Here is a 57671-nt window from a genome sequence, read left to right on the forward strand (position 1 = left end):
AAGCTAAGGCCTGGCACGGCGATGGTACTGCACTCGATAGGGTGTGGGAGAGTAGCACACCGCCGCTTTATTCCTTTATGATCGAGGGGGTTGCCTGATGGCAGCCCCCTCTTTTCATATGTACGCCCATCGGCGGCACGTCGAGGGCAGCAAGTCGAAAACAAACCCGAAGAGGCTGCGATGCATTTCTTTACGCCGAAGCGCTGCGGCACCACCAATAAGATCATGTATCATGACAAGGCCCAGGCCGAACGGGCCGCCAACCAGAGCTTCATCGAGCGCGGGACGGAACTGTGGGTCTACCGCTGCCAGTATTGCAGCACCTGGCATCTGACCAGCCATGATCCCGACAACGCGTGGGTGCATACACCGCTGAACCAGCAGCTTAAGCCGCATTCAAGGAAGAAGGGCTACAAGCCCCGTCGGCGCTAGCCATGTTCTTCACTGTTGCGTGACCGTGCAGTGTCCGCTAGACATTTGACTCTCTATTGAGAATGCCATGCTGACAGTGGGAGAGCCGGCATCCGCTGCCCGATACACTCAGGGCCGTTCGGCCGCCGTTCCGGTGTTTGCTGGACCAGCCTGGCAAACACCTCCACTAGCCTACGATCGTGCAACGAATGCCGTCTCTGTGCCTAATGGGTTCATGAATGTGCGAATGATGCGCGACACGAGTGACAGCGTGATGCGCGCAGTGGCAATGTCATGGGTGTTGATCGGGTGGTGGGATTAGCGGACCCCTCATCCGTCCGGCCGGGGCCGGACACCTTCCCCCGGAGGGGGAAGGCCCCGCGGGAGCCCGCCGTCGGCTTGCATATCGGATCGACTGGGCATGCTACGTTTGGCCACCCCCGGTCTCGCGTCCGCTCGACGGCCCCCGCCGGCGGTGGCCGGGAATAGCGCCTACCCGTCATCAGGCAGGGTGTTTCGGCAGTTCATGCCGTCAGGACGGATGACTGCAATGGGCCCGCCACGCTCCGACATCGGAGAGCGAAGCGGGTGCGGAGGGGCGGTAAGTGGTTCCCGACCGTAGTCAGCGGAGGGGCGTGATAGGCTTCGCCATCACGCCCCGGAGCGAGGCCGAACGGCCCTGAGTGTGTCGGGAGCCACTTACCGCCCCGACCTCCATCGGAAATCATGCTCCGTTTTCATCATTATTCAGCTGTCGTCACTGATTCAGCCGATACCACTGATCCGATCGAAACCATTGATACCGATCGGATCTATCGGTACGGTCCTACCGATCCAGACGGAAGCCCTGCTTGCGGGCGAGCGGCTCCACCACCTTGGCGCCCATCGGGGCGACCGCATTCTTGGCGATCTGATCACTGAACGCGTCCACCGGACGTTCCGTGTTGCGCAGATCGTAGTAACGGTGTACGTCGGCGTCGAAATCGGCGATGTCGCTCAGAATCGTCTCGTCGTCCACCGCATACGTGTTCTCGAAGATCTGCACCGACTTCGGCAGTCGCGGCTTCAGCGTCGGTTCCTGCGCCGGCTTGCCGATGGCCAGGCCCAGTACCGGATACGTGTACTTCGGCAGGGCCAGCAGATCGATCAGTCCTTCCACATCGTTGAGCAGTGATCCGAGGATCACGCAGCCCAGACCGAGCGAATACGCGGCGGTCTCCATGGCGTGAAGGGCCAGAACGGCGTCGTTCTGCGCCTGAGAGTAACGGTAGCTGCCGTTGAGCGTGAAGGCGTCGGAATCCACGTCCACGCCCTTGGCTGCGGCGATCGCGGCGTTGCGGTGCTCGTCCAGCACGAAAACGTACAGCAGAGGCGCCTGCGCGATATACGGCTGGTGGCCGATCTCGGCCAGACTGGCCTTCGCGGCGGGATCGGTGACGCGGATCGCGGACCAGTCGTTGAGATACTGGCTGGATGCGGCGTGCTGCGCCACGGTCTCCAGCGTATCCACCACGTCGGCGGGAATGGCTTCGTCGGCGAACGCGCGGATGGACCGGCGGTTCAGTAGCGTCTCAATGGTCGGGTTGTGAAGATCATAGGTATTGGTCATGCCTCTATTGTGACCCGGAATCGTTCGTGTCGGCGGCGGAATTCCGTTCTGGGCGCAAGCCGGCTTATTGATATCGGTGATGACCGGTTCGATATCGGGACGGTCGGTGTGATGAGGCGTGATGACGTGGAACTATGACCGGCCGTTGCGGCGGTGACGGCGGTTCACCAGCGCCTGCGATCCGTGCTCACCGGCCTGGGAGACCAGAAATCCGACGGCGGAGGAGACCCCGGCGAACAGGGCGCCGGAAAGCGCCTTGGTCAGCGGATTCTGCTTCGCCACATGCTTGCCGCCCCGATTCCACAGGGTTTCCAACAGTTTGCTGGCCACGAAGCCGGTGATCGTGGGGAACGTGAACTTGACGATCTTGTCGATGGCGTCGTCGGGGTCGGCTTCGAACGCCTTGCGCTTGGCGGTCACCTTGTCGTTGACGGCGTCAAGACGCCGGACGACGTCGCTGGCGCCGGACGAGATCTGACGGTTGGTACGGGAATCGGTCATGTCCACCATTATCCCCGAACCCGGCCGACCGGCGAAATGCCGTGTGCCGGCCGGGTTCGGCGGTGACTATCCGAGCAGCCAGACGGTGGCGTCCTGCGGCAGACGGCCGTCTTCGGCATGATCACCGTCCGGGCTGAGACCGGCCGAGCTGAGATCAATCGAGGACAGGACGATCTCGCCCGCCGGCAGGGCGATCGGCTTGTCACCGAAATTCGTGACGCTGATCAGACGCCGGCCGTCCGCGGTCGGACGGGAATACGCGATCGTGGATTCCGCGGCTTCCGCAGTGTTCGCCGCCGTGATCTCATCGTCCATCCACATCAGCGAAATATCCCCGGTGGGGGTGAGCAGACGCTGGCGGATATCCAGGGCCCGACGGTACAGATTCAGCATCGACTGCGGATCATCGCTTTCCGTGTCGGCCGCGAAATCCTTGAACCACAACGGCTGTGGCAGATGCGGCTCGGCTGCTGGGGAACCGTCCGTCCGATCGTCCGAGAATCCGAACGATCCGGTGGCGCCGTCGCCGAACTTCCACAGACTGGCGTTGCGGCCGTCCGCGTTGTCGTCGGTGCTGCTGCCGATGGCCTGATCGCTCCATGCGGCGATCCGCGGGGTGTCGGCGGCCTTCCACGGCAGCGGGACGCGGCAGCCGTCGCGGCCCTTGACCGCGAACTGGTGGCGGCTCGTGCGCGAATACGGGTCCTCCAGCCGATCCCACGGAATGTTCGCCACCTCGAACAGGCCGAGCTCCTCGCCCTGATAGATGTACGCGGCACCGGGCAGGCCCAGTTCCATCAGTGCGGCCGCCCGCGCGCGACGGGTGCCGAGCGCGCGATCCTCGTCGAACAGATCGCCGTTGCGCAGCAGCCACGCCTGCGCCATCTGATGGTAGACGTGCGTCTTCACCTGCGGCAGCGCATACCGGCTGGCGGATCGCGGCACATCATGGTTGTTCATCACCCAGGTGGTGGTGGATCCCGACCGGTCGGCCGAGGCGAGGCCCTCCTCGATGGCCGTGCGCATGGCGTCGCGGTCCCAGTCGGCCTTGGCGAATTCGAAGTTGAACACCTGACCGAGCTCGTCCGGCGAAGCGTACAGCGCCTGATGCTCGGGGGCGATCCACGCCTCGGCCACGGCGAAGCGCGGCGGATCGTACTCGTTGAACACCTTGCGCCACTCGCGGTAGATGTCATGCACTTCGGCGCGGTCGAACAGCGGATTGTCGCCGTTCGGGTTGAACTGGTCAAGCGTGGACCAGTGGCCCAGCTCCTCAAGCGGCTTGGACTCGAGATCCTTGGCCATGCCGTGCGCCACGTCCACGCGGAAGCCGTCGGTGCCGTGATCGGACCAGAACCGCAGGGTCTTCCTGAAATCCTCATGCACCTCCGGGTTCTTCCAGTTGAGATCCGGCTGCTGCTTGGCGAACAGATGCAGATACCACTGGCCGTCGTCCACGCGCTCCCATGCCGGGCCGCCGAAGATCGACTCCCAGTCGTTCGGCGGAAGCTCGCCGTGCTCGCCGCGGCCCTCGCGGAAGATATAGCGCTCGCGAGCGGCGGAACCGCGTCCGGCCTTCAGCGCCTCCTGGAACCAGACGTGCTTGTCGGCGCTGTGGTTCGGCACGATGTCGACCACCACCTTGATGCCGGCCCGGTGTGCGGCCGCGACCATCGCGTCGAAGTCGTCCATCGTGCCGAGACGGGGATCGACGTTGCGGTAGTCGATGACGTCGTAGCCGCCGTCGTGCAGTTCGGAGGGGTAGAACGGGGAGAGCCAGATGGCGTCCACGCCGAGGGTCTTGAGGTAATCCATGCGCTCGGTGACACCGGCGATGTCGCCGAGGCCGTCTCCGTTGGTGTCGCGGAAGCTGCGCGGGTAGACCTGATAGACCACCGCCTGCTTCCACCAGTCGTCGTGCTCGTTGTTCAACGTCATTGTTGGTCCTTTCGTCTTGGCTGCTTCATGGGGGCGTCGTGTGCCCGATACCACGCGACCCGATACCGTACGCGGCCAATGCTGACGGCGATGTCGCAAGCGTCGGCTGCGGGATGGGAGGAGGTATCACTGCGTTGATTTGAACGTTCTAATAATATCGCCGAGGCATGACGTTGTCCAGAAATCGTGTGCCGGCTGCTTCAGGGTCTGCACGCGTTGTCCATGCAGACCGCTCGTCGTCAATGTGGAAGGTCAGGTGGCTGATTCGGCTGATCCGCGTAGCCATTGATCGGCGGTGACGTACCGGCCGTTCTTGCTGAGGAATCCTTCATCTCCGCGATATATGACGATACGTTGTTCCCGCAGGACATTCATGTCTTCGCCGATCGTGGCCAAATGCTTGAAATAGTCGGCCCGCGGCGTCATGCCGGATTTGATTTCAATGAGTCGGGTGTTTCGTCGCTGCGTGCAGTCGACGAGATCTATCTCCGCCTGATTGGTATCGCGATAGAAATAGAGATTCGGTTCGATGTTGGCGTTGAGGTACCGTTTCACGGTCTCTGAAATAATGAGATTCTCGAAAACGTCGCCTCGCTTGCTGTCGGACTGCAACTCAGCCGCCGAACGGATGCCGAGAAGGTAGTTAAGCAGTCCGTTGTCGTAGAAGTACAGTTTTGGCGTCTTGATCAGTCGCTTGCGGGTGTTCGACGAATAGGGACGCAGTCGGAACACGATGAAGCTTGCTTCGAGTATGGACAGCCAGGCTTTTGCGGTGTTGAAGGAGATGCCGGTCTCCTTTGCGAGCGTGCTGATGTTCAGTAGTGCGCCGGCGTTCTCGGCGCATAGGTGAACGAAAGTATTGAAATCCGAGGCGTTGCGCACGTCAAGATATTCGGCTACATCGCGTTGCACATAGGTGGCGATGTAGTTGCGGAAGTAGATGTCGGCGGGCGTCGGAACGTCGTAAAGATGCGGGTAGCCGCCGGTGAACATGAAGTCGTCGACGCTGAGGTTTTCCTTGCCTTGCAAGGCTTCTGTGTAGGATAGCGGCAGGAGTTGCAGCATGCCGACTCGTCCCGCCAGCGATTGACCGATTCGTTTCTCCATGAGGAAATTCTGTGATCCGGAGAGCACGTATTGGCCCATGGTTCCACGTTCGTCGGCGGCGACCTGGATCTGCGAGAACAGACCGGGGGCGTGCTGTGCCTCATCGATGATGAGATGGTCGTTGTGGGAGCGGATGAAGCCGACCGGATCCTCGTTGGCGATGGCGCGGGTCGTCGCGTCCTCAAGATTGACGTATTCGTAATCGGGGAGTGCTGTTTTAACCAGCGTCGATTTACCGCTTTGCCGAGGCCCCGTCACCGAAATCACGGGAAACCAGGTGAGCATGTCGTTGAGCGAATTAGTGATCGTTCGTGGAATCATTGGTTGGCCTTTGCGGATGTCTGATATGCCGTTCCTGCAAATTCATCAGTAGGTTTTATGATAATTCGTCAATAGGATGTCTGCAAATTCATCAGTAGGATTGATGATAATTCATCAATAGGAATGCCGATAATTCATCAGTAGGACCTATGACGATTCGTCAGTAGGGTCGTCGTCGGCGTTGTGGTGTGCGGGCCGGTCGTTGCGAACGATGTCAGACTCAGGCCGATCGTCAGTCGGCATGGGATCCGTGCTAGTCGTTGAACACTGTTAGCAGGTACCAGTCATGGCCATACAGGTAATACAGCATGTTGCCCCAAGTGATGACGCGTCCCCTTCGTAACGGCGATCCATCTGGGAACGTCACCACGACCTTGTCCCATGCTTGCAGCGGCTCGGAGGGATCGGCGGGAGCGTAATATAGCGTGTCTCGGTCTTCCCCGGGGCCGCTGAATCGCGCCAGACGATCGCGGTATGCGATGAATGGACTGCTGTCGAGCTGATCGGCGGGTATGGGCTGTTTCCAGCCGCGAGGCGTCCAATGATCGATATTCCAGTCGGGATAGCTCAGATACCAAAAGTCGTTGCCATCCGTATGGCTCCAATACACTTCGGTGATCGCCGTGGATGTGTGGTGCCGACCTGCGACATGGAACTGATCGTCGAATACGGTCATGCCCGTATATCCTGCGGTATATCGGCCTTCGTCGGAGTACTCGTCGTCATCCGAGTCCTCGCGCCAGGGCATTTCGTCGAAGTACGTCGCCCAAATGGTGCCGTCCTTGCCGACCACAGGGCGCAGCAGGGCGTCGCCCATATTGCCGTGGGCGAGAACCTTGCCGTCGTCGTCGATACGCCAAGCGGCGTCGAGGAGACGTCCCTCATCGTCCCATGAGGATCGGGCGCAGACGCCTAGCCATTGATGATTCGGCATGGGGACCACGTAATCGACATCCGCGGGGAATGCGGAATATGGCATATATCGGGACGTGTGCAGGGACTCGACTGCGCATATGGCACTGTGGATGGTATTGGGATCCCGCCAGAGAACCACAAGATCGCCGTTGTACGAGGCGCTTATTCCCATCGGGGAGGCTCCTGCATAAGGAAGGGTCAGGGTTTTGACAAACGTCAGGGGAGTGGTGGGGGCGCCGTTGTCGATAAGCCGTTCGACGGATCGCTGGCGTTCCCGTGCAATCCGCTCCTCCCGTCTGCGGCTTGCATTGGTGGAGGCCATATGGCTCATGATCTGAGTCAGCGCATCGGCGGAAAACTCAATATCCCCTGTTTCGTCCACTGTCCACCGTTCCCGTCGGTCGTCTGCTCCTGCGAATTCACCAGTGGAACTGATGCTAATTCATCAGTGGAACTGATGCTAATTCATCAGTACAGTGTCTGCAATTTATCGGTAATGGTGACGTCGTCGTTGTGGGGCGCGGTCCGGTCGTTGCGAACGCCATCTGATAGATCGCGACTGGTAGATTGCTGTGTGGAAGCGATGTGCCGATGGGGGTGCAAGATGACCAGTGCGATGATTCCGACGATTGACGATGTGCAGCCGTATGACGGCGATGATCTGGGAGCGATTCCCGACAGCGAGCGGCCGACGGAGGATCCCGGTCGCGGCGACGGCACCACGTTCCGGGTGTGGGCGCCGACCGCCAGCCGTGTGGAACTGCGGCTGTTCCATAACGGCTGTAGCGACGGCGGCTGCGGCGCCAACGGCGGCTGCGGCAGAACCAATGGCTGCGGCTCCAACGGTCGTGGCAGAACCGGCGGTCCGGCTGCCCGTCCCGAACCGGCGGCATCGTCGAGTGCCGGCTGGCAACCGGGTACCAGCACCGGCGAGGAGGGCGACGCGGACGTCTCCCGCCAGCCGTACGCCACGTATGCGATGACGTGCGGCAAGGGCGGCGACGGTCGCCCTGACGGCACATGGGTCGCGCATATCGACGGCGTCGGGCACGGCACGTTCTACGACTACGTGGCGTATTTCCCCGACGGTCATGTCACCCGCACCGCCGACCCGTGGGCTCGGGCGGCCGGGGTGAACGGCCGACGCAGCATGGTGGTCGACTTGCGGCAGACCGATCCCGAAGGATGGGACGGCGACCGGTCCCCGAACGTTCCCGCCAGCGAACTCGTCGTCTGGGAGACGCACGTCGGCGATTTCAGCAACGACGAGCACAGCGGCGTGCCGGCCGATCACCGCGGCACGTATCTGGCGTTCACCCACAACGATACGAGTGTGGACAGCGAAGGAGATTTCCCCACCTGCATGGCGTATCTGCGTCGGCTGGGCGTCACCGCCGTGCAATTGATGCCGATCTTCGACTTCGGATCGGTGGACGAGACCGCCCGCGGGGAGAGGCGCGGATACAACTGGGGATACGATCCGGTCAACTACAACGTGCCCGAAGGGTCATACAGCACCGATCCGTATGATGGCGCGGTCCGCATCCGCGAATGCAAGCGCATGATCCAGTCGTTGCACGCGAACGGGTTCAAGGTGATCATGGACGTGGTCTACAACCACATGTACTCCGCCGACAACTGGCTGGAGCGGATGGTCCCCGGATACTTCTGCCGGCGGTATGCCGGGGGAGTGCTGTCGAACGGGTCGGGCTGCGGCAGCGACATGGCCTCCGAACGCGCGATGATGCGCAAGTACATCGTGGATTCCGTGGCGTACTGGGCCGAGGAGTACCACATCGACGGATTCCGCTTCGACCTGATGGGGCTGATCGACGTGGAGACGATGAACGCCGTGCGCGTCCGACTCGACGAACTGCCCGGCGGTGCCGCGAAGATCATATACGGCGAGCCGTGGGCGGCCGACATGACCGCGGTCGGGCCCGACGTCGTACTGGCGGGCAAGCGAGGGCTGTCCCGGCTGGACCCGAGGATCGGCTTCTTCAGCGACGATACGCGCGACTCCATCCGCGGCAACATCTTCCACCATCACAAGCCCGGCTACGTGTCCGGCGCGGCCGTTGAGTTCGCGCCGAGCGTGCGGAAGGCCGTCGACGGCTGGCGCGGTACGGAGGTCGAGGTCGCCAGCGTCGGTCAGATCGTCCAATACGTGTCCGCGCATGACGACCTGACGTTGTGGGACAAGCTGTGCATGGCCATGCGATCGGTGGCATTCGGTCATGTGGGCGATCTGGGTGGCGGTGCGTTGGGTGGCGGTGCCTTGGGCGGCACCCTGCCCGATTCGGGCGTCTGGTCGGCCGACTCCGGGCCGTCGGATGCCGAATACGATGCCGATCCGAGTCTGAGCGGCGACATCATGGAGGCGAATCGCATGGCCGCCGGTCTCGTGCTCACGTCGGCCGGCGTGCCGTTCATGCTGTCCGGCGAGGAATTCGCCCGGACCAAGCACGGCTGCGACAACTCGTACGACCGGTCCGCCGCGCTCAACCAACTGGACTGGCGTCGCGCTCGCCGACTGCGCGGGCTGGTGGAGTATTACGCCGCACTGATCCGGCTGCGTAAGGCGAATCCCGCGTATTTCGGCGGACCCCGCATCGTGCCGCAGCGCGACGATTCCGTGGTCGTGTTCCGGGTCGGCGGCGACTGCGTGACGGTCAATCCCACTCGTCAGATCGCATGGCAGAACGTCTCCGTGCTGCGGGCCTCGCATGACTGGGGGCAGTTCGCGCCGGTCGATGATTCCGCGTGGCAGTGTGTGTTCAGTTCGCGTGGGGTTGCGGCGTGCGGCGAGGCGAACTGGGAGAGCTATTCGCGCGGTCATGAGCGGCAGATCGCCATCCCGCCGCGGTCGTTCTGCGTCTGGAGGTGCGAATAGGCGGCGGTTTCGGTCGGAATCGCGGATTCATGGTGCCTTTCGGCCGTTTTTCGGGACGGAAAACGGCCGTTTCGCACCGCCAATCGTGGATTTCGGGTGCATGCGCCCGGATGTTCCGGAGCGCTTCCCAAAAATTTCCTGAATATCCGGAATAAAAGTTGGTATTCGGAAGTTGAGTGGTGTAGGCTCAAGTTTTGGAAAGCGAAAAAGCCTTCCGGATCCTGACCGGCCGTCCGGGCGCTGGATGGTCAGGCGGAATCCGCAGAGACTTGAGCGAGAAACGTAGAACGAACCTAGACCATAGGAGGCAAATTATGGGACGTGCAGTTGGTATTGATCTGGGGACCACGAATTCCTGCATCGCAACGCTTGAAGGTGGCCAGCCCACCGTTATCGTGAACGCCGAGGGCGCTCGCACCACGCCGTCGGTCGTGGCATTCAGCAAGTCCGGCGAGATTCTGGTCGGCGAGGTGGCCAAGCGTCAGGCCGTGACCAACGTCGACCGTACGATCAGCTCCGTCAAGCGCCACATGGGCACTGACTGGACCGTTGAGATCGACGGCAAGAAGTGGACTCCGCAGGAGATCTCCGCGCAGATCCTGATGAAGCTCAAGAGGGATGCCGAGGCCTACCTCGGCGAGCCCGTGACCGACGCCGTGATCACCTGCCCGGCGTACTTCAACGACGCCCAGCGTCAGGCGACCAAGGACGCCGGCAAGATCGCCGGTCTGAACGTGCTGCGTATCATCAACGAGCCGACCGCGGCCGCTCTGGCCTACGGCCTTGAGAAGGGCAAGGAAGACGAGCGCATTCTGGTCTTCGACCTCGGCGGCGGCACCTTCGATGTCTCCCTGCTGGAGATCGGCAAGGATGACGACGGCTTCTCCACCATTCAGGTGCAGGCCACGAACGGCGATAACCGTCTGGGCGGCGACGACTGGGATCAGAAGATCATCGACTGGCTGGTCGGCGAAGTGAAGAACAAGTACGGTGTTGATCTGGCCAAGGACAAGATCGCCCTGCAGCGTCTGAAGGAAGCCGCCGAGCAGGCCAAGAAGGAGCTGAGCTCCTCGACCTCCACCAGCATCTCCATGCAGTACCTGGCCATGACCCCCGACGGCACCCCGGTCCATCTGGATGAGACCCTGACCCGTGCCCACTTCGAGGAAATGACCTCCGATCTGCTGGGTCGCTGCCGCACCCCGTTCAACAACGTGCTGTCCGACGCCGGCATCTCCGTGAGCCAGATCGACCACGTCGTGCTCGTCGGTGGCTCCACCCGTATGCCCGCCGTCAAGGAGCTCGTCAAGGAGCTCACCGGCGGCAAGGAAGCCAACCAGTCCGTGAACCCGGATGAGGTCGTGGCCGTCGGCGCCGCCGTGCAGTCCGGCGTCATCAAGGGCGACCGCAAGGACGTGCTGCTGATCGATGTGACCCCGCTGTCGCTGGGCATCGAGACCAAGGGCGGCATCATGACCAAGCTCATCGACCGCAACACCGCGATCCCGACCAAGCGCTCCGAGGTGTTCTCCACCGCCGAGGACAACCAGCCGTCCGTGCTGATCCAGGTCTATCAGGGTGAGCGTGAGTTCGCCCGCGACAACAAGCCGCTGGGTACCTTCGAGCTGACCGGCATCGCTCCGGCTCCGCGTGGCATCCCGCAGATCGAGGTCACCTTCGACATCGACGCCAACGGCATCGTGCACGTCTCCGCCAAGGACAAGGGCACCGGCAAGGAGCAGTCCATGACCATCACCGGTGGTTCCGGCCTGCCGAAGGACGAGATCGACCGCATGGTCAAGGAGGCCGAGGCCCACGAGGCCGAGGACAAGCAGCGTCGTGAGGACGCCGAGACCCGCAACCAGGCCGAGTCCTTCGCCTACCAGACCGAGAAGCTTGTGAACGACAACAAGGACAAGGTCTCCGACGAGGTCGCCAAGGAGGTCACCGACAAGGTGAACGCTCTGAAGGAAGCCCTGAAGGGTGAGGACATCGAGAAGATCAAGTCCGCTCAGACCGAGCTGATGACCGCCGCCCAGAAGATCGGCGAGGCCCTGTACTCGCAGCAGGGTGCCGCCGGCGCCGCTGGTGCCGCGGGCGCTGGTGCTGCCGGTGCCGCCGGCTCCGCCAACAACGGCGGTGACGACGACGTGGTGGACGCCGAGGTCGTGGACGATGACGACAAGGACAACAAGTAATCATGTCTGAGTTCAACAAGGACGATTACCTGAACGACATGGAGGATGCCGAGTCGCTGAAGAACGACCCGGCATCCGCCGGCTCTGCCGATGCTTCCGGAGAGGGCGCTACCGCTTCCGCAGCCGGTTCCGCCGACGAGGCGAAGGCCGCCGATGCCAAGACCGATGAGAAGTCCGCCGACGCCGAACAGCCCGACGAGCTCACCCCGCTCGGCAAGGCCAAGAAGGAGGCCGCCGACTACCTCGAGGCCCTGCAGCGCGAACGCGCGGAGTTCATCAACTTCCGCAACCGCAGCGCCAAGGAGAAGGACACCTTCCGCCAGCACGGCATCATCGACGTGCTGACCGCACTGCTGCCCGCGCTCGACGACATCGATCGCATCCGCGAGCACAGCGAGATGGACGACTCCTTCAAGGCCGTGGCCGCGAAGATCGACAAGGCCTTCGAAAAGTTCGGCGTGGAGAAGTTCGGCGTCAAGGGCGAGGACTTCGATCCGACGAAGCATGAGGCGATTCTGCATCGGCCGGACCCGAACGCCGAGAAGGAAACGGTGGACGCCGTGGTCGAGGCCGGCTACCGCATCGGCGATCGCGTGATCCGCGCCGCCCGAGTGGTCGTCGTCTCCCCGCAGGCCTGAGAGGGATTTGCTCGAGGGCTCGCCTGTCGGCTCGCATTTCGCCTACGGACGGCTCTGCCGTCCGCTTCACGGCTAAATCCTAAGGGGAAGGCAAGTGAGGATTCGGCTTCCCCTTGAGGGAAGCTGTCGACGATAGTCGACTGATGAGGTGATAAACGAAGATTCGTTTGCAGTCGCCTCATCAGTCAGCCTTACGGCTGCCAGCTTCCCCTCAAAAGGGGAAGCCAAGGCGGCACCCACCCGGAGGCGGGACGGCATGCGTTGCCTGACCGTAAGGACTCGGCCTGAGCGGCTTCCCTCGCGCATAACTTGTGATACATGGTGGCTGGTCGAGAGGGAAGGGCGGCATGCGTTGCGCGATCGTAGGCTAGCGGCCGGCTTGCCCGGACGCGGGGCCGAACGGCCTTGAGTGTATCGCGCAACGTATGCCGGCATTCCCTCCCCGCACTTGAACCACATAGTGAATGGAAAACCAATACAGAATTCTTTAGAAAGGAGACATGGAGATGGCTGAGAATGAATGGCTGAACAAGGATTTCTATAAGGTCCTCGGTGTCTCCAAGGACGCTTCAGACGAGGAGATCACCAAGGCCTACCGCAAGCTGGCCCGCAAGTACCATCCCGATCTGAACAAGACGAAGGAGGCGGAGGAGAAGTTCAAGGACATCTCCGAGGCCTACGACGTGCTGAACAACAAGGACACGCGTCAGAAGTACGATGCGATCCGCCAGTTCGGCATGGGCGGCGCACGCTTCGCCGGCGGCTCCGGTCAGGGCGGCTTCGATGCCAGCGGCTTCTCCGACATCTTCGGTTCGATGTTCGGCGGCGGCGCCGGCAACGGCGGTTCCCGTATCCGCTTCTCGACCGGTGGTCAGGGCGGCCCCGATCTCAACGACATCTTCCAGGCGTTCGGCGGCGCGGCCGGTCAGGGCGGCTTCGGCGGCCGCGGCGGCTACCAGTATCAGGAGGCCCCGCAGCCGGAGCGCGGTCGCGACCGCAACTCCAAGATCAATCTGACGACCCGTCAGGCGATCAAGGGCGCCACGGTGTCGCTTGGACTGGACGGCAAGAAGTTCAAGACCCATATCCCGGCCGGCGTGAAGGACGGGCAGAAGATCCGTCTGGCCGGTAAGGGCCATGCCGGACTGAACGGCGGTGCCCACGGCGATCTGTATCTCACCGTGCATGTGAAGAGCGATCCGAAGTTCTCGATGCGCGGCCACGACGTGCTCGTGGATCTGCCGCTGACCGTCTCCGAGGCCGCGTTCGGCGGCAAGGTGGATGCCAAGGACATCGATGGCAACATCGTGACGTTCAAGGTGCCCGCCGGGGCCGACAGCGGTACCGAGGTGCGGCTGAAGAACAAGGGCGTGCAGAGTCCGAAGGGCAACGGTGATCTGATCGGCGTCGTGTCCGTGAGGGTGCCGGCCAATCTCAGCCTGCTGCAGAAGAAGGCGCTCAAGGAGTTCGCCTCCCATAGCAAGGACTTCTCCGAGCAGGTCGCCGCCGAGCGTCTGGGCTGATCGCCATGACCAAGATCACACCGCAGGTCCGTCGGGCCTATGCCATGTGCGCGGAAGCGCTGGTGATCGGCCGCGTCACGCTCGACACGGTGGACGAGCTGGGACTGAACGCCGATATGCCGGTGTTCACGGTGAGCGCGGCGGCCCAGCTGGTCGACGTGCACCCGCAGACGTTGCGACAGTACGATCGACTGGGGCTGATCGTCCCGCAGCGTACGCCGGGCGGTGCCCGCCGGTACAGTCTGCGCGACATCGACCGGCTGACGCAGGCCCAGCATATGAGTCAGGATGAGTCGATCAATCTGGCGGGCATCACCCGCGTGCTGGCGCTGATGGAGGAGAACCGCCAGCTCAAGCGGCAGAACCGTCTGCTGCGTCGTCGTCTGGAGGGCAATCTCGTGTTCGAGGCGGATGCCGACGGCGAGGTGATCGAGGTGCAGCGCATCCGCCGCACCCGCGAGCGGTCCCCGTACCGCCGCACGATCCTCCAGATCACCGCCCGCTGAGGCAATCTACCCGTACGCTGGCCCGCCCGTTACAAGCGTTGCTGCAAGGCCGTATCGCCGAGACCGTTCCCGGTGATACGGCCTTGTTGTATTCGCCCCCCCCCCATTCACTGTTTTGCATGGTGAGACGCAGCGTCGCGTGTCGCCGGGAATCGGCGGATTTTATCGGGGGTATGGGGGTGCGGCGTTTGTCGCGGAAAATCGCGGATTGTGATCGGTCAACCCCTGATCTCGGCAAGGGGGAGGGGGTGTTACGGTTCGCGGCCGCAGTGCTAACTTCGCAGATAGTTGTGCCTAGGTGTCTAAGCATATGGTTCGGCCACCCCGGCATGAGATGACGGAATCATGCCCGATGTGTGCGGTTTGGGGGTGTGGTTCCCGACGCGACGTAGGGTAAGGAAGAGCAATATGCGAAACGCACTGGATCGAGTTCTCGCACGGGGGGGGGCTTGCGTATCGGCTTGCTGCCGTAGTGGTATCGGCGGCTACGCTGTCGGCCATGGCCGTCGCCGGAATCGCATTGCACCCCGCCGTTGCTGCCGTCAGCGATCACACCGTGCAGGGACTCACCCCGGCAGGGACCACCACCGATCTGTTCGACTACTGGCTGTCGAATCGAAACTCCAACGACAACACCGATCCGGGGGACCCCGCCAACTACGGCATCAATCAAGGCAAGCAGCTGATCTTCACCTCCAGCGGCTACGGCGCCGAAGGCGGCAATCTCGGCTCGGCCGCTCCGAACACCGCCAGCATAAACTCGTGGACCGGCAAATCGACCAGCAACGTCGGCGGCCCGTATCAGGGCATCGTCAACGCCAATCTCGGCGACGACGGCTACCCGACGCTGGCCAGCGGCAACTACTACAAAGGCAATCGGTCGCAGAACAATCCCGTCCGGTATCTCAATACCGACACCAGCGTCCAGACCGGCAACCAGTCGCTGAACTATCTGTTCAACACGGAATCAGGCACCGCCAAAAAGGCCTACTCCAACGTCAAGGGCCTGATGCAGCTCAACGACGACGGCTATTACTACTACGACAGTCAGCGGAACTTCGCCTCGTTTTCGGCCGACGCCTCCGATTCCACCGGTTCGTTCACCCTGTACGACAAGCCGGCGGTCAACTCCTCCAATTCGGTGGCCGACCAGCAGTCTGGCCAGTTCTTCCCGTTCAACACCGCCGATCAGGTGTTCCAGGAGCGCAACGGCCAGCTGACCAGCGACGCCTCCTCCACCGACGCGGACATCCGCCATCTCTTCGGCATGCATTCGAAGTCCACCTTCGTGCAGCCGGTGAACGGCATGGTCAACGACAACCGGGCCATGACCTACGAGTTCTCCGGCGACGACGACGTGTGGGTGTACATCGACGGCGTGCTGGTCGGCGACGTCGGTGGCATCCACGACCGTCTGACGCTGAGCATCGACTTCAGCACCGGCCGCGTGCAGGTGAAGGACGGCGCCTCCTACCGGAACGCGAACAACCCCCACACGTACATCGACACCACGCTGAAGGCAGCCTTCACCGCGGCGGGCAAGGCCGGCGAAACCAGCTTCAGAGGCAACACGTTCGCCGACGGCACGTACCACACGCTCGATTTCTTCTACCTCGAACGCGGTGCCGGCAACTCGAACATGAAGCTGATGTACAACCTCGTGCAACCGCCGACCAGCGACATCATCAAGGTCGATCAGGGCGGCGATCCGGTGGCCGGCGCGCAATTCGCGCTGTATTCCACCGGCGCCGACTTCAGCACGGCCAACCGTCAGCCGCTGGCCACCGGCGTGACCGCGATGGACACCGACGGCACCAGCAAGCTCGTCCTGCGCGACGCCAGCGGCACCGTGATCGACTTCGACAAGCGGTACGGCAACGATTCCAGCGCCGACAAGGCGAACAGCACCTACTATGTTCTGCGCGAGACCTCGGCCCCGGCCGGCTACAGTCGCATGCTCAACGACATGCAGCTCAAATACGTCACGCCTTCGCGCACCTCGTCCGGCGTGAAAAGCGGTACGCTGGTCTCCTGGCCCACCGCGGACAGCAAGGACAGCCCGGTGTGGAAGACCGGCGGCGTGGCCAAGAGCAAGGAAAGCATCGTCGCCGAATCGTCCTTCACCACCGCGGACGCCGGCTCGCCCTGCGTGAACGACTGCACGACCAAGGACGTGGTCGAATCCGGCCGGCAGCTGTTCGCCGTGGTACTCAAATACGACGGCACCGGTGACGTGAACGACCGCAACAACTGGCGGGCCGTCACCGGCAACATGCTCGACGGATGGACCCAGGCGGACGGCGCGGGCCGCGAAAGCGTGGTCAACGCGCTGAAGGGCATGACCCCCGACGAGCTCAAGGCCCACACGTTCTCCCTGCAGTCGAGCGGCAAGTACGAAATGCAGTTCGACGATCTGCCCGGCTACGTCAGCGACTACTACTACATGCTCGCCGACAAGACCAAGGCCAAGTACCGCATGGAAGTGTACTACTCCGACGCCACCAGCGTGAACGGACTGACCGCGAACAACATCTTCCCGGTGGAGACCGACGGATTTACCCGCGCGTTCTCCTCCCGGTTCTACGTGCCGAACATCAAGAACGAACTGTTCGTGCAGAAGGTGGACGACGCCGGCAACACGCTCAGCGGCGTGCCGTTCGACCTCTACAAGGCCGATCAGGTGGACGTGACCGAGGCCGCGGACGGTACGGTCAGCGTGACGCCGAAGTCCGGGGTCTCCGACCCCTACGACACGGTGACCACCGGCGACCAGTGGGTCAATGACGGCAAGAACACCACCCCGAATCTCGCCGGCGCGAACATGTTCCCCTCCGACCTCGCCAAGGCGCCGCTGACCAACGGCACCTACTATCTCGTGGAACGCGCGGCCCCCGCCGGCTACGTGAAGAACGCCAAGGCCACGAAGGTGATCGTCAACGACAGCGGCATCTATGCCAACGCCGGCGTGAAGGGCGACGGCATCAAGGTGATCCGCGGCGTCGGGCAGCTGGTCTCCACGATGTCGACCTTCGGTTCGACCGGATCTACCGACGACACCCTGCGATACGTGAAGACCTTCCCCGGCACGATTACCGAAGCGCAGATCGGCGCCGGACAGCAGGGCGGACTCGCCGCACTGCACCCCGCGGCCGCCGGCACGGACGGCAAGGTGATCATCAACGACACCGCCAGCACCAACCCGCTGTCGCTGATGTACGGCGGCAGGGGAGCGGCACTGCAGTACGGTCCGCTCGCCCAGGGCGGCGACTACCTGTTCGCCGGTGACGAGGGCTGGCCCGTGATCCGCACCTCGCAGGACGCCCGCCCCGCCGGCCAGACCGCGGACGAGCGCACCGAGTTGGACAAGAGCACCACCGGCGCCGACGGGCAGGGACTGTCCGCGCTGGTCACCGGTACCGTGACCGTGCAGGTGACCAACGACCGCGAAGCGCCCAAGGTGACGCTGACGAACGCGATCAAGGTCAGGAAGACCGTGGAAGGCCGTGCCGCGGCCGGCGACTTCACGTTCACCCTGCAGCCGACCGCCCCCACCACGGCAGACGGCATCGACGGACTGACCGACGGCAAGACCGCGGTCAGCGTCAGCAAGGACGACCTCGCCGCCTCCGGCGCCTCGAAGACCGTCACGTTCGGCGACCTGACCTTCACCGTCCCGGCCGGCAGCCCCGACACCTACACCAAGGACTACACGTTCACGATCACCGAAAACGACGCCGACAAGGCCCCCGCCGGATGGGGATACGACCGGTCGGCGTATGAGGTGACCGTGCACGTCGCCAAGAACGCGGACAGCGGCAAGTGGGAGGCCGCGGTCACGTCGTTCACCCAGACCAAGGACTTCGGCGGCAATGCGATCGCCGCGGCCGACCGGACGCAGAAGACCGACCATACGGCCGACTTCACCAACCGGTATGCGACGGTCTCCTCACTGCCGCTGACCGGCGGGGACGCGACCGGACGGCTGTGGATGATCGTCGGCGGCGGCCTTGCGGCTGCGGCGCTCGCCGCCGGCTTCGGCCTCACCGAATACCGGAGAAGGAAGGGTGCGATGGCGTAGTGGAGTTCAATTCATGCCCGAAGAGGATTCCCGCCCCCGCCGGCGGGGGCTCCCGACGGAGTCGGGTGGGGGTGGTTGAGCGAATCTCCGCCAACGTCACCGCATAACTGAACACCTATCAAGATTTGCGGATCGCGGAAGCAGTCGACACTGCTCCTGCCTCCGCGATTGCAGAACACAGTAAACAACAATTAAAGGAGAGAGTTCCCATGAAGATGAGGAAACTGTTCGCCGGTCTCGCCGCCGCGGCCACGCTGCTCGGCGGCATGGCCCTCGGCGCCGGCACCGCCAATGCGGCCGAGACCATCACGCTGAACGCCGGCACACACGGCGTGGTCCAGGGCCACACGTTCAAGGTCGTGGAACTGGCCAAGTACCTCGGCACCAACAGCGCCGAAGTGCAGACCACCGCCGACCGCGACACCGTGGTCCAGGCCATCAAGACCGCCACCGGCAAGGACGTTCCGGCCAACACCGATCCGCTGGTCTGGGCCCAGTCCGGCGATCTGAACGGCACCGGCAATCCGCTGTTCGGCGATAACTCCGCATTCCCGTGGGGCAGTAACGCCGCCTCCCGCGCCTTCGCCGACGCGCTGGTCAACTACGCCGAGACCAACGGCACCGAGGCGACCGCCGATGCCGAGCCGTACGAGCTGTCCGTGCCGGAAGCCGGCCTGTACCTGATCGTCGACACCACCGCCGATGCCACCGGTACGCAGAAGTCCCTGCCGATCATCGTGGGCACCGCCAACACCGCGCTGAAGATGACCGGCGAGATCGACGTGAAGAACCAGAAGACCAACGTGCCGCCGACCAAGACCGTGACCGGCGACACCAACGGCACCGTGACCGTGGGCGACACCCTGCACTACGCGATCGAAGGCGAAGTGCCCTCCACCACCGGTCTGGCCGACGACTACACCTACGTGTTCAAGGACTACGCCTCCGCCGGCCTGTCCATCAACACCGCCAAGACCAACATCAAGGTGTACGCCGGCGACAACGCGAACACCCTGCTGGCCGACACCGAGTACACCGTCGACCCGGCCGATCAGACCGTGACCGGCAACGGCACCGACGCCACTTTCACCGTGACCCTGACCAAGGACGCCCTCGACAAGCTGCAGGGCGTGGCCGGCCAGAAGCTGACCGTGAAGTACGACGCCACCGTGACCGACGACGCCAAGACCAACCCGGTGACCAACTCCGCCGAGGTCGTCAACGGCGGCAACTCCTCCGGCAAGGGCACTCCGGTGACCCTGTACAGCAACAAGTTCGAGTTCACCAAGCAGTGGGCCGACGGCTCGACCACCGGTCTGGAGAAGGCCGTGTTCTCCCTGACCGACGCCAACGGCAAGACCATCACCGCCAGCCCTGACGCCAACGGCAAGGTCTCCTTCGCTGGTCTGGAGAACGGCACCTACGAGGTGTCCGAGACCACCGTGGCCGAAGGCGCGCAGAACGTGACCGGCAAGTTCACCGTCACCCTGACCTACAACGAGCAGACCAAGACCACGGACGTGCAGTTCGCCGACACCCCGACCTCCGATCCGTACGATCTGGTGAAGTTCGGCGCGAACAACACCACCGCCACCGTGACCAACGTGAAGTCGATCACGCAGCTGCCGCTGACCGGTGCCGCAGGCATCGCGATGTTCCTCGTGCTGGCCGCCGTGCTCGGCGGTGCGGGCGCCGCGGTGTACGCCAAGTCCCGTCGCACGAGCGCCGCACTGCGCGCGTGAACGTGACTGGGGGGGGGGACGCCCCCTCTTTTCCTTCCCCTTGAGGGGAAGGTGGACGGCGAAAGCAGGACGGATGAGGTGGAGAGATCACGCATCGTCCCCACCTCATCAGTCAGCTGCACTGACAGCTTCCCCTCAAGGGGAAGCCGGGGAGCGTCGGCCGTCGTTTATCTCAATATCTGACCGGCCATGTGGGTTTTCCGCGTGGCCGGTTTCGTACATCAATCGCAATCAATCGCAATGAGGTCTATCGATCCGTGGGTATGGATCGGGGGTGGGGAATATGGTTCATCGGGCTGAGCCGTTCACGGCTGAGGAACTCTCTTACCTGAGTTCGCTTCCGGCCGTGGAAAGCGTGCGCAGCGGTCGCATCCGGTATTCGTCCGTATTTAAGCGTGAATGCATGCGGCGGTATCTTGCGGGGGAGTCTCCCGCCCGCATCTTTTCGGAGGCCGGTCTGCCGTCGTCGCTGATCGGCTATAAGCGCATCGAACGTGCGATCTCACGATGGCGTCAGATCGCCAGCGATGCGGGGATCAACAGTCCTTCGGATGGCGAGCGGCTCAGTGACGGGCAGTGGGAGGAGATGTTCCGCCGCAGGGAGGAAGCCGCGATGATCTTCCGCTATGGTCCTCGCGCCCGTGCCGTCGGTCGTGCCGGTGATCACGATCGTGACGGGGACGGGCGTCATGACGGGGACGGATCCCCTGACGGGCTCCTTGATGGGTCCTTTGATGGGTCCGAGGCGTCTTCGTCGCTGCGGTCGGCGGAGATCGCCGATACGCTGATCGTCCAGCAGGCGCATTACATCGCCGATCTCGAAGCCCGGATTCGGTCGTTGGAGGCGCAGGTCGCCGAACTCAAGGAGCAGCTCGCCGCCCAGTAACCCTCACGAGGGCCGGGCTTTACGCGGGCTGAACCTCACGCGGGACGCCCGGCCCATGTGAGGTGCGCTGCCGGGAGGGCGTCGTCGTGTCGTCGTGTCGTCGGGAGTTGTCGGTCTCGGACCGGTATCGGCTATCCGCGGACGATGTGGAGCATACGGACGTCGCTTGGGGACATACCGTATCGTCTGCGGAACGTCGTGGCGAAATAGCTGGGATTGGGATATCCCACCATCTCCCCGACCCGCTGCACCTGCAGATCGGTGTTCGCCAGCGCCTTGTAGGCTCGTTCCATGCGGTAGGCGATCAGATACTCGTTCGGCGTCATGTTCATCGCCGACTTGAACGAGCGGATGATGTAGCTGGAATGCAGGTGAAACACCTGCGAAAGTTTTCGCGACGTGATGCTTTCGTTGAAATGATCGTCCAGATACCTTCGAACCTGCCGGGCCAGCCGAAACGGGGCCGTCTCCTCCTCGCCGACGATCTGGATCATCTGAAGGACGTCGAGGAACAGCTGCTGCGTGGGCCAGAAGTTGTTCTGCATCTGGCTCGTGCTCATGGCGAACAGCCGGTCGAACAACGTGTGGAGGGTCTTCGGATCCTCGATCCGATGCTGCCGGAGCAGGTACAGCGTGGGCTGCGGGGTGTGGTAGTGCAGGATCGGCACTTCCACCGTCGAGCGCATCGGCGTGGGCTGCGGGCCGGCCTCCCATTCGCTGGTCACCGCGAAATGCAGCCAGTAGTATTCGGTGGTTTCGGCGGTGGCCTTCCAGGAATAGTGATGATGGTTCGGCAGCAGGATCACGCTTTCGCCGGGGGAGACCGTCATATTGCGGCCGTCCTCGCTGATGAACAGCTGGCCACAGGTCACCACGATCAGGATGAAATACGGCAGGTTGTTGCGATCGGGATGGCGGTCGCCCGGCTCGAAGGTGACGTAGTCGCCCTCGATGAAGGTCGGCGACGGAATGCAGGATATCGAGATGAATTCGCTGTTCATGCATGCTCCTTCGACTGGCTGGTACTGTCGTTGCGCTTTTCGTCGTTGCGCACGCGGTTGCTCACCTGTGCGGCAACGATCCGGTGATTCGGTGCCGTATGATTGCGCATGCGCGGTCCGTTTCCGGGCTGATTTCCGGCGCTTGGCAGTGTCAGATACCAACAGCTTCTGCCATGATAGCAAAAGAAAAAAGCTTTTCGCAAACGCGAAAAGACTTTACTATTGTTGGCGTCAACAGTTCGCAATGAAAGCGAGAAAGCCATGAGCAGCAACGTAAGCTCCTCTGTGAAACTTTCGGTAAGGGAGAAAATCGCCTACTCCTTCACCGATATGGCAGGTAACCTGCTGTACGTCACCATTTCCTCGTACATCATGTACTTCTACACCAACGTGTTCCACATCCCGGCCGCAGGCGCCCTGGGTGCGGGCACGATCCTGCTGGTGGCACGCTTCGCCGACGCCATCTCGGCAGTCGTGTGGGGTTCCATCGTCGACCACACCAACACCAAGTGGGGACAGAGCCGCCCGTGGTTCCTGTGGCGGTGCGTGCCGTTCGCCGTCACCGTGTTCATCGCCTTCACCGCGCCGAGCCTGCCGGACGGCGCCCCGAAGTTCTGGTACGCGCTGATCACGTACATCCTCGCCGCCGGCGCCGTGTACACCGGCATCCAGACCCCGATCACCGCCATCCTGCCGAACCTCACCGACGACCCGACCGAGCGCAACAACGCCAACTCCTTCCGCATGGCCGGCGGTCAGATCGGCTCCTTCATCACCTCCTCCTTCACCATCCCGCTGGTCGGTTTCTTCGGCGTGAAGTTCGGCGGCGGCGACAAGACCGGCTTCATGATCGTCACCGCGATCTGGGGCATCATCGCCATCATCCTGCTGCTGTTCTCCTTCAAGAACCTCACCGAGCACAACTACCGTCCCGAACTCAACAAGCCGATCCCGCTGAAGGACTCCCTCAAGGCCGCCAAGGGCAACTGGCCGTGGATCATCCTCGTCGTCGCCTTCGTGATCTACTGGGTCGCCCAGTCCACCCGAAACGGCGTCTCCACCTACTACGCCGAGTACGTCCTCAACAACCGCGACCTCGTCTCCATCTTCAACGGCGTGCAGGTCCTCGGCCTGCTCGGCACCATCGCCATGCCGATCCTCGCCAACAAGCTGAAGAACAAGACCCTCACCATGCAGATCGGTCTGATCATCGGCGGCCTCGGCCAGGCCCTGATGCCGCTCGCCGGTCACAACGTGCCGCTGCTGGTTACCTTCTGGACCATCGGCGTGTTCGGCGCCGCCATCGCCATCGGCATGCCGTTCGGCATGCTCGCCGACACCGTCGACTACGGCGAGTGGAAGACCGGCATCCACGCCGCAGGCTTCCTCACCGCCGTCGGCTCCGCCTTCTGCATTCAGGTCGGCTCCGGCTTCGGCGCCTTCCTGCCGCTGGAGATCATGGGCGCCGCCGGATACGACGCCAACCTGCAGCAGCAGTCCGCCGGTGCGCAGAGCGCCATCAGCTTCTGCTTCATCTGGCTGCCCGTCATCGTGTACATCGTCGTCGGCGTGATCATGTGCTTCTACCGCAAGTTCGAGAAGATGGAGCCGCAGATCAAGGCCGAGCTCGCCGAGCGCCACGCCAAGGCCGCCGCCGAAGCCGAGTGATCGCGCTCGTGACGGCATAGGCCACTGAACCGGCAACGGCACTTCGTCGGCGGGCCGTCCTCCCAAGGGCCCGCCGACGGAACCTCCCGGCCTCGGGGCCATCCGTCCTCACCATGCTTTCCCTCCCTTCCTTCACCACGGCGTCGGCCTCCCCTCACGGGGGAGCCGACGCCGATCACCTATCCTCCTTCCCATTCGTTTCCGACAATCCAACGCCATTCCCTTCGTCGTCGTCCGGCAACGCAGGCCGGCCGCTCCGAAGGCCATAGAAAGGAACATCATGGCCTACAGTGCTCCCAAGGTCGAGGTCACCTCCGCCTTCTGGAAGAACTACCGCGACCTCGTCGCCACCAAGGTCCTGCCCTACCAGTGGCAGGTCATCACCAATCAGATCGAAGTCGACCTCCCGCTCGACCCGGGCGGCAACCCCACCACCGGCGACACCCTCAGCTACGCCGTCGAAAACCTGAAGATCGCCGCCGACCAGGCCGAAGGCAAGTTCCACGGCATGCCCTTCCAGGACTCCGACGTCTACAAGTGGCTCGAATCCGCCGCCTACGCGCTGCAGGACCACGACGACGCCGACCTCAAAGAGATCGCCGACGGCGTCGTCGACCTCATCGCCGCCGCCCAGCAGCCCGACGGCTACATCGACACCTTCTTCCAGATCAAATGGCCCGACCGCAAGTTCGCCCGCATCCAGCAGTCCCACGAGCTGTACACCATGGGCCATTACATCGAAGCCGGCGTGGCCTACTACGAAGCCACCGGCAACGAAAAGGCCCTCGACGTGGCCAAGAAGATCGCCGCCTGCATCGCCGCACACTTCGGCGACGAAGCCGGCAAGGTGCACGGCGCCGACGGCCACCCCGAAATCGAGCTCGCGCTCGCCCGCCTCGCCGAAGTCACCGGCGACAGCCAGTACGCCGAACTTGGCCGCTGGTTCCTCCACGTCCGCGGCAAGGACCCGGACTTCTACGACAAGCAGAACAAGGCCGACGGCTGGGACCGCGACTTCTTCGAGCAGATCAAGTACCTGCCCCGCACCTACTACCAGGCCGCCGAACCCGTCACCAAGCAGCAGAACGCCGAAGGCCACGCCGTGCGCGTGATGTACCTGTGCACCGGCATGGCGCACATCGCCCGCCTCACCGGTGACGACAGCCTGCTTCAGGCCTGCCACACCTTCTGGAACAGCGTCGTGCACAAGCGCATGTTCGTCACCGGACAGATCGGCACCACCAAGGAAGGCGAATCCTTCACCTACGACTACGATCTGCCCAACGACGCCGAATACGGCGAAACCTGCGCCTCCGTCGGCATGAGCTTCTTCGCCCGCCGCATGCTCGAACTCGAGCCCAAGGGCGAATACGGCGACGTGCTCGAAAAGGAACTGTTCAACGGCACCATCGCCGGCATGGCCCTCGACGGACGCCACTTCTACTACGTCAACCCGCTCGAAGTGGACCCGCGCAAACTCAAGGGCAACCCCGACTTCCGCCACGTCCTCGCCGAGCGCGCCGGCTGGTTCGCCTGCGCCTGCTGCCCGGCCAACCTCTCCCGCCTCATCGCCTCCGTGGACCGCTACATCTACGCCGTGCAGGACGACGGCACCATCCTCTCCGACCAGTTCATCGCCAACAAGGCGTCCTTCGACGGCGGCATCGTGATCGAACAGCGCAGCAACTTCCCCTGGGAAGGCCACGTCGAATTCACCATCAGCAACCCCGAAGCGAGCGAATTCCGCTTCGGCATCCGCATCCCCGCATGGTCGAAGAGCGCGTTCACGATCTCGGTCAACGGCGAAGAAACCGCGGTCGAGCCCGAAGACGGATTCGTGTACCTCCAGATCGCCGGCGAGAAAACCGACATCGCCCTCGACCTCGACATGAGCGTCAAGGAACTGCGCGCCAACAACCGCGTGGCCGAAGACGCCGGCCGCGTGGCCGTCACCCGCGGACCGCTCGTCTACACCGCCGAATCCGCCGACAACGCCGGCGACCTGTGGCTGTACTCCATCAAGCCCGGCTCCGGCACCTACGAGTTCAAGCCCGAACTCCTCGGCGGCGTCGGCACCATCACCGAACAGGGCGTGCGCGAAGTGCCGGACGAGTCCGACGACCTCTACCTGCCCGCCGGAACCGAGACGACCGAAGCGGCGTCCGTGACCTTTATCCCCTACTACGCATGGGCGAATAGGGGCGAGGGGCAGATGCGCGTATGGCAGAGGACCGTCTGAGTTTCGCCTGTGGGGTCGATGGAGATAGGTGTTGCTCGACACACTCAAGGCCGTTCGGCCCCGCGGCCGGCGAGCCGGCCGCTAGCTTACGGTCGAGCAACACCTATCTCCATCTCCCGGCTTGCTCAGTGCCGGGTTGGAGCGAAGCGGCCGTTCGGCCAGGCTTACGGTCGGACACCATATATCCCAGTCTCCGACCCGGTGACTCAGTGCCGGGTTGGAGCGAGGCTTGACGGGTGTGGGCTTCCCCTTGGGTTGAGCCCGTAAAGAAAATGCCGGCGGCATTTTTAGGATTCAGGCGAGCCGGCAAGCGAGCGGATAATGCGCGGCCGAGGGCCGTCCGCTCTTGCGGTTGAAGCTGTCGGCGGAGCCGACTGATGAGGGCATGCAAACGAAGCCTCATTCACTACCTCATCCGACCGATTTCGTCGCCCACCTTCACTCGCCAGAAAAGACAAGTATGAATCCAGTCCCCCGCCAGACGAACGTCTGATGGGGGACTGCTTGGTGACAGTGCGCCCCCGCCGGCGGGGGCTCCCGCGAAGCGGGTGGGGGTGGTTAAACAGAAATCCCCGGGCCTAGTTCGGGAGGGTGGAGTCGCGCTGGACCAGACGGCAGGAGACGTATTCGGTGCCGTGATGGGGTTTGCCGTTGATCGCGTCGAGCAGGGCGCGGGCGGCGACATGGCCGATCTCCTCAGTGCAGTTGTCGATGCTGGTCAGCGGCGGATCGGCATCCGGCGCGAGCAGCGATCGATTATCGTGGCCGATCACCGCCACCTGGCCGGGGATGTCGATGCCGCGGTCGTGCAGTACGCTCATGCATCCGCGCGCGATTTCGTCGCTCTGGCACACCACCGCGTCGAAATCCACGTTCTGATCAAGCAGCAGACGGGTGGCCGCGCGCCCCCAGGATTCCGACCATTGCGAAAACCGTACCGGTCCCGCCGGTTCCAGATTCGCCTCATGCAACGCCCGCATGGCTCCCTGCAGACGGTCCTGCGAGGCCTTGGGGGATCCGAGCCGCAGATTGTGCGCGCCCGCCGTCGTGTCACTGCCGCCGATGATGGCGATCTTCCGTTTGCCGCAGGAAATCAGATGGTTCACCGCCATCGCGCCCGCTTCGACGTTGTCGCACGCGATCGAACAGTCATTGGGATCTGCCGAGGGCGCATAGGCGTACACCACCGGCACATGGTCCGGGGTGTCGAGATGCGGTCGGGGCGTGGTCTCGTCGCCCACGATCAGCAGGCCGTCCACATTGCGCGACAGCAGAAACGACAGATGATTGCGCTCCAGCAGCGCGTCGCCGCGCGCATTGCACAGCAGCACGGTGTTGGACGTGACGCCGAGTTCGTCCTCCGCGCCCAGCAGGATCGGCGTGCAGAAGCGGCCCGTGAGATCGGAGGTGATCACGCCGATGGAGTTCGTGTGGCCGGAGATCAGCGAACGGGCTTGGGCATTGGGAATGTATGAGAGCTGTTCGGCGGCTTCGTGCACGCGCTTGCGGGTGGCGTCGCTGACGTGCGGCTGATTATTCAGCGCCTTGGACGCGGTGGCAAGGGACACCCCGGCCTGTGCCGCTACCTCGGCCAGCGTGGCTTTCTTCGCTCCATGGGTTACTGCTGCCATAACTACTTTCTTTCACTGCTCAATACTGCCAGCGGTGTCGCATCCCCATCGACCGTTCACCGCATACGATTATAGGCAACTGACGTTCGCTGGGAATACGTTTTCGCAATTGTGTTCGGATTGCGGATGAACGCGGCCTTACAACTCGATATCCCGGTTCCAGCGGCAATCGCTCAACAGCCCTCGTGAGACATGCCTTACCCTTTTATTTTCAACGGGTTTGGGGATTTAATACCCCCTTCCTGCGGATATTCGGGTAATTTGCGAAATAGGCAGTTGTGAGGCTTTCCCCTCAGCACTCGGTCACGTTGACGGCCAGACCGCCCTTCGACGTCTCCTTGTACTTGCTCATCATGTCGAGTCCGGTCTCCTTCATCGTCTTGATCGCCTGGTCCAACGACACGATGTGCGATCCGTCGCCCAGCAACGCCATGCGAGCCGCATTGATGGCGGTGTTGCTGGCCATGGCGTTGCGCTCGATGCAGGGAATCTGCACCAATCCGCCGATCGGGTCGCAGGTCAGACCCAGATTGTGTTCGATGCCGATCTCGGCTGCGTTCTCCACCTGCGTCGGCGTGCCGCCGAGCACCGCGCACAGTCCTCCGGCCGCCATCGAACAGGCCGATCCGACCTCCCCCTGACAGCCGACCTCCGCGCCGGAGATCGAGGCGTTGCGCTTGAACAGGTATCCGATGGCGGCCGCGGTGAGCAGGAACCGGCATACGCCGTTCGCGTCCGCTCCATCGACCAGCCACCAGTAGTAGTGCAGTACGGCGGGAATGATGCCGGCCGATCCGTTGGTCGGCGCGGTGACGATCCGGCCGCCTCCCGCGTTCTCCTCGCTGACGGCCAGAGCGAACAGGTCCACCCATTCGGCGTCGGAAGCGTGGGCAAAGGCCTTTCGCTCGGTTTCCCCCTCGAAGATGTCAAGCGATCGGGGACGCAGCCGCTGGTACAGCTTGGCGGCCCGTCGGGGAACGTGCAGTCCTCCGGGCAGCAGGCGCTCGGTGCTGGTGCAGCCGTTGCGCACGCAGTCTCGCATCACATGCCAGATGCGGTACAGCTGACGCCGGGTCTCGGCCTCCGGTCTTACGGCGTTTTCGTTCTGCCACATGATCTGCGCGATGCTCATCTGATTGTCATTGCACAGCTTCACCAGTTCGGTGGCCGAGGTGAAGGGGAAGGGGACGTCGGGGCCGGACTCGGCGTCGTCGGATTTCGACGTGCCGCCATGCTTGTTGGCGAGTTTTTCGGCCAGCTCGTCCTCGTAGGCGATGAATCCGCCGCCGATCGAATAGATCACGTCCTCCCGCAGCAGCTTTCCCCTGCCGTCGGTGGCGCGGAACCGCATGCGGTTCGGGTGCAGACGCGGCGAATGCCACAGGTCGAATTCGATGTCGTCGCGGGAGAACGGGATCTCCCTCACGCCGCCGAGGCGCAGCTTGCCGAGGGCGGAACAGCGATCCAGACCGTGCAGGACGTCGTCTGGCGGGACGGTCTCCGGCGTCTTGCCTTCGAGACCGGTCAGGGTGGCGCGGTCGGTGCCGTGCCCCAGGCCGGTCTGCGCCAACGATCCGGACAGCGTGACATGGATGCGGGCGGTGCGATCGAGCAGATCCTGATCGGCCAATGACCTGACGAAGGCGTTGGCCGCCCGCATCGGGCCCACCGTATGCGACGACGACGGGCCGATCCCGATGGAGAACATATCCAATACGCTGAGCACGCTGCCTCCCTGTACGTCGCCGTCATATGGTGGACCGCGGTGTATACCACGGTCCATTGCTACGTGTCAGCATAGATGTCGTGCGATAAACGTTGCGTTACGGGTCGCGGGATCGTCGGCTGGGTTTGGTGGTCGTCGGCGGGGTTTGGTGGTCGGGCGGCTGGACAGTCGGACGGTTGGTCGGCCCCGACGATCGGCCGGACCGTGTCGGCCGGACGGTTGGGCGGGTCAGGTGAACAACAGCGAAACGTTGCCGGGAAAACCGTATGGATTGCCGGCGAAGGTGCTAATTTCGATAGCAACATGCATGGTTCCGCGGCGAATGGGCGCGAACGGAACGGAAAGGTGCTGCAATGAGTAGGAAATCGGCGAAGGCGTTGCGGACGCATAGGGCGCTGCGATCCGGATTCGGCAAGACGGTTCGCAATACGGCGATCACCGGTGGTGTGGCCGCCGGTCTGGGGGCGTGGGCGATCGCGCCGCGCACGCTGATCGACGCGCGACGCCATCATGTGCCGCAGATCCCGCAGGTGTTCTACGCGCATCGCGGTCTGCACGACGCCGGCTCCGGTCTGTCGGTCGGTACGGTGTCGGAGCGCTGCGCCTACGTCGATTACGCGCGGGAGTGCGCGATCCGGGCCGGATACGGCAGCGCGGATTTCGACGGTCCCGTCGCCCCGGAGAATTCGCTGGCGTCGTTCGCGGCGGCCTGCGAGGCGGGGTACGGCATCGAGCTTGACATCCAGCTCACCCGGGACGGCAAGGTCGTGGTGGTGCATGACGGCGATCTGAAGCGCGTGGCCGGCGATCCGCGGCGGATCAAGGATCTCACCTACGACGAGCTGACCCGCATCCCGCTGTTCCCCGCTCCGGCGAAGTCCGGTGATTTCAAGGCCGAGCTGCCGTCGAACCACGAGTGGGATGTGGCGCCGAAGGGCTACTACCAGCATGTGCCGCTGTTCGAGGACGTGCTCAAGGTGGTGGCCGGGCGTGTGCCGCTGATCGTGGAGTACAAGTTCGACGGGTACGGATGGTCGGACGCCGACGACGAGCTGATGGAGAAGGGCGACGAGCTGCTGCGCGCCTACGACGGGCCGTATGTGATCGAATCGTTCCATCCGGGCGCGGTGCACTGGTACAAGGAGCACCGGCCGGAGGTGAACCGCGGCCAGCTCGCCGAGGCGGGGGAGTTCTCGCTGGCGGACGGCAAGTGGAAGGACTGGCTGTGCGGGCTGCTGATCTTCAACTGGTTGGGACGCCCGGACTTCGTGGCGTATGACTGGCATGGCGGCGATCAGGCGCAGGTGCGGCTGGCCCGCAAGATGGGCGCCTCGACCGTGTCGTGGACGGTCCGCAGCTCCAACGAGCTCGAACGGTGCGCGCCCTACTTCGACTACCACATCTTCGAGGCCTTCATCCCCGACGCCGCCGCGGGAACGGTGGAGTAGCGGCGATCGGGCCGGGGAGGAATAAGGCCGGGGAGTAGCGGCGGGGTGCCGCTCTCTCCGGGCGGTCGGGCTGCTGTCGGATGACCAGGCTGTCGGATGACCGGGTAACCACTGCTGGCGTCTGGGCGCCCGCTATTTGTGGTAGGGTTCGCCGGCGTTGATCTTGTAGGCGCGGTAGATCTGTTCGAGCAGGATGACGCGCATGAGCTGATGGGGGAAGGTCATCTTCGAGAAGCTCAGCGCATAGTCCGCGCGGCGCAGCACCTCGTCGGCCAGACCGATCGAGCCGCCGATGACCATCTGGATGTGGCTTTCGCCGCGTAGACCGAGTTGGGCGATGTGGGCGGCGAGGCCTTCGGAGGTGAGCATCTTGCCGTCGATGGCCAACGCGATCACGTAGGCGTTCGGCTTGATGTGCTTGAGGATCCGCTCGCCTTCCTTGGCCTTGATCTGCCGTTCCACGCCTTCGCTGGCGTGCTCGGGGGTCTTTTCGTCCTGCACTTCGATGATGTTGAGCTTGCAGTAGCGGCTCAGGCGCTTGGAGTATTCGGCGATGGCGTCGCGCAGGTAGCGTTCCTTGACCTTGCCGACGGCGATGATGTCGATGTTCATGAGGCCCAGTGTAGCGAGGCTGGCGTAGTGGGCGGTCGGCGGGGGCGATGTGTGTTCGGGGGTGGGGCTGTCAGGAACAATCGGTGATCGTTTGTCCGGAAAGACGCGAGGGGTGAAGTCCTATGCTCCCGCCGGCGGGAGCTGTCATGCATGGCATGACTGAGGGTGGTCGCATCGCTTGATCTCCCCCAGTCAGCAAAGCTGACAGCCACCTCCAGAGGGGGCAAACATATAACGATCCGTCGAACCTTCCGCAACAACCCTGCTGACTTGCGTGGAGTTGGCTGACGTGTGCGGCTTCAAGGCGCGGGATACGAAGGCGTACGAGGGTACGTCGAGTATCCCGCAACGCAGAAGACGCTCTTCTCTGTCATGCAGGTCGTTGATTAATGCGTGTGTCCTCTAGGCGCGGAAGGTGAAGGCGTACCAAGGTACGTCGAACCTTCCGTAACGACGAGGACACTCCATTAATCGACGACCCCATAGAGGCGATCGCCGGCGTCGCCCAAACCCGGCACAATATACGCCTTGTCGTTGAGGTGATCGTCGACGGCGGCGACGACGACGCGGACGTTGATGTCGGGGTTGACTTCGTCTTCGAGGCGCTTGAGGCCTTCGGGGGCGGCGAGGACGTCGATGCAGGTGATTTCGCGGGCGCCGCGCTCGGCGAGGTAGTGGATGGCGGCGACGAGGGTGCCGCCGGTGGCGAGCATGGGGTCGACGAGGAAGACGTGGCGGCCGGTGAGGTCGTCGGGGAGGCGGTTGGCGTAGGTGATGATGTCGAGGGTTTCCTCGTCACGCTTCATGCCGAGGAAGCCGACTTCGGCGGTGGGGAGGAGCTTCATCATGCCGTCGAGCATGCCGAGTCCGGCGCGGAGGATCGGGACGATCATGGGGCGGGGAGGGGCGATGCGCTTGCCGACCATCGGGGCCACGGGGGTTTCGATGGGCTTGTCTTCGAGAAGCAGGTCTCGGGTGGCTTCGTAGGCTTCCAGCATGACGATCTCGCTGACGAGTTCGCGGAAGGTGCTGGAGGGCGTGTTCTTGTCGCGAAGGACGGTGAGTTTATGATCCACCAACGGGTGGGAAACAACATGCAATTCCATAGGGCCCAGCTTAGCGCGAACACTGCCTTGCCGCGCGCCTGACGGGATGCCGGTCGTCGCCGGTCTTGACGGCGGCTGGGACCGGTGTTTTACCGTCGCTTGCTGGCGAAGAATTCGGTGAGCAGGGTGCGGCATTCCGGTTCGCGGATGTGGCCGTAGACTTCGGGGATGGTGCCGACGTGTGGGTCGCGGGGAATGTCCCATACGGAGCCGCAGGCGCCGAGTTTGGCGTCCCAGGCGCCGAACACGATTCGTCCGATGTGGGAGGTGATTGCCGCTCCGGCGCACATCGGGCATGGTTCCAGGGTGACGATCAGCGTGCAGTCGTCGAGGTTCCAGTGGCCGAGGTGGGCGGCGGCTTCGCGCATGGCTTCCACTTCGGCGTGAGCGAGCGGGTCGCCGTCGAGTTCCCGTCGGTTGCGGCCTCGGCCGATCACCTGCCCTTGGGCGTTGCAGACGATGGCGCCGACCGGGACGTCGCCGCTGTTCCGCGCGGCTTCGCGGGCCAGGGTCAGTGCTTCGCCCATGGCGCGGTCCATGGTCGTTCGGTCCCAGTGATAGGGCTGTGAATCCGGTTGCTGAGTCGGCATCGTCATGGTTCAAGGGTAACGGCTGGGCTGGGGCGGACTGGGGAGTGCGGGTTGGGTATCAGAGAGTCGGGTATCGGGGATCGGTCGGGTATTGGGAAATCCTATGGGCGTGATCGGAAGCGTCTTGATGAGTGACGGGAATGTTTCGCCGGTAACGTGACGGAAATGGTGGGGCAACCAAACCGCGTGGATCGGATCGTACCGTAAAGGGCAATGACGAGGTCGATGGATCTCGTCGCACGGGCCGGACCGACCGGCCGTAAGGGGGAAGCTGCCATGAATCCGAGTGTGCAGATGCTGGAAGCGACGCGTACCGATCGTGATGCCGATGAGGAGCCGATGGGGGTTCGTGAATTCGTGCAGGAGATGCGGATCAGGTTCGTGCGGACGTTCCTCCGGCCGATTGCCATGACCGATGATCTGCTGAACGGGTGATGAGCCCTGGTGCCTGTTGTGTTCTTGGTGCCCGCTGTGTTCTTAGTGCCCGTTGCGTCCGCGCTGTGTCTCTTCGTTCGGCGCGTTCGTCTCGGGCACTAATCCCACAAATGCCCCCTCTCGCCGCTGCCTGACGGGAGGGGTCCTTTCGTATTCTATCGGCTTCGTCGGCGTTGTGGCCAATGTCGGTTACCCGGGCGATTGCGGCCGGCTATTAGGACCTATCTTCGTTCTGCGGGCAGATTTCGTGCCTGTGCAGACACCTATCTGTATTCTGAGGGCACATTTTGCCGAACATCCCAAGTATGACCGTTGATATTGCAATGAACGTACTCGCGATATGCCTCTTTAAAGACCCCAAGAATGAAGATAGGTGCCTGCAAGGTCCCCAAAAGTGCCCCAAGAATGGAGATAGGTCGCTGAGAGCCCCTCAGCAAGCCGTCAGGAGACCTCAGTGGAGCTGATAGGCCCTCATCCAGTCGCCGAGAGGCTCTAACCTGTAGCGATTGCCGCCCGATTCCGCAAAGTGGGCGGCATCCCGCGGTTTGTTGAGACGAATGCATAGGATGAAACGCATGGATCAGAAAGACGTCATCAAGAATTTGCAGCGCGACCATGCGGCGGAGCTCAAGCTCGCAGCGCAGCGACTCAAGGGTACCGCACGCCACACTCCCATCACGCCTTCCCCGGTGCTGAGCGAGATGACCGGCCACAAGATTCTGCTCAAGCCCGAGAATCTGCAGGTCACCGGATCGTTCAAGATCCGCGGCGCCTACAACAAGATCGCCTCCCTTTCCGAAGAGGAGCTGGCCCACGGCATCGTGACCGCATCCGCCGGCAACCACGCACAGGGCGTGGCCTACGCCGCCCGCGAACGTGGCGCCAAGGCCACGATCTGCATGCCGCAGATCACCCCGCCGCTCAAGGTGGACGCCACCAAGGCGTACGGCGCCGACGTGGTGCTTTACGGCGACGTGTTCGACGAGGCCGCCGCCCACGCCCGTGAGCTGAGCGAAACCAAGGGCATGACCTTCGTGCATCCCTTCGACGACTATGAGGTGCTGTGCGGTCAGGGCACCATCGGCCTCGAGATCCTCGAGGACGTCCCCGACGTGACCGATGTGGTCGTGCCGCTGGGCGGCGGCGGCCTCGGCGCCGGCGTGGCGCTCGCCATCAAGACCTTCAAGCCCGAGGTGCGCGTGATCGGCGCGATCCCCGAGGGCAGCCCCGCCTTCCTCAACTCGTTCCGCGCCGGCCGCGTGGTGGAGGCCGACCGGGTCGTCACCTCCGCCGAAGGCGTGGCGGTGAAGCACCCCGGCGATCTGACGTTCGCCCTGCTCAATGAGTTCCTCGACGATCTCGTCACCGTCACCGAGCGCGACATCAACGAGATGATCCTGCTCATGCTCGAAAAGCACAAGCTGGTGGTGGAGGCCGCCGGCGCCGTGTCGCTCGCCGCGCTGGAGCATCTCAACCTGCGTTCGCGCAAGTTCGCCGCCGCCGGTGGCGATCATGTGGTGGTGCCGATCATGTCCGGCGGCAACATCGACACCGTGACCATGGGTGCGGTGATCCAGAAGGGCATGATCGCCCGCGGCCGCATCATGAACTTCGAGGTGGAACTGCCCGATACGCCCGGTCAGCTGGTGGCCGTGGCCACGCTGCTGGCCAAGGAGCGCGCCAACGTCATCGCTTTGGACCACGACCAGTTCAAGGCGTCCGGCCACTACACCAACGCCGTGTCGCTGGGCGTGACCGTGGAAACGAACGGTCCGGACCACATCGACCGCATTCTCCAGGCGCTGCGCGAGGCCGGATTCCAGCCCAAGCGCGTGTACTGACCGCGGACGACTGACCGAAAGCAGAGGCGGCCGACCGTGAACGGGCGCCGACCGGCGATGTCGTCACCGGATCGTGGTGAGGTATCAGATCGCAGCGGGGCACTGGAGCGACGTGGGGCATCGGATCGCCGTCCCGGCGCATCCACAGCTCAGATCGTGGTGCGGATCCTCGAGGTGCTGTCGCAGCATACCGACCGCGAGCATGGCATGACGTTGGAGACGTTGTGCTCGCTGGTCGGCGCCTCGGCCAAGACCCTGCGCGGGCATCTGCGGATGCTGGAGGAGATCCGTCCGTTCGGCCGCCGGATCGGCCGTCTGCGCAAGGCCGATATCACGGATGCACTCGCGCCGGACGCCACCGTCGGCTGGTACATGGAGCCGGTGCTTGACGCCGCGCAGGTGCGGCTGCTGGCCGACAGTCTTGCGCTCTCCCGCATCAACGCGGACACGACCCGGGAACTACTCGACCGTCTGCAGGCACTGTCCGGGGTGTCGGGCGGCGACATCGCGATCGACCAGATCGCGGCGCCGCGGCACTACAACCGCGAGTTCCTGATCAACATCGAGAAACTCAACGATGCGATCCGCGCCGAACGGGTGGTGCGATACCGCTACTGCCGGTACGACGACTCCGGCGAACTCGTGCCGCGCGTCGACGAGACGGGGCGGATCAAGCGGTATGCGGCAGACCCGTACCAGATGCTGTACAAGAACGGCCGGTATTATCTGCTCTGCCACCGTCACGGATTGGCGAACCTGTCGTATCTGCACGTGGACCGGATCCGCGAGCTGGAACTGCTGCCGGAGAATGAACCGTTGCAGCGGCGGCTGGACGATTTCGCGGACGTCGGTCGGTTCGACATCGCCGAGCATATGGCCGAACGACCGTATCCGATGGGCGGGCCGGCCGTGGACATCCATATGCGGGTGACAGGATCGTTGGAGCCGGTGTTCGACTGGTTCGACCGGCCCGAGGTCACGCCGATCGCCGATGGCGCGGATGCGGTGGGTGTGCGCGCCTACGACGTTCATGTCCGCGCGAACGAGCGCGCCACGCTGTGGTGGGCCCTGCAGTACGCCGCCTTCGATTACGGCACCATCGAGATCCTCGAGCCGCAATCCCTGCGCGACTCCCTCCGCCAAGCCGGCCAATCCCTAGTCCGGCGATATGCCGATTGAGGGGAGGCTGTGCGACGTGTTGGCGAATTGTCTTAGTATCGATTTGATCGGTTTCGAAATGGTTCTGATCGAAAGCCGGCAAAGGAGCGACGATGAACGGGCATTATGCATGGATTGATGAAAGTGTTCGAACTCAGGGTTTGGGAGTTCCGACATATTTCATCGGGGCATGTATATGTGATATGGAAGAGGATGAGATTCGAAGGGTCTTATCGCCTCTTAAACCGGCCGGAGCAGCTAAATTACATTGGCGCGATATGACGCAGCGGCAAAAGCGACGGTCGATTCCCATAATACAGTCTCTTGGTTTAGCTCACATCGTGGTAGCGGCTACGCCGTTGGATGGAAATGTCGCTTCTGAGCGTGCAAGAAGAAAGTGTCTGGAATGCTTGCTGCCCATACTCGAAACGGACTATGGGGTAGGGGCGGCAATATTTGAATCTCGCAGTGAGGCGCAGGACATCAAGGATTACAAGTTCGTTCAAGGCTTGAGAAGCCGACGTTTTATTCAGACATTGCGAGTGGATTTCACGCCGGGTAAGGAGGATGCGCGCCTGTGGATGCCAGATCAGATACTTGGCGCCATAGGGGATGAGGAAGGCGGCGTGGACTTGTATCGTTCCTTTACCCAGATGGTCGTTCGGTACTCTGTAAATTTGCATGGGAATTCTTGAAATTCAGGTATGCTTGCAGCGCTTTACAGGAGTGCTACTATTTGAAATTAGAGCCAGTCTCTGCGGAGAAAATGGAAGTGAAGGCCGGATACCCTGTGCATCATGGGGACCGGCCTTTGCGCTATTTAGTATGGATTGTGCTCTTCGAGCATGTACTTAGGGAATCGCTGTTGGCGGCGGAGGAAGGATGCCGTCGCCAACAGCATGACTGGTGGTGCTCAGGCAGATAGGCTATTCGTTATCGCCGGCAGTAGCCGCGGTAGCGGAGATCGCTTCGACACCTGCGGCGCGGACCTCTGGCCACACCCAGTCGGTGTAGTCCGGGTGATCGTAGCCGTTGTCGACCGCGAACTTGAAGGCTTCGATGCGGAAGTCCTCGAGCTTCTTGATCTCGTCGGCGTACTTCTCGGCATCGATCAGGCGAAGTGCTTCAGCAGTGAGCTTATAGCGATCGATGTCATTGACTCGGACCATATCGAATGGTGTAGTGGTGGAACCCTGCTCCTGATATCCATGAATCGTGAAGTTATCGTGATTCGGGCGATCCCAGATCAGTCCCCGCACCTCATGTGCATAGGAATGGTAGGCCATGAGCACAGGCTTGTCCGCACTGAACAGTTCCGTAAACTCGGCATCTGTGAGAGCTTCATCGTTTTCCGACGAATTCTGCAGCCGCAGCAGATCAACCACATTGACGAACCGATACTTGATGCCCAGACCATTGAGCTTATCGGCTGCCGCAAGGGCTTCCTGTGTAGGCACGTCGCCGATAGCTGCGATTACGATGTCTTCCTCGCCGGGCTTCGCATTGGAGGCCCACTTCCACTCGGCGGCACCCTTCTCGAGCTCGGCGCGAGCCTCGTCGAGGGTCAGCCAAGTGGCAGCCGGCTGCTTGCCGGCTACGATCGCATTGATCTTATTCACCGACTTGTAAGCGCGCTCGCCCACTGCAAGAACCATGTTCGCATCGGCAGGGAAGGAGATTTCTACGATGTGGTCGTTGTTGAAGTTTTTGTTCAGCAACACCGAGATCACGCCCGGATCCTGATGGGAGAAACCGTTGTGATCCTGACGCCACACATGTGAAGAAATCAGCAGGTTCAGGGAGGCGATCGGCTTGCGCCACGGGATTTCGCGCACTGTGGATTCCAACCACTTGGCGTGCTGGTTGAGCATGGAATCGATCACGTGCACGAAGGACTCGTAGGAGCTCCAGATGCCGTGACGACCGGTGAGCAGGTAGCCCTCCAGGAAGCCTTCCATCTGGTGCTCGGAGAGCTGCTCGATTACCTGACCAGTAACGGCAAGATGCTCATCAACCTGCGATGAAAGATATTCGGCATCCCACTGCTTATCCGTGACCTCATAAACTGCTCCCAAGCGGTTCGAAGCGGTTTCGTCCGGTCCGAATACGCGGAACGAATCGGGGTTAAGCCTGATTACATCGCGGGTATAAATGCCAAGACGGCGGCTAGCTTCGAGCTGTCCCCAGCCGTGCCCATACTTTTCCACTTCGCGAACCGCGTAATCGTCAAGATTGGGAAGAACGAGGTCTTCTCGCAGCAGACCGCCATTCGCATTGGGATTTGCTCCGATGCGCAGTTCGCCCTGCGGCATGAACTTGGTGACCTCGGGGCGGATGGCGCCCTTGTCGTCGAACAGCTCCTCGGGCTTGTAGGACTGCAGCCACTTCTTGAGCACGTTGAAGTGCTCCTCGGTGTCGCGGGCGGAGGCCAGCGGCACCTGGTGGGAGCGCCAGGAGCCCTCGGTCTTCTTGCCGTCGATGAACTTCGGGCAGGTCCAGCCCTTCGGGGTGCGGAAGATGATCATCGGGTAGAACGGGCGGTGCACGTCGTCGGTGTTGGCCGTGGCCTTGATGTCGCAGATCTCGTCGAAGACGGTCTCGAACAGCTCGGCGAAGCGGCGGTGGATCGACAGGTGGTCCTCGTCGTCGAAGCCGGCGACGAACTCGTACGGCTCGTAGCCCATGCCGTGGAAGAACTCGTGCAGCTCCTCGTCGGAGATGCGGGAGAGGATCGTCGGGTTGGCGATCTTGTAGCCGTTGAGGTGCAGGATCGGCAGCACGATGCCGTCGGTGCGCGGGTTGACGAGCTTGTTGGACTGCCACGATGTGGCGAGAGGACCGGTTTCCGCTTCGCCGTCTCCAACGATCGTTGGTACGAACAGGCTGGGATTGTTCATTGCCGCGCCGAATGCATGGCTTAGTGCATAGCCCAGTTCTCCGCCTTCGTGAATGGAGCCCGGGGTCTCCGGCGAGAAGTGGGAGGGAATGCCACCCGGGTAGGAGAACTGGCGGAAGAACTTCTGCAAGCCAGCTTCGTCCCGAGTGATGTCCGGGTACGTTTCCGTATAGGTGCCATCAATATATGATTGTGCGACAGTTCCCGGGCCACTGTGACCAGGGCCGACAACGATCAACGTGTTCTGCCGATGATCGGCGATCAGACGGTTGATATGGCCGATGAGGAAATTCACGCCGGGGGTGGTGCCCCAGTGGCCGACCAAGCGGTGCTTCACATCCTCACGGGTGAAGGGCTCCTTCATCAGCGGGTTGCTGCGGAGGTAGATCTGGCCGATGGAAAGGTAGTTGGCGACTCGCCAATACTTGCTGACGCCTTCGATAGCTTCTTCAGACACGGGAGCGTTGAGCTTCTTCCAAGGAGTGCCAATAACGGGGTTTGCCATAGTAGTTATTGTTCTTTCTGTGATGGCGTTGTGCGACTAGTGGAATTGATTTTGTGATGATGATTAGAGATGGTTTTTTGAGGGATTTTCATGTGGATGCGGGTGCCGTGTGCAACGACACCCACATCCAATACAGGACGGAGTTGTAGGGGGCAGTCCTTAGATCTCTTCCAGCTCCTTCTTTGCTGTTTCTTTGGCGAACATGTAGGTGATGGCGCCGAGGAACAGCAGACCGGCGAAGACGCAGAACGGCATGAAGACCACTTCCGCAGTGGGGGAACCGCCGCCGATGAGCATGCCGACAACAAACGGTCCGAAGATTTTTGCGGTAGCGCCGATTCCGTAACCAAGACCAAGGCCGGTGGAGCGTGCCTCATTCGGGAACTGCTCGCCACCGAACGGGTTGAGCACGCCGAATGCGCCGTCGCCGAAGGTCATGACGATGAAGATACCGACGTAGAACAGCATGCCTGCGGAGTGCAGTGAAGAGGATCCTGCGGCGCTATGTGCCGCGAACGCAGCAATCAAGCAGCCGATACCGCCGACAACACCGCAGATGAACATGGTCCAGCGGCGGCCAATACGGTCCGAGATCCATGCGGATCCGAGGCGGCCGAGAAGATCACCCAGAGAAACGATCATGAACAGTGTGGAAACGGTGGCCGTGTCGAACTTGAACGACTGGCCGAGAATGGCCTGACCCCAGGACTGCACAGTGAACGAACCAGCGATGAAGCAGAAGGAACCAATAGTTACGATAGCCAGAGACTTCGGGTACTTCTTCAGGATCAGGGAGTAGGACGCATTCTTGGTGTGCTCGACGACCGGGAGTTCCCCAACTTCTTCGACAGGGATCTGCATGGCCCAAGCGTAAGCCTTGCGCGCCTCGTCGGCGCGGCCCTGAGACTGGAGGTAACGCGGGGATTCAGGGACGAAATGTGCCCAGATAACCAGAATGATCGGGATGCAGCCGAGCGCCATCAATCCACGCCAGCCGATGGCTCCGCCAAGAGTTCGGGTAGCAAGACCGCCAAGGAAGATGCCCAGAGGAATGAACACAGCGGTGAGTCCGGAAAGCAGTCCGCGCTGCTTAGCGGGGACGAATTCCTGTACGAACGGGATACTGGTGATACTCAGACCGCCGACGCCGATGCCGACGCCAATACGCATCACGGTGAGAAACAGCCATCCATCATTGGGAGTGAACAGCGATGCCGCGGTAAAAACAATCAGGACGATAATGCACCATACATAGGCGTGCTTACGGCCGAATCGGTCGGCTAGACGTCCCCAGAGAATCGATCCGATGACGGTGCCAACACCGGCGCCGGCAAGTACGATTCCCGACTGGAATCCGGTGAGCTGCCAGGATTGATCCTTCATCAACAGTTCGATGACGAATCCGATGAGGAACATATCGAAGAATTCCGAGATATTGCCTACGATGGCGAGGCCGATCAGTGATCGTTGGTTGCGAGTGAGGGGATGGTTGTCGATCTGTTGGGTGACTGGGATGGATGTACTCATGTTCTACTCCGTTGTAGATGAATGGTTAATGTGAATGATGATTAAGGGAGTGGTCGCGAATGACGTTGATCAGCAGAGACGCTGGTGATGTCGGTCAGGCTCCGGAACCTACGGGTTTCTGACCGTATTCCTTCAGATACCAGGTGCGTGCCTCTTCGATGGCAGAGGGATCTAGGGGCTGGACTGGGCCGAGTACCATGGAGAGATACGAGACTTCGGCTGTCTCCTCTACATAGGTTGCGGAACGTACGGCCTGTGCGGCATCTCTTCCAATGGTGAATACGCCATGATTACGTAGCAGTACGGCACTGCCGTCTCCGATATGTCTGACGATCTCCTCGCCAATGGCTTCGCCGCCGATGGTGGCATATCCGGTTACCGGAATAGGCTTCCCATAAAGATCTGCGGCCAGTGTGGTCAGTACGGGGATGTCTTCGCCTCGGATGGCAAAAACGGTGGCATACCGAGAATGAGTGTGTACAATGCCGCCCACGTCTTTTCTGGCGCGATAAACATAACAGTGACTCGCGGTATCTACTGATGGCTTGAGTTTACCTTCGACCAGCTTGCCGTTCTCGTCAACGATGACGATGTCGTCGGGGGTGAGATCCCGAAAGCTGACCCCGGAAGGCTTGATGGCGATCAATCCGGTCTCCGGGTCTCTCTGTGAGGCGTTTCCCGAGGTTCCGGCCACTAGCCCTGCTTCTGGCAGCGCCTTGTTGGCTGCGCAGACGGTTTCTTTGAGTTGTTCAAGCATATATTGGCTTCTCCTTCTGTCTCTGATTGGCATGGTGAATGGATCGGATTGCGTTGATGCGAGCGATGGATTGGTCCGATGTCAGTTGGACATCGGTCCGCCGTTTCCAATACCTCCCTTCATCGGGATGTATGAACACACTGTAACCTTATTATGTGAATTTGTCCATTTGAAAATGTGAAAAAGTACTATTCGAATAGCGAATATAGCTTAGGTAAAAGTACCGTAATCGATTGGAAAACCACGGATTAGAGGAAGAAAGAAAAATTTCCTATGAAAAAACGCTCATATGCGTGTTGCGCGTCTTATGCGCGGCATAAGTGATTGTTGGCCGTGTTGGGGCCAACTTGGTTACGCTCTTTCCCGATTGAGGAGGGGGCGAAGGCGATCTAGTTAGAAAAATCAATACGATTATGCGTCAACAATATTTCAGCGGCATGCTGTGGTATCTGCAAGCATGGCCGCCGCGCATCGAGAGTCCACGATCAGATAATTGGTGAACTGACGTCGCAGGATGGCTCTCAATGTGGGAGCTTTGGCAACTCCCGCCACTACGCACATTGAGCATGCCGCTGAGGCCAGAGCGGCCAGGGGGATGGAGACCACTCGTTTGTTGAATTCTTCCACTTCGTTGCCGTTTGCATCGATGATACGGGCATTAAGGTGGCCGACGCCTCCTTGAGCCTGATACAGGTGTTGTTCCTGTTCGGAAATATATCCGGCTTGGTTCAGAGAGGAATGCGGGTCGTCAAGTGTTCCGACGCCATAGACCATGACGTCTGATGATGCCGCCTTGTCAAGTACGTTGTGGATCTGCACGGTGGAGATGAGTTGGTCGCGTACCCCGCCGGTGATTACGACTGCCGGAGCGTTAATGTACTCGTAAGTGCCATGCAGGGCTTTGGACATACGGCGGGCAAGGTCGGGACCATCAAGTTCAGGCTGCATGCCACCTATGGCTCCGACCATGGTGGTGACGTGGATATTTTCCAAGTTGTTGTCCGGCATTTCGTTGACGATTTCCGCTATGGCTCGTCCCCAGGTCATGGAAAGAGACATTCCGGGATGCAGAATTTCGACAAGCTTGACTGCCGCTACATGTCCCACGGCTTTCAACGTGTCCTGTTCCGAATCCATGGCGGGAACAACCACTACATGTTCAATCCCGAATGTGCTTCGGATTTCTTCGGCAAGTTCCGTTTCTTGCAGTAGTGGAGGGTTGACGGTGATCGTGAGAATGCCATGCTTTTGTGCATCATTGAGCATTCGGGAGATGGAAGTGCGCGAAACTCCGAGACGACGAGCTATTTCGTTCTGATTGAGATGATCCTCGTAGTACATTTTCGCCACGGAATACAGGCGGTTCAACTGTGCGCTCTTCATCCGAACAAGTATATCAACGGCGGGTTGTCTGGTGGGGTCGAAGACGTTGGTTTTCTTGGGTTTTTGACTGATGATTCGGGGTTGGCGTCCGGTGATGCTTGCCATGATCTCCTCCTTTTCGAGTATTCTGCGGCAGTCGCCCCCCCCCCTATGACACGACAGGGAGCTGGGTGGATATCATGCGGCGAGTCGGGTGCAAAACAACGGTTTTGCCTGCTGTTTTGCACATTTGTGCATTGTCTAATTGACATATAACCATACCAGCGATATTCTTCAAATAGCACAAACGTGCAAATCAAAATTCACATATTCACAAAGGAGTGTTCATGGGACGTGTACAGACAGTGCTGGGAGATATTGACGTTAAGGATATGGGCTATACGATGCCGCATGAGCATATCCTCACTTGTCCGCAGGGGCATGGATCCAAGGTGGAGGAGGATCACCTTCTCAATTCCTACTCCAAGGCCGTGGCGATGCTGCGCGAGTACAAGGCTGACGGTGGCGGTACTCTGGTCGAAGCCACGCCGAAGACTTGGGGTCGAGATGCAGTTGGCATGAAATATGCTTCGGAGGCCACCGGGGTCAATGTTGTGGCCTGCACGGGCTATATCTGTCAGGAACACGGTATGCCTGACGATCTCGGGGACTGGGACATTGAACGTGTGGTCGATGAGATGGTAAAGGATATCACCGTCGGTATGGATGGTACCGATATCAAGGCTGGTTGGATCAAGTGTGGCACTGCTTACCTGCATATCACTCCCGGCGAGGAAAAGGTGATTCGTGCTGCCTGCCGTGCTGCCAAGAAAACCGGGGTTTCGGTTCACGCCCATACCACCATCGGTACCATGGGACTGGAGATCCTGAAGATCGTGCAGGACGAGGATTTCGACACTTCACGCTTTGCCGTGGCTCACGTCGATCGTAATCCGGATCTGTGGTACCACCGCAAGATGCTGGAGACCGGCTGCTCGCTGATTTACGATGGCCCCGGCAAGGCCAAGTACTATCCGGATTCGATGCGTGTGGATCTGCTGAAGCATCTTGTCGATGAAGGCTATGCTTCCAAGTTGATGATGTGCAACGACATGGGGCGTCGCTCCCACCACAAGGTGTACGGTTTCGGCCCTGGTTTCAACTACATCAAGGATGTGTTCCTGCCGCGTCTGATCGACGAAGGTTTCGATGAGCAGACGGTGCACGACTTCATGTACGCCAATCCCCAGAAGTTCTACGAGATGCGAGATCCGGAATGAGTGGGAAACTGCTTCAGCTAGCGCTTGACATCGACGATACCGCCGTCGCCCTCAAGGCGGCGACGGCGGCCGCCGATGCGGTGGATATCATCGAAGATGGTACGGTATTGTGCTTGGCTCAGGGTCTGGGTTCGGCGCGAGAGCTCCGTGCTGTGTTCCCGGACAAAGATCTTCTGACCGATATTCGGATTGCTCGTGCTGGCGGCAAATTTGCCCGGATGTGTTTCAAAGCGGGAGCGGACCGTGTGTCGGTGGTCGGAGAAAGTGGCCTCGACGTAGTGACATCAGCCTGCGAAGTCGCTGAGGAATTCGGTGGCGGCGTGGAGGTGGAACTCTACGACGGGTGGTCGGATGAAGAAATTCATTCGTTCATCGAAGCCGGAGCTCAAGTGTTTATCGTTCACCGCAACCGTTGCGATGAAGCGGAGAACGAAGACGTTCGAACACAACTGAATCGCCTGCATGCATTGGTTTCGGATTCCGGAGTGAAGGTTACACTTGCCGGGGGGCTGAATCGTGAGACTCTGCGGCTGTTTGATGGATGCCCATTCGACATCGCCGTGGTGGGCAGCGCCATTACCAAGGCAGACGATCCGCTTGCAGCGGCTCGGGAAATCAGGGATGTTCTGAATTCCATGAAGTAATCTCGCCGTCGATCTGATGACGAAAGCAATGAAGCTGTCTGATGCAGACAGGGTAAATACAAAAAGTAAGGAACGACAATGGTGTCATATGATGTAACGTCTATCGGTGAGGGCGGGATTAGGCTGTCTTCTCCACTGGGACATAGGATTCAGCGAGCAAGAACTTTCGGTATCCAGATTGCCGGCACAGAGGCGAATGTGCTGTGTGCCCTCGGATGTCTGAATTGGAATACCTCTTGGTTCTCCGCATTGCCGGATTCCGCGCTGGGCCGTCGCGTTGAATTCCAGTACAAAGGGTTCGGTGTTGACCTTAGCCATGTCAAGCGCGTACCGGGGGCGCGAATCGGTACCTATTATGTGGAATATTCCAAGCCGCCGCTGCCGACTAAGGTGATGTTCGACCGAGCGAATACGGCATTCTGCAACATGACGGTGGATGATATCGATTGGGATGCCCTGCTTGATACCCGCTTGCTGTTGCTGTCTGGCCTGACTCTGCCGCTGTCTCCGACCGTTCGCAAGATCTTGGAAGTGGCCAACGAGAAGGCCCATGCCGCGGGCGTGCCTGTTGCCTTCGACGTGAATTACCGTCATAACCTGTGGGAGGTTGAAGAGGCCGCCAAGGTGGTGCGACCGTTCATCGAGCAGGCAGATATCCTGTTCTGCAAGCGAGATGATGTCAATCTGCTAGTTAAGACGGTAGCTGATGAGGATGAGGGACTGGAAGCTCTTCGAGAGATTTCCCAGGCTTCATGGATTGTGATGTCCAACGGCGCCAAGGGAGCCGAAGGCCTGATTGATGGCAAGCGTATGCATGAGGATGCTGCTCCGGTGGAGATCCTAGATCGTCTCGGTGCAGGTGACGGCCTTGCGGCAGGTGTACTGCATTCGTGGCTGAACGGCAACGCGGAGGACTGCCTGAAGTATGGTGTCAACGTGGCAGGACTGGCTCTGAGCCATTATGGTGAGCAGGTGACCATCACCGTTGATGAACTGGACTCTCTGGTTAAGAATCCTCATTCCTCTTTGGAGCGATGATCTGTTACTGATCAGGTATTGACAATAACATAAGACGTTTTCTGTGATCGGTTATTGCAGGGCCGAACGGTTTTCCATGGCCGTCCGGCCCTGTTTTTTGCCGCGTGGAAGCGGCGGAATGAAAGGTAATCATGCAATCGATATCTTTAGGTATTTATGAAAAAGCACTGACACCTACTGCAAGTTGGAAGGAACGGTTCTCTCAGGTCCATGATCTGGGGTTTGACTTCATGGACATCTCCATTGATGAGAGTGACGAAAGATTGTCTCGTTTGTCCATGGATATGGATTTCGTTCGCGAGATCGGAGCTGAAGCGAAGAGAAGCGGGGTGATGATCGGAGGAGTATGTCTCTCGGCGCATCGTCGATATGCTTTGGGGTCCCCTGATTCGGAAAAGGAGGAAAAGGGGCGCGAAATTTTATTCCGATCTATCGATTTTGCTAAGGCAGTTGGTTCTTCCTTAGTTCAGCTGGCAGGATACTACACGTTCTATGAACCGCATGATCACGGATGCCGTGAGCGATTCCTGAAGAATCTGAGAGATGGCGTGCAATACGCAGCACAGCAAGGTGTGATGCTGGGAATCGAGAACGTGGACGGTGAGGACATTACTGATCTTCATGAGTTGAACAGAATCCTGAAGGAAGTCAGCTCTCCATGGTTGCAAGCTTATCCGGATGTGGGCAATTCAGCGTTCAATTTCCGTGATGTGCGTGACGATTTACAGGCCGTTAAAGGACACGTCGCTGCGATTCATGTTAAAGATGTGCTTCCCGGCAAGCCTCGTAAAGTTCCATTTGGCCAAGGGATTGCTGATTTTGGAGCGGCTTTCATGGAACTGAAGGCTCAGCGGTGGTCCGGTCGAATGATGATTGAGATGTGGAATGAGGATACTGATGCTGATCGCGAATGTCGTATAGCCAAAGAGTTCATTGAGGCGAAGTTACGTACCTATGGTCTCTGGGAGTAAAAACAAGGTGGGGCCGGATCCGTGCCCATGTTCGGGTATTGGATCGGACCCCACCTTCTGAGCAAATAATGGTCAGTCGCGATCCTCGCCGGCGGCGACGGTGCGGGCGATGATGCCGGCGAACTCATCCCACAGCGGTTCGGGCACTTCGTGCGCCATGCCGGAGTAGAGATGCAGCTCGCCGCCGAGCAGATCGGCGATATACTCGCCGGCCTTGGGGCTGAAGAACGGGTCCTTTCGGCCGTGGATCACGGCGGTCGGCTTGTCGAATGCGGCCAGCTTGTCCTGATCGATGCGGAAATCCGCGATGGCGGCGTTCTGTCGTCGCCAGCCGTCCGGGCGATAGCAGCGATCGTAGGTGATGCCACCCAGTTCGCGCGCCCAATCCTCGTTGAACACATAGGCCGATCCCACATGGCATGCGCGCTCGCGCGAGACGAACATGTCAATGGCCTCATCGCGGGTCTCGGCATAATCCAGTCCCTCGGAGGACCCCGATTCCGCGGATTCCGGAGAGGCCATCCACTGTGCCGCATATTCCGGAACCGTGAACATGATGATCGCGGACTTCACCCGATCCGCATAGTCGGTGATGACCTGCTGCGTGATCATGCCGCCCATCGATTCGCCCATGACGTGGAACTGCTCCGCACCGGCATCCGAGGCCACGGCGGCGACGTCAGCCGCCATATCCGCCAGGGAATAGCATTTGCCGGTCTGTTCGGGAGCGCCGAGCTGGCTGGAAAGGCCGACGTCTCGGTTGTCCATGAGAATCGTGCGGATTCCCTGTTCGTTGAGCTTGCGGACGAAGCCCATTTCCCAGCCGACCAGCTGAGCGGTGTATCCCTCGATCATGAGCAGGGTGGGGCCGTCGGACGGACCGTATTCCTCGTAGTACAGGGAGACGTCGCCGTTGTGTGCGTATGGCATGGTGTTTGCCTTTCTTTTCTGATGATGGTGGTTTTGCAGAGGTGAAGGAGGGTTTTGCTAGTGTGCCGTCACTTGATCGCCTTGATGAGGAAGGCGAACACGCCGCCGAGCAGGGCCGTGACGATGCCGAAGACGAACACCGAGGCGTAGGTGCCGGTGGCGTTGATCAGCATGGAGGCGAACAGCGGTGCGACCGCCGCCGGAACGGAAGTGGCGATGGCGAGAATGCCGAGATCGCGGCCTTCGTCCTGCTTACTGGGCAGGACCAGCGACATCACGGCGATATCGACGGCGAAGTAGACGCCGGATGCCGCGCCGCTGACGCCGGCGAAGATCAGGATCGCGGGCCAGCTGGGAGAGACCAGCGGAATGATGAAGGCGATCATGTACACGATGGACGACAGTGCCACCACCAGCTTGCGGCGGTTGAGCATATCAGCCACCTTGCCGAAGACGATGATTGCGATGATCTGCGAAACGGTGGAGATGGTTGACATCGTGGCCACGCCGGCTGCGACATTGCCTCCGGGTACGTTCTGGGTTCCGACGAAATCGCTGAGGATGAAGTACGTGAAGTTCGAGATGCCGAAGAACGCGAAGAAAAACGAGAAGCGGGAGAGGAACGCCATCGTGAAATCGCGGTGCAGGAACGCGGAGAAGAAGTGTCCGATGCCGGAGATGGAGAAGCTCACTCGCTTGGCGGCCTGCGGTCGTGGCATGTCAACCGATGAGGTGTCCGGCACGAGGAAGCAGAACAGCAGCGTGATGATGACGATGAATGCGCCGACGACGGCGTAGCCGCCGAGCTGGCTGGTGCGGGATGCGATGTTGACGAAGATCAAAATGCCGAACGGCAGTCCCAGACCGGTGACGGATGAGGCCACGCCGCGGTGTTCCTCGGGAATGCGGTCGGGGATGACGGCGTAGATCACGCCCTGGTACCAGTTGGCGAAGAACCAGACGACGCCCGCCATGAGGATGACCAGCGGAATGGTGTTGGCGATACCCATCACCACGCAGGCGATGGCCGTGCCGATGGCGGAGAACAGCAGCCACGGGGCGCGGCGGCCGATGCGGGTGCGTGTGCGGTCGGAGATCGCGGCGCCGATGGGCAGGATGATCGTGCCGATCACCGATTCGACCAATGAGGCCATGGCGGTGTCATGCACTTTGTTGGTCGGGTCGATGGCAGTGATCTGGGCGGGTAACAGCACCTGATTGATGGCCTGATATACGCCGTACAGCGCAATGATCGAGGGAAGCAGCAATGTCAGGATTCGGATGACGCTCGGCTGGGTTCGGGTGACGCCCGATGCCGGGGTGGCTTCGGCCATGATGATCTCCTTTGGTCAGTGGAAACCGAATGATGCACACGATCGACCGTCTCTTCCGCATCTCTTGGCGGCCCATGCTCTCGCTTCCTCCATGAAACGAGTTACTGAATCGAGTTAGTAAATCGTGTTAGTAAGGAATTCTATACTGGTCTGAGGTTTTGTCAACACGGCGTGAGTCGTCTGTCGGAAAGGTGCGTATGGCATTCGGCAAGAAGGTCAAAAGTCAGGATGTGGCCGATCTGGCCGGAGTCTCCCGTACCACTGTCAGCTTGGTGATGAATGGTCGGGACGACTCCATTCCCGAGAAAACTCGGCACAAAGTGCTCGATGCCGCCAATGAATTGGGATTCGTGCCATCCGCGGTGGCCCGGCAGCTCAGGCGTGGCCGGAGTCGTATCGTACTGTGCTTGGCTCCGGGATGGATGCCGTCCGGTCGTGCGGATGAACTCTGGGGCGGATTGAGCCGGCAGCTGGATGAGAAAGGATTCACCTGTGTGTTCTCTCGTTCCGCCGGCTCGACCACTTCGCTGCGGCAACTGCTGTCGGAGCTGAATCCCGGCGTGGTCGCACCGTTTTTCCCGTTGCAATCGAACGATCTGCGTTTGTTGGATCGATTGAACATCCCGGTGGCGGAAGTGTATATGTCACGGTCGGGCAACGATCTCGACACTCCATGGCGTCGCTTCCAGCATGACGTCGGGGTGACTCAGGCGGCCTATCTGCTGGAATCCGGGGTAACGCGCATTGCCTATCTGGGTACGTCCGACCATCTTGGAGCCGATATCTCCGCCGACCGACTGCTGGGTGCCCGGGAAACGGTCGAAGCGGCCGGGCTGAGCCTGACCGCCTGTGAATCCGTTGATCTGAGTGAAGTCGCGCTGAAAGCGGCCATCGAACGCATGCGTGATCTGGATGTTGAAGCGGTGTGCGCCTTCAACGATGATTATGCGGCCGCCTTACTTGGTGCCGCGAAATCGGCTGGCATCGAGGTGCCCAGGCAGATGCGGGTGATCGGTGTCGATGATCTGTACCTTGGCCGGTATCTCAGTCCTTCGCTGACCAGCGTGAATTATCGGAATAATTTCGCCGACATCTATACGCCACAGATCGTCGCCGCCTATGAAGGCCGAACCGCCGAAGTCGATCCGGATCTCGGCCTCGATCTCTGGGTCGTCCGTCGCGAATCCGCCTAAGGCTCTAGCAGCAGGAACTGAGCTGACGTCGTTTCCTTCCTTCTCCCATAATGCATGGCCACGGTCTTCGGATCGTGGCCATTTCGTTTGCATCCCGAAGCGCATGCCACTTTTTTACGTTAAAAAGTGGCATAGTGATACACTTTTTTACGTTAAAAAGTGGCAAAGATCCCTCTCGGAGGTCTCATGAAGCGCAAAATCGACGGGGTATTAGACCATTGGGCGTCTAAGAAGTCTTCGGCTCCATTGCTTCTTCGCGGTGCTCGACGGGTTGGCAAGACCTACAGCATCAAACAGCTGGGGGCCAGAAGATTCGGTGAGGAGAATTTTGCATACTGTGATTTCCAAACCGATCTTGCACAGCTTTCGGCCATGTTCAGCAACACGGCAGACATCGAAGGGATCGTGGCGGATCTTTCCGCATACCTAGGTAAGCCCATTCGTCGGGAGACAACGCTGATTGCATTCGATGAGATTCAACTCTGCGAATCGGCTCTAAATTCACTGCGCTTCTTCGCATCCAGTGGTTATCGGGTCATTGCATCCGGATCTCAGCTCGGAGTGACATTGCGTAATCGCACGTTGCCATTTCCCAGTGACGTGCATCAGGTGGTCCTTCATCCACTGGATTTCGAGGAATGGCTGTGGGCCTCCGGTAATCAGCGGCTTACCGAGGAGATTCGGAGTCATTTCAATTCTCGGACATCCTTCAGCCTCCACGAAATGGCGATGGACCAATATCGTCGCTATGTAGTTACCGGAGGACTTCCCGCAGTGGTCAATACGTATTGCAAGACCGGTGATTTTGCGGATGTGCGTACCGCGCAGGTGGATATTGATAGTACGTATACTGCCGATATTGCGTTGTATGCGCCTGAGGAGACCGTAGTCGCTACTCAGGCTGTATGGCAAAGCATCCCCAAGCAGTTGGCACGCGAGACTACGCGCAAGTTCAAGTATGCGGATGTGAGAAAAGGCGGACGTGAACGGCAGTATCGTCTTCCGCTGGCATGGTTGGAAGCTGCGGGTCTGATCGTGCTTAATGAACAGACCAACGATATGTCTGCACCTTTGGAAGCCAGAGGATGTGGTTCGTTCTTCAAGGTGTATATGACCGATACGGGTCTGTTGTTCAGCCGATACGCGCTGAATGCTTCTGCCTGGCTGTCCGATGATATGAGGGCGCAGCTGTCTGCCCGATTCCGAGGTGCTTTGGCGGAAAACTATGTGATGCAGGCGCTGGCTTCTAACGAGGTTCCGACCTATTACTGGACTTCAGGTGAAGGCCGACAGTACGAGATCGAATTCATCGCTCAGACTGGTATGGGGCGAGTGGTGCCCATCGAGGTTAAATCCGGGGATAACGTGCGAGCTACCAGTCTGGGTCGTTTTATGCAAAAGGCGGATGCTCCGTATGCCATACGAATCTCGGCAAAGAATTTCGGTTTCGACAACAATACATTCAGCGTTCCGCTATATGCTGCGTTTTGCATTACCGCTGATGTTCTGTGACACGGGGTACTCATGCCATTGGGCTTCGAAGTGTTGATGTCTCAGTGTGCTACCTTCTGACGGCTTATCCCAACATCGCGGCCGGCGCTGTCGGGTGAAAGCGGTTCGCCATCGCCATTACTGCCCGCAAACGGCATTACGATAAGCGGAAACTGAGTGGCGTTATGCCATCGTCACTATACTGACGTCTGGTTTTACGCTGCGGTGGCTGAGCACGATGCGGCGGCTGAGCACGATGCGGCAGTCGAGTACGATGCGGCGGCTGAGGATGAGATAGAGGTGACGGTATGCGGACGGTGTGGCGGATCTTTGCGCGGGACGTGCTCCGTCTGCTGCGCAATCCCGTGGCCGTGGTCATCACGCTCGGCGTGGCGCTGATCCCGTCCCTGTACGCGTGGTTCAACATCCTCGCCAACTGGGATCCGTATTCCAACACCGGCAACATCCAGGTGGCGGTGGTCGATCAGGACACCGGCACCGACAACGATCTCGTCGGCCATCTCGACGCCGGCGGGCAGGTCGTCAAACAGCTCAAGGCCAATCACGAACTCGGCTGGCGATTCGTCAGCGAATCAGACGCCATGCGCGGCGTACGCTCCGGCGACTATTACGCGGCCATCGTGATCCCGAAGGATTTCAGCGCCAAACTCATTGGCACGGTCACCTCGGTTTCCGGTGACACCAGTGCGGACGGCGGCGACACCAGCGTCACCCGCCGACCGCAGATCAACTACTACGTCAACGAGAAGAAGAACGCGATCGCGCCGAAGATCACCGACACCGGCGCCACCACCATCGACCAGCAGATCAACCAGACGTTCGTCTCCACCGTCGCCTCCACCGTGGTCGGCAAGGTCAAGGAGGAGGTGAGCGAAACCCAGTCGAAGGCCGATGAAGCGCAAAACCGGCTGATCGGCCAGGTACGGCAGGCGATGGACGATCTCGACAAGGCCCGTGCCGCCATCGACACGATGAGCCGCAGCATCGACTCGGCCAACACCACGCTCGACGACGCCGACCGCTCGCTCCGGCAGCTCACCACGCAGATCTCCTCCACCCGCAGAACGCTCAGCGCCGCCAACGGCGCCCTCGGCGAGACGCGCAAGGAGTCATTGGCATTCACCGGCACGCTCGACACCACCCTGACGAACGGTGCCGGACGGCTCAGCGGCATCACGGTGTCGGCCAACACCGCGGCCGGCGGCATCGTCGGCGGATTCAACACCGTGCAGAACCGGATCGACTCGGCCGCGACCGCCCAGCAGCAGGTGATCGACCGCAATACGGCGGCGATCTCCGCCCTGCAGTCGGTTCTCGATCTGGCGAACGGCAGCACCACGATCAGTCAGACGGTCAAGGATCAGATCACCGAACAGGTCCAGCCGCAGATCGACACGCTCACTCACGCGAACGAACAGGCCCAGAAAACCCTCGACACCTTCAACCGGCAGACCGCCTCGCTCACCGCCGGCGGCATCGACGCCACCTCCAGTGGCACGAAGGCGATCGGTATCGCAACCGACGGTGGCGCGGCCGGACTGAACACCGTACGCACCGGACTGAACCGGACCATCACGCCCTCGCTGCTCGCCGGCATGGACTCGTTCTCGGCCATGACCGGCACCTTGGACGGCACGCTCGCCGGCCTTGACTCCGGCATCGGCCAGAGCCGATTGCTGGTCGCCCAACTCAAGACCACGCTCGGCCAGACCAAGACCACGCTCGGCCAGACCTCCGACGCGTTGGACGGCGTCTCCCAGGGACTGGACACCACGCGGACCGATCTCGCCGCGCTCAACTCCGGCAAGATCTGGAACGAACTGGGCGAGCACTTCGACTTCGACGCCAAGGCCGTGGGCGACTTCATGGCCTCGCCGGTGACCCTCACCACGAAAACCGTGTATCCGGTGGCCAACTACGGCTCGGCGGTCACCCCCTTCTACACGAATCTGGCCTTGTGGGTCGGTGGATTCGTGCTCATCGCCATCTTCAAACTCGAAGTCGATCGCGACGACCTCCACGGTCACGAATTCAATGCGATCCAAGGGTATTTGGGCCGGTGGCTGCTGCTCGTCACCGTCGGCCTCATGCAGGCGGTGATCTGCACGGTCGGCGATCTGGTCCTCGGCATCCAATGCGACCACCCCCTGCTGTTCGTGCTCGCCGGCTGCTGGATCTCCTTCGTCTACGTCAACGTCATCTACGCGCTCGCCGCCGCGTTCAAGCACATCGGCAAGGCGGTGGCGGTGATCCTCGTGATCATGCAGATCCCCGGCTCCTCCGGCATGTATCCGATCGAAATGATGCCCGACTTCTTCCGTCGTCTCTACCCGTTCCTGCCGTTCACCTACGGCATCAACGCGATGCGCGAAACCATCGGCGGCATGTACTCCGGCCACTACTGGTCCGATCTGCGCTTCCTGCTGTGGTTCCTCCTCGCCGCACTGTTCATCGGTCTCGTGGCCCGACAGTATCTGCTCAACCTCAACGCGCTGTTCGATCGCCGGCTCGGCGCCACCGACCTCATGGTGAGCGAACGGAACAACCTCACCAACGAACGGTTCAAGCTGGTCTCCGTGATCAAGCTGCTTATGGGCGTGCCCGAATACCGGCAGCGCATTCGTCATCAGGCGCAGCGGTTCTTCCGCTGGTACCCGCTGCTCATCAACGCCGGTCTGGTGGCGATCGCGGTGATCCCGATGGTGTTCCTTGTGCTGATGTTCAGCGTGGAGTCGAAGATCGTGATGCTCACCGCGTGGATCACCTCGATCATCCTGATCGACGTGTACCTGATCGTGGTGGAGTACATGGCGGAAAGCGCGAGCAGGCAGCTGGGCATGAGCGTGATGAAGCCGGAGGAGTTCCGCAGCGTGATCGTGGATCGGCTCACCCGGCACCACCGGTTCGGCTCGCACGGCGGCATGCATGGTGGAGAGCACACGCACGGCGGGGAGCACACCCACACTCCCCATACCACCCACACCCACACCGGAAAGGGCGGTGACCGCTGATGCGCAACATCTGGCACATCTTCGCCCGCGACGTGCGTCATGCCGCCGGCAACGTGATCGGCGTGATCGTGGTGATCGGTCTAGTCATCGTGCCGGCCCTGTACGCGTGGTTCAACATCGCGGCCAGCTGGGATCCGTACAGCAACACCTCCGAACTCAAGGTGGCCGTGGCCAGCGAGGACGAAGGCTACAAATCCGATCTGATCCCCGTGAGGATCAACGTGGGGGAGACCGTCACCAACACCCTGCGCGCCAACGATCAGCTCGATTGGCAGTTCGTGAACGCGGACGAGGCCGTGGACGGCGTGAAATCCGGCGACTACTACGCGGCCATCGTGATCCCGAAACGCTTCTCGGCCGACATGATGACCCTGTTCTCGCCCGAGGTGAAGCACGCGAAACTGCTGTACTACACCAACGAGAAGATCAACGCCATCGCCCCGCACGTCACCGGCACGGGCGCGACCACCATCACCACGCAGATCGACAGCACCTTCGCCAAAACCGTCGGGCAGGTGGAGCTCGACCTGATGGGGAACCTGTTCACCTACATGCAGGGCGACGAGATGAAGACGTACGTCGCCAACGCCACGAAGCACATCGGGTCGATGGCCGATCAGCTGAACGTCGCGGCGAACCAGACCAAGGCGTATTCGGCGCTGCTGGGGTCGACGTCCGATCTGATCGCTTCCACCGACGGTCTGCTCGCCAACTCGGGCAAGAGCGTCGACGGGGCGAAGCGCAGCCTCGATCAGGCGAAGCAGGGCATCGACTCGCTGGACGGTGCCCTCAGCGGCACGGCGGACACGCTGAACGAGGCGCTCGCCCGAAGCGAGCGAAGCTATGACGAGGTCAGCCGTCAGGTGGACTCCTCCTTCGACGCGATCGGCCGCCAGTCCGATACGGCCGGCGGGCAGCTGACCTCCCTTGCCGGCAAGGTGAAGGATTCCGCCGTCGCATACGAATCGCTGTCGGCCAGTCTGGCGCAGGTGCAGCGGCAGACCACGGATCAGAGCGTAAAGGACATGCTCGGCCGCGGCATCGATCTCATCAACCGGGCCGGCAGATCGCAGCGGACGCTCGCCGACGACCTGAGCCGCGCCTCGAAGTCCCTGAACGGTACCACCGCGACCGTCAACGCCAAACGGGCCGATCTCAAGCGGCAGATCGCCGACGCCAAGGCCACGGTTACCAAGGCCCGCAACACCTACGAATCCGGTCTGAAACCCAAGCTGACCGCATTGGCCGACTCCATCGCCGACGTGGGATCGCAGTCCCGTACGGTGGTCGACAGTCTGAGCGACACCATGGATTCGCTCGACGGGGTCTCCGGCGGGGCGGTGGATTCGATCGGCCGGATCCGGTCGATCCTCGACGACTCCACCGGCCGGATGACCACGGCCGCGAACCGTCTGCACGATCTGGGCAACGGGATCACCGCGGCATACAACAACGGCTCGCCCAAGGAGCTCGCGCAGCTGCAGCGGTTCTCGAACGCCGACGCCGATACGCTGGCCACGCTGCTCAGCTCGCCGGTGGAGCTCAACCGCATGCCGGTGTACCACATCGAGAACTACGGTTCCGCGATGGCCCCGTTCTATACGATCCTGTCGATCTGGGTGGGGGCGATCGTGCTGGTGGCCATGATGAAGGTGCAGCTGTCCGACAAGGCCAAGGCCGAACTGGGTGCAATGCCGACAAACCGGTTGGGAATCGGTCGCGGGCACGGCGGTCTGCGGCTGCACGAAGAGTATTTCGGTCGCTACCTGTTCTTCCTGATGCTCGCCCTGTGCCAGGGTCTGCTGGTGGGGCTCGGCGACCTGTACTATCTGCGGATTCAGGTGCAGAGCGCGTGGCGGTTCGTGCTGGTGTGTCTGGTGGCGGCCGTGGTGTTCTCGAACATCACCTACACGCTCACCCTCTCGTTCGGCGACATCGGCAAGGCCGTAGCCGTGGTGCTGCTGGTCATGCAGGTGGCCGGCTCCGGCGG

At 61.2% G+C, this 57671-nt stretch carries 41 protein-coding genes (1 of these 41 running past the window's edge); 24 read left to right on the plus strand and 17 right to left on the minus strand.

What is annotated here, in order from left to right:
• Positions 1-180: 180 nt before the first annotated feature.
• Positions 181-432 carry a hypothetical protein gene (locus tag CSQ87_RS04625; protein WP_100512720.1) on the plus strand — a complete coding sequence of 84 codons (252 nt, stop codon included), beginning with the start codon at positions 181-183 and terminating at the stop codon, positions 430-432.
• Between the two features lie 805 nt (positions 433-1237).
• Here CSQ87_RS04625 and CSQ87_RS04630 read toward each other — a convergent pair.
• The 5 genes from CSQ87_RS04630 to CSQ87_RS10880 all read right to left on the minus strand — a co-directional run bounded on the left by CSQ87_RS04630 (position 1238) and on the right by CSQ87_RS10880 (position 7184).
• Positions 1238-2020 (minus strand): nitroreductase family protein, encoded by a 783-nt coding sequence (locus tag CSQ87_RS04630; RefSeq protein ID WP_100512721.1) that lies wholly within the window; start codon positions 2018-2020, stop codon positions 1238-1240.
• 132 nt (positions 2021-2152) lie between these two features.
• Positions 2153-2521, minus strand: a complete 369-nt coding sequence (locus CSQ87_RS04635) for a DUF4235 domain-containing protein (RefSeq protein WP_165776740.1) — start codon at positions 2519-2521, stop codon at positions 2153-2155.
• A 66-nt stretch (positions 2522-2587) separates the two neighbouring features.
• Complete coding sequence (locus CSQ87_RS04640; protein ID WP_100512723.1) at positions 2588-4459, minus strand: glycoside hydrolase family 13 protein; 1872 nt, start codon at positions 4457-4459, stop codon at positions 2588-2590.
• Between the two features lie 252 nt (positions 4460-4711).
• Positions 4712-5887: an ATP-binding protein gene (locus tag CSQ87_RS04645; RefSeq protein ID WP_100512724.1), complete on the minus strand. Its 1176-nt coding sequence runs from the start codon at positions 5885-5887 to the stop codon at positions 4712-4714.
• A gap of 253 nt (positions 5888-6140) precedes the next feature.
• Entirely contained in the window at positions 6141-7184 is a 1044-nt protein-coding gene (locus CSQ87_RS10880; protein ID WP_100512725.1) for a hypothetical protein, read from the minus strand.
• A 222-nt stretch (positions 7185-7406) separates the two neighbouring features.
• On the opposite strand from CSQ87_RS10880, the gene CSQ87_RS04655 reads away from it, so the two are divergent.
• The 8 genes from CSQ87_RS04655 to CSQ87_RS04690 all read left to right on the plus strand — a co-directional run bounded on the left by CSQ87_RS04655 (position 7407) and on the right by CSQ87_RS04690 (position 21266).
• A complete protein-coding gene (locus tag CSQ87_RS04655; protein ID WP_423734772.1) occupies positions 7407-9695 on the plus strand; it encodes an alpha-amylase family glycosyl hydrolase in 2289 nt (762 codons plus the stop codon).
• Between the two features lie 314 nt (positions 9696-10009).
• Entirely contained in the window at positions 10010-11893 is a 1884-nt protein-coding gene (dnaK, locus tag CSQ87_RS04660) for a molecular chaperone DnaK (RefSeq protein WP_100512726.1), read from the plus strand.
• A gap of 2 nt (positions 11894-11895) precedes the next feature.
• Positions 11896-12531: a nucleotide exchange factor GrpE gene (grpE, locus tag CSQ87_RS04665; protein WP_100512727.1), complete on the plus strand. Its 636-nt coding sequence runs from the start codon at positions 11896-11898 to the stop codon at positions 12529-12531.
• Positions 12532-13037: 506 nt separating this feature from the next.
• Positions 13038-14054 (plus strand): DnaJ C-terminal domain-containing protein, encoded by a 1017-nt coding sequence (locus CSQ87_RS04670; RefSeq protein ID WP_100512899.1) that lies wholly within the window; start codon positions 13038-13040, stop codon positions 14052-14054.
• 5 nt (positions 14055-14059) lie between these two features.
• Positions 14060-14560, plus strand: a complete 501-nt coding sequence (locus tag CSQ87_RS04675) for a heat shock protein transcriptional repressor HspR (RefSeq protein WP_165776741.1) — start codon at positions 14060-14062, stop codon at positions 14558-14560.
• A 499-nt stretch (positions 14561-15059) separates the two neighbouring features.
• Positions 15060-18638, plus strand: a complete 3579-nt coding sequence (locus CSQ87_RS04680; RefSeq protein WP_100512729.1) for a SpaA isopeptide-forming pilin-related protein — start codon at positions 15060-15062, stop codon at positions 18636-18638.
• Between the two features lie 209 nt (positions 18639-18847).
• Positions 18848-20380 carry a SpaH/EbpB family LPXTG-anchored major pilin gene (locus CSQ87_RS04685; protein WP_100512730.1) on the plus strand — a complete coding sequence of 511 codons (1533 nt, stop codon included), beginning with the start codon at positions 18848-18850 and terminating at the stop codon, positions 20378-20380.
• 403 nt (positions 20381-20783) lie between these two features.
• Positions 20784-21266: a hypothetical protein gene (locus tag CSQ87_RS04690; RefSeq protein ID WP_133122346.1), complete on the plus strand. Its 483-nt coding sequence runs from the start codon at positions 20784-20786 to the stop codon at positions 21264-21266.
• A gap of 131 nt (positions 21267-21397) precedes the next feature.
• Here CSQ87_RS04690 and CSQ87_RS04695 read toward each other — a convergent pair whose 3' ends face one another.
• Positions 21398-22267: a helix-turn-helix transcriptional regulator gene (locus tag CSQ87_RS04695; RefSeq protein WP_100512732.1), complete on the minus strand. Its 870-nt coding sequence runs from the start codon at positions 22265-22267 to the stop codon at positions 21398-21400.
• Positions 22268-22528: 261 nt separating this feature from the next.
• Between CSQ87_RS04695 and CSQ87_RS04700 the strand changes: the two genes are divergently transcribed.
• On the plus strand, positions 22529-23935 hold the full coding sequence (locus tag CSQ87_RS04700; RefSeq protein ID WP_100512733.1) for an MFS transporter: 1407 nt from the start codon (positions 22529-22531) through the stop codon (positions 23933-23935).
• 280 nt (positions 23936-24215) lie between these two features.
• On the plus strand, positions 24216-26174 hold the full coding sequence (locus CSQ87_RS04705) for a glycoside hydrolase family 127 protein (RefSeq protein ID WP_100512734.1): 1959 nt from the start codon (positions 24216-24218) through the stop codon (positions 26172-26174).
• Between the two features lie 578 nt (positions 26175-26752).
• Here CSQ87_RS04705 and CSQ87_RS04710 read toward each other — a convergent pair.
• Together CSQ87_RS04710 and CSQ87_RS04715 are read right to left on the minus strand one after the other, a co-directional pair.
• Positions 26753-27805: a LacI family DNA-binding transcriptional regulator gene (locus CSQ87_RS04710; protein WP_100512735.1), complete on the minus strand. Its 1053-nt coding sequence runs from the start codon at positions 27803-27805 to the stop codon at positions 26753-26755.
• Positions 27806-28097: 292 nt separating this feature from the next.
• Positions 28098-29531: an L-serine ammonia-lyase gene (locus CSQ87_RS04715; protein ID WP_100512736.1), complete on the minus strand. Its 1434-nt coding sequence runs from the start codon at positions 29529-29531 to the stop codon at positions 28098-28100.
• Between the two features lie 353 nt (positions 29532-29884).
• Between CSQ87_RS04715 and CSQ87_RS04720 the strand changes: the two genes are divergently transcribed.
• On the plus strand, positions 29885-30979 hold the full coding sequence (locus CSQ87_RS04720; protein ID WP_100512737.1) for a glycerophosphodiester phosphodiesterase family protein: 1095 nt from the start codon (positions 29885-29887) through the stop codon (positions 30977-30979).
• A 132-nt stretch (positions 30980-31111) separates the two neighbouring features.
• Here CSQ87_RS04720 and rlmH read toward each other — a convergent pair whose 3' ends face one another.
• The 3 genes from rlmH to CSQ87_RS04735 all read right to left on the minus strand — a co-directional run bounded on the left by rlmH (position 31112) and on the right by CSQ87_RS04735 (position 33224).
• Positions 31112-31591: a 23S rRNA (pseudouridine(1915)-N(3))-methyltransferase RlmH gene (gene rlmH, locus CSQ87_RS04725; RefSeq protein WP_100512738.1), complete on the minus strand. Its 480-nt coding sequence runs from the start codon at positions 31589-31591 to the stop codon at positions 31112-31114.
• Positions 31592-32058: 467 nt separating this feature from the next.
• Positions 32059-32697 carry a uracil phosphoribosyltransferase gene (gene upp / locus CSQ87_RS04730; protein WP_100512739.1) on the minus strand — a complete coding sequence of 213 codons (639 nt, stop codon included), beginning with the start codon at positions 32695-32697 and terminating at the stop codon, positions 32059-32061.
• Between the two features lie 89 nt (positions 32698-32786).
• Positions 32787-33224: a nucleoside deaminase gene (locus CSQ87_RS04735; RefSeq protein WP_100512900.1), complete on the minus strand. Its 438-nt coding sequence runs from the start codon at positions 33222-33224 to the stop codon at positions 32787-32789.
• 288 nt (positions 33225-33512) lie between these two features.
• On the opposite strand from CSQ87_RS04735, the gene CSQ87_RS04740 reads away from it, so the two are divergent.
• The 4 genes from CSQ87_RS04740 (at position 33513) to CSQ87_RS04755 (ending at position 37416) form a co-directional block, all read left to right on the plus strand.
• Positions 33513-33722, plus strand: coding sequence for a hypothetical protein (locus CSQ87_RS04740; RefSeq protein WP_100512740.1), 210 nt, complete (start codon positions 33513-33515; stop codon positions 33720-33722).
• Positions 33723-34297: 575 nt separating this feature from the next.
• The gene (gene ilvA, locus CSQ87_RS04745; RefSeq protein ID WP_100512741.1) at positions 34298-35563 is read left to right on the plus strand and encodes a threonine ammonia-lyase; all 1266 of its coding nucleotides are present in this window, start codon (positions 34298-34300) and stop codon (positions 35561-35563) included.
• Positions 35564-35737: 174 nt separating this feature from the next.
• Positions 35738-36742 (plus strand): helix-turn-helix transcriptional regulator, encoded by a 1005-nt coding sequence (locus CSQ87_RS04750; protein ID WP_243388834.1) that lies wholly within the window; start codon positions 35738-35740, stop codon positions 36740-36742.
• 92 nt (positions 36743-36834) lie between these two features.
• Positions 36835-37416, plus strand: a complete 582-nt coding sequence (locus tag CSQ87_RS04755; protein ID WP_207761099.1) for a hypothetical protein — start codon at positions 36835-36837, stop codon at positions 37414-37416.
• A gap of 231 nt (positions 37417-37647) precedes the next feature.
• On the opposite strand, the gene CSQ87_RS04760 is transcribed toward CSQ87_RS04755, so the two are convergent.
• The 4 genes from CSQ87_RS04760 to CSQ87_RS04775 form a co-directional block, all read right to left on the minus strand.
• Positions 37648-40122 carry a phosphoketolase gene (locus tag CSQ87_RS04760; protein WP_100512743.1) on the minus strand — a complete coding sequence of 825 codons (2475 nt, stop codon included), beginning with the start codon at positions 40120-40122 and terminating at the stop codon, positions 37648-37650.
• Between the two features lie 159 nt (positions 40123-40281).
• Entirely contained in the window at positions 40282-41649 is a 1368-nt protein-coding gene (locus tag CSQ87_RS04765) for an MFS transporter (protein WP_100512744.1), read from the minus strand.
• A gap of 94 nt (positions 41650-41743) precedes the next feature.
• On the minus strand, positions 41744-42406 hold the full coding sequence (locus tag CSQ87_RS04770) for an L-ribulose-5-phosphate 4-epimerase (protein ID WP_100512745.1): 663 nt from the start codon (positions 42404-42406) through the stop codon (positions 41744-41746).
• A gap of 429 nt (positions 42407-42835) precedes the next feature.
• The gene (locus CSQ87_RS04775; protein ID WP_100512746.1) at positions 42836-43894 is read right to left on the minus strand and encodes a sugar-binding transcriptional regulator; all 1059 of its coding nucleotides are present in this window, start codon (positions 43892-43894) and stop codon (positions 42836-42838) included.
• Positions 43895-44115: 221 nt separating this feature from the next.
• On the opposite strand from CSQ87_RS04775, the gene CSQ87_RS04780 reads away from it, so the two are divergent.
• The 4 genes from CSQ87_RS04780 to CSQ87_RS04795 all read left to right on the plus strand — a co-directional run bounded on the left by CSQ87_RS04780 (position 44116) and on the right by CSQ87_RS04795 (position 47701).
• Positions 44116-45048, plus strand: a complete 933-nt coding sequence (locus tag CSQ87_RS04780) for a phosphotriesterase family protein (RefSeq protein WP_100512747.1) — start codon at positions 44116-44118, stop codon at positions 45046-45048.
• Positions 45045-45692 (plus strand): orotidine 5'-phosphate decarboxylase / HUMPS family protein, encoded by a 648-nt coding sequence (locus tag CSQ87_RS04785; RefSeq protein WP_100512748.1) that lies wholly within the window; start codon positions 45045-45047, stop codon positions 45690-45692. The genes CSQ87_RS04780 and CSQ87_RS04785 overlap by 4 nt, the downstream gene beginning before the upstream one ends.
• A 78-nt stretch (positions 45693-45770) precedes the next feature.
• Positions 45771-46730: a sugar kinase gene (locus tag CSQ87_RS04790; protein ID WP_100512749.1), complete on the plus strand. Its 960-nt coding sequence runs from the start codon at positions 45771-45773 to the stop codon at positions 46728-46730.
• A gap of 131 nt (positions 46731-46861) precedes the next feature.
• On the plus strand, positions 46862-47701 hold the full coding sequence (locus CSQ87_RS04795) for an L-ribulose-5-phosphate 3-epimerase (protein ID WP_100512750.1): 840 nt from the start codon (positions 46862-46864) through the stop codon (positions 47699-47701).
• Between the two features lie 72 nt (positions 47702-47773).
• Here the strand turns inward: CSQ87_RS04795 and CSQ87_RS04800 are convergent, their stop codons facing one another.
• The gene (locus CSQ87_RS04800; RefSeq protein ID WP_100512751.1) at positions 47774-48631 is read right to left on the minus strand and encodes an alpha/beta fold hydrolase; all 858 of its coding nucleotides are present in this window, start codon (positions 48629-48631) and stop codon (positions 47774-47776) included.
• Between the two features lie 68 nt (positions 48632-48699).
• Entirely contained in the window at positions 48700-49965 is a 1266-nt protein-coding gene (locus CSQ87_RS04805; protein ID WP_100512752.1) for an MFS transporter, read from the minus strand.
• 197 nt (positions 49966-50162) lie between these two features.
• On the opposite strand from CSQ87_RS04805, the gene CSQ87_RS04810 reads away from it, so the two are divergent.
• The 4 genes from CSQ87_RS04810 to CSQ87_RS04825 all read left to right on the plus strand — a co-directional run.
• Complete coding sequence (locus CSQ87_RS04810) at positions 50163-51158, plus strand: LacI family DNA-binding transcriptional regulator (RefSeq protein WP_100512753.1); 996 nt, start codon at positions 50163-50165, stop codon at positions 51156-51158.
• A 186-nt stretch (positions 51159-51344) separates the two neighbouring features.
• Complete coding sequence (locus CSQ87_RS04815) at positions 51345-52670, plus strand: ATP-binding protein (protein WP_100512754.1); 1326 nt, start codon at positions 51345-51347, stop codon at positions 52668-52670.
• Positions 52671-52957: 287 nt separating this feature from the next.
• Positions 52958-55681, plus strand: coding sequence for a YhgE/Pip domain-containing protein (locus CSQ87_RS04820; RefSeq protein ID WP_100512755.1), 2724 nt, complete (start codon positions 52958-52960; stop codon positions 55679-55681).
• On the plus strand, positions 55681-57671 hold the 5' portion of the coding sequence (locus CSQ87_RS04825; protein WP_100512756.1) for a YhgE/Pip domain-containing protein. The gene runs 247 nt beyond the window's last position; only the first 1991 of its 2238 coding nucleotides appear in the window; it begins with the start codon at positions 55681-55683; its stop codon lies off the right edge, out of view. Before CSQ87_RS04820 ends, CSQ87_RS04825 begins: the two co-directional genes overlap by 1 nt.

The sequence above is a fragment of the Bifidobacterium simiarum genome (assembly GCF_002802905.1).
Lineage (GTDB): Bacteria > Actinomycetota > Actinomycetes > Actinomycetales > Bifidobacteriaceae > Galliscardovia > Galliscardovia simiarum.

Coding starts and splice junctions, on each gene's coding strand:
- CSQ87_RS04625 (WP_100512720.1), top strand. CDS start 181: ATGCATTTCTTTACGCCGAAGCGCTGCGGCACCACCAATAAGATCATG.
- CSQ87_RS04630 (WP_100512721.1), bottom strand. CDS start 2,020: ATGACCAATACCTATGATCTTCACAACCCGACCATTGAGACGCTACTG.
- CSQ87_RS04635 (WP_165776740.1), bottom strand. CDS start 2,521: ATGACCGATTCCCGTACCAACCGTCAGATCTCGTCCGGCGCCAGCGAC.
- CSQ87_RS04640 (WP_100512723.1), bottom strand. CDS start 4,459: ATGACGTTGAACAACGAGCACGACGACTGGTGGAAGCAGGCGGTGGTC.
- CSQ87_RS04645 (WP_100512724.1), bottom strand. CDS start 5,887: ATGATTCCACGAACGATCACTAATTCGCTCAACGACATGCTCACCTGG.
- CSQ87_RS04655 (WP_423734772.1), top strand. CDS start 7,407: ATGACCAGTGCGATGATTCCGACGATTGACGATGTGCAGCCGTATGAC.
- dnaK (WP_100512726.1), top strand. CDS start 10,010: ATGGGACGTGCAGTTGGTATTGATCTGGGGACCACGAATTCCTGCATC.
- grpE (WP_100512727.1), top strand. CDS start 11,896: ATGTCTGAGTTCAACAAGGACGATTACCTGAACGACATGGAGGATGCC.
- CSQ87_RS04670 (WP_100512899.1), top strand. CDS start 13,038: ATGGCTGAGAATGAATGGCTGAACAAGGATTTCTATAAGGTCCTCGGT.
- CSQ87_RS04675 (WP_165776741.1), top strand. CDS start 14,060: ATGACCAAGATCACACCGCAGGTCCGTCGGGCCTATGCCATGTGCGCG.
- CSQ87_RS04680 (WP_100512729.1), top strand. CDS start 15,060: ATGGCCGTCGCCGGAATCGCATTGCACCCCGCCGTTGCTGCCGTCAGC.
- CSQ87_RS04685 (WP_100512730.1), top strand. CDS start 18,848: ATGAAGATGAGGAAACTGTTCGCCGGTCTCGCCGCCGCGGCCACGCTG.
- CSQ87_RS04690 (WP_133122346.1), top strand. CDS start 20,784: ATGCGGCGGTATCTTGCGGGGGAGTCTCCCGCCCGCATCTTTTCGGAG.
- CSQ87_RS04695 (WP_100512732.1), bottom strand. CDS start 22,267: ATGAACAGCGAATTCATCTCGATATCCTGCATTCCGTCGCCGACCTTC.
- CSQ87_RS04700 (WP_100512733.1), top strand. CDS start 22,529: ATGAGCAGCAACGTAAGCTCCTCTGTGAAACTTTCGGTAAGGGAGAAA.
- CSQ87_RS04705 (WP_100512734.1), top strand. CDS start 24,216: ATGGCCTACAGTGCTCCCAAGGTCGAGGTCACCTCCGCCTTCTGGAAG.
- CSQ87_RS04710 (WP_100512735.1), bottom strand. CDS start 27,805: ATGGCAGCAGTAACCCATGGAGCGAAGAAAGCCACGCTGGCCGAGGTA.
- CSQ87_RS04720 (WP_100512737.1), top strand. CDS start 29,885: ATGAGTAGGAAATCGGCGAAGGCGTTGCGGACGCATAGGGCGCTGCGA.
- rlmH (WP_100512738.1), bottom strand. CDS start 31,591: ATGAACATCGACATCATCGCCGTCGGCAAGGTCAAGGAACGCTACCTG.
- upp (WP_100512739.1), bottom strand. CDS start 32,697: ATGGAATTGCATGTTGTTTCCCACCCGTTGGTGGATCATAAACTCACC.
- CSQ87_RS04735 (WP_100512900.1), bottom strand. CDS start 33,224: ATGGGCGAAGCACTGACCCTGGCCCGCGAAGCCGCGCGGAACAGCGGC.
- CSQ87_RS04740 (WP_100512740.1), top strand. CDS start 33,513: ATGGATCTCGTCGCACGGGCCGGACCGACCGGCCGTAAGGGGGAAGCT.
- ilvA (WP_100512741.1), top strand. CDS start 34,298: ATGGATCAGAAAGACGTCATCAAGAATTTGCAGCGCGACCATGCGGCG.
- CSQ87_RS04755 (WP_207761099.1), top strand. CDS start 36,835: ATGAACGGGCATTATGCATGGATTGATGAAAGTGTTCGAACTCAGGGT.
- CSQ87_RS04760 (WP_100512743.1), bottom strand. CDS start 40,122: ATGGCAAACCCCGTTATTGGCACTCCTTGGAAGAAGCTCAACGCTCCC.
- CSQ87_RS04765 (WP_100512744.1), bottom strand. CDS start 41,649: ATGAGTACATCCATCCCAGTCACCCAACAGATCGACAACCATCCCCTC.
- CSQ87_RS04770 (WP_100512745.1), bottom strand. CDS start 42,406: ATGCTTGAACAACTCAAAGAAACCGTCTGCGCAGCCAACAAGGCGCTG.
- CSQ87_RS04775 (WP_100512746.1), bottom strand. CDS start 43,894: ATGGCAAGCATCACCGGACGCCAACCCCGAATCATCAGTCAAAAACCC.
- CSQ87_RS04780 (WP_100512747.1), top strand. CDS start 44,116: ATGGGACGTGTACAGACAGTGCTGGGAGATATTGACGTTAAGGATATG.
- CSQ87_RS04785 (WP_100512748.1), top strand. CDS start 45,045: ATGAGTGGGAAACTGCTTCAGCTAGCGCTTGACATCGACGATACCGCC.
- CSQ87_RS04790 (WP_100512749.1), top strand. CDS start 45,771: ATGGTGTCATATGATGTAACGTCTATCGGTGAGGGCGGGATTAGGCTG.
- CSQ87_RS04795 (WP_100512750.1), top strand. CDS start 46,862: ATGCAATCGATATCTTTAGGTATTTATGAAAAAGCACTGACACCTACT.
- CSQ87_RS04800 (WP_100512751.1), bottom strand. CDS start 48,631: ATGCCATACGCACACAACGGCGACGTCTCCCTGTACTACGAGGAATAC.
- CSQ87_RS04805 (WP_100512752.1), bottom strand. CDS start 49,965: ATGGCCGAAGCCACCCCGGCATCGGGCGTCACCCGAACCCAGCCGAGC.
- CSQ87_RS04810 (WP_100512753.1), top strand. CDS start 50,163: ATGGCATTCGGCAAGAAGGTCAAAAGTCAGGATGTGGCCGATCTGGCC.
- CSQ87_RS04815 (WP_100512754.1), top strand. CDS start 51,345: ATGAAGCGCAAAATCGACGGGGTATTAGACCATTGGGCGTCTAAGAAG.
- CSQ87_RS04820 (WP_100512755.1), top strand. CDS start 52,958: ATGCGGACGGTGTGGCGGATCTTTGCGCGGGACGTGCTCCGTCTGCTG.